This is a genomic window from Enterovirga sp., assembly GCF_035325185.1.
Classification (GTDB): Bacteria; Pseudomonadota; Alphaproteobacteria; order Rhizobiales; family Beijerinckiaceae; genus Enterovirga.
The window spans coordinates 1-54,771 of the sequence record NZ_DAOLAJ010000009.1; the positions used below are offsets into that span (position 1 = coordinate 1).

The 54,771-nt window shown below is 69.0% G+C and carries 58 protein-coding genes and 1 pseudogene (1 of these 59 only partly in view); 26 read left to right on the plus strand and 33 right to left on the minus strand.

The window, feature by feature from the left end; genetic code table 11:
* Positions 1-14: 14 nt before the first annotated feature.
* The 6 genes from PKD06_RS03180 to PKD06_RS03205 all read right to left on the minus strand — a co-directional run bounded on the left by PKD06_RS03180 (position 15) and on the right by PKD06_RS03205 (position 5,118).
* Complete coding sequence (locus PKD06_RS03180; protein ID WP_324377547.1) at positions 15-1,382, minus strand: efflux RND transporter permease subunit; 1,368 nt, start codon at positions 1,380-1,382, stop codon at positions 15-17.
* Between the two features lie 16 nt (positions 1,383-1,398).
* The gene (locus tag PKD06_RS03185) at positions 1,399-2,484 is read right to left on the minus strand and encodes an efflux RND transporter periplasmic adaptor subunit (protein ID WP_324377548.1); all 1,086 of its coding nucleotides are present in this window, start codon (positions 2,482-2,484) and stop codon (positions 1,399-1,401) included.
* Positions 2,481-3,116: a TetR/AcrR family transcriptional regulator gene (locus PKD06_RS03190; RefSeq protein ID WP_324377549.1), complete on the minus strand. Its 636-nt coding sequence runs from the start codon at positions 3,114-3,116 to the stop codon at positions 2,481-2,483. Before PKD06_RS03190 ends, PKD06_RS03185 begins: the two co-directional genes overlap by 4 nt.
* A gap of 128 nt (positions 3,117-3,244) precedes the next feature.
* On the minus strand, positions 3,245-4,357 hold the full coding sequence (locus tag PKD06_RS03195; RefSeq protein ID WP_324377550.1) for a 5-(carboxyamino)imidazole ribonucleotide synthase: 1,113 nt from the start codon (positions 4,355-4,357) through the stop codon (positions 3,245-3,247).
* A complete protein-coding gene (purE, locus tag PKD06_RS03200) occupies positions 4,350-4,844 on the minus strand; it encodes a 5-(carboxyamino)imidazole ribonucleotide mutase (protein ID WP_324377551.1) in 495 nt (164 codons plus the stop codon). Before purE ends, PKD06_RS03195 begins: the two co-directional genes overlap by 8 nt.
* Positions 4,845-4,899: 55 nt before the next feature.
* Positions 4,900-5,118 (minus strand): DUF465 domain-containing protein, encoded by a 219-nt coding sequence (locus PKD06_RS03205; protein ID WP_324377552.1) that lies wholly within the window; start codon positions 5,116-5,118, stop codon positions 4,900-4,902.
* Between the two features lie 166 nt (positions 5,119-5,284).
* Between PKD06_RS03205 and PKD06_RS03210 the strand changes: the two genes are divergently transcribed.
* On the plus strand, positions 5,285-5,467 hold the full coding sequence (locus tag PKD06_RS03210; RefSeq protein ID WP_324377553.1) for a DUF465 domain-containing protein: 183 nt from the start codon (positions 5,285-5,287) through the stop codon (positions 5,465-5,467).
* A 221-nt stretch (positions 5,468-5,688) separates the two neighbouring features.
* On the opposite strand, the gene PKD06_RS03215 is transcribed toward PKD06_RS03210, so the two are convergent.
* The 7 genes from PKD06_RS03215 to PKD06_RS03245 all read right to left on the minus strand — a co-directional run bounded on the left by PKD06_RS03215 (position 5,689) and on the right by PKD06_RS03245 (position 11,961).
* Positions 5,689-7,323, minus strand: coding sequence for an acyl-CoA synthetase (locus PKD06_RS03215; RefSeq protein WP_324377554.1), 1,635 nt, complete (start codon positions 7,321-7,323; stop codon positions 5,689-5,691).
* A gap of 133 nt (positions 7,324-7,456) precedes the next feature.
* A complete protein-coding gene (locus PKD06_RS03220; protein ID WP_324377555.1) occupies positions 7,457-7,828 on the minus strand; it encodes a DUF423 domain-containing protein in 372 nt (123 codons plus the stop codon).
* A complete protein-coding gene (gene yihA / locus PKD06_RS03225; protein ID WP_324377556.1) occupies positions 7,825-8,487 on the minus strand; it encodes a ribosome biogenesis GTP-binding protein YihA/YsxC in 663 nt (220 codons plus the stop codon). Before yihA ends, PKD06_RS03220 begins: the two co-directional genes overlap by 4 nt.
* A gap of 63 nt (positions 8,488-8,550) precedes the next feature.
* Positions 8,551-10,359: a membrane protein insertase YidC gene (yidC, locus tag PKD06_RS03230; protein WP_324377557.1), complete on the minus strand. Its 1,809-nt coding sequence runs from the start codon at positions 10,357-10,359 to the stop codon at positions 8,551-8,553.
* Positions 10,352-10,753 carry a ribonuclease P protein component gene (gene rnpA, locus PKD06_RS03235; RefSeq protein ID WP_324377558.1) on the minus strand — a complete coding sequence of 134 codons (402 nt, stop codon included), beginning with the start codon at positions 10,751-10,753 and terminating at the stop codon, positions 10,352-10,354. Before rnpA ends, yidC begins: the two co-directional genes overlap by 8 nt.
* A gap of 52 nt (positions 10,754-10,805) precedes the next feature.
* The gene (gene rpmH / locus PKD06_RS03240; protein ID WP_036282947.1) at positions 10,806-10,940 is read right to left on the minus strand and encodes a 50S ribosomal protein L34; all 135 of its coding nucleotides are present in this window, start codon (positions 10,938-10,940) and stop codon (positions 10,806-10,808) included.
* 130 nt (positions 10,941-11,070) lie between these two features.
* Positions 11,071-11,961: an alpha/beta hydrolase gene (locus PKD06_RS03245; protein WP_324377559.1), complete on the minus strand. Its 891-nt coding sequence runs from the start codon at positions 11,959-11,961 to the stop codon at positions 11,071-11,073.
* Between the two features lie 104 nt (positions 11,962-12,065).
* On the opposite strand from PKD06_RS03245, the gene PKD06_RS03250 reads away from it, so the two are divergent.
* Both PKD06_RS03250 and PKD06_RS03255 read left to right on the plus strand, forming a co-directional pair.
* Entirely contained in the window at positions 12,066-13,133 is a 1,068-nt protein-coding gene (locus PKD06_RS03250) for a putative zinc-binding peptidase (protein WP_324377560.1), read from the plus strand.
* A 46-nt stretch (positions 13,134-13,179) separates the two neighbouring features.
* The gene (locus PKD06_RS03255; protein ID WP_324377561.1) at positions 13,180-14,103 is read left to right on the plus strand and encodes a helix-turn-helix domain-containing GNAT family N-acetyltransferase; all 924 of its coding nucleotides are present in this window, start codon (positions 13,180-13,182) and stop codon (positions 14,101-14,103) included.
* A 15-nt stretch (positions 14,104-14,118) separates the two neighbouring features.
* Here the strand turns inward: PKD06_RS03255 and PKD06_RS03260 are convergent, their stop codons facing one another.
* From PKD06_RS03260 to hisB, 5 genes are read right to left on the minus strand one after another with little or no spacing between them, the layout of a single operon-like run.
* The gene (locus PKD06_RS03260; protein WP_324377562.1) at positions 14,119-14,586 is read right to left on the minus strand and encodes a GNAT family N-acetyltransferase; all 468 of its coding nucleotides are present in this window, start codon (positions 14,584-14,586) and stop codon (positions 14,119-14,121) included.
* Positions 14,583-15,365: a 1-(5-phosphoribosyl)-5-[(5-phosphoribosylamino)methylideneamino]imidazole-4-carboxamide isomerase gene (hisA, locus tag PKD06_RS03265; RefSeq protein ID WP_324377563.1), complete on the minus strand. Its 783-nt coding sequence runs from the start codon at positions 15,363-15,365 to the stop codon at positions 14,583-14,585. The genes PKD06_RS03260 and hisA overlap by 4 nt, the downstream gene beginning before the upstream one ends.
* Positions 15,353-16,003, minus strand: coding sequence for an imidazole glycerol phosphate synthase subunit HisH (gene hisH / locus PKD06_RS03270; RefSeq protein WP_324377564.1), 651 nt, complete (start codon positions 16,001-16,003; stop codon positions 15,353-15,355). Before hisH ends, hisA begins: the two co-directional genes overlap by 13 nt.
* Positions 16,000-16,536 (minus strand): DUF2628 domain-containing protein, encoded by a 537-nt coding sequence (locus tag PKD06_RS03275; protein WP_324377565.1) that lies wholly within the window; start codon positions 16,534-16,536, stop codon positions 16,000-16,002. The genes hisH and PKD06_RS03275 overlap by 4 nt, the downstream gene beginning before the upstream one ends.
* Positions 16,533-17,120 carry an imidazoleglycerol-phosphate dehydratase HisB gene (hisB, locus tag PKD06_RS03280; RefSeq protein ID WP_324377566.1) on the minus strand — a complete coding sequence of 196 codons (588 nt, stop codon included), beginning with the start codon at positions 17,118-17,120 and terminating at the stop codon, positions 16,533-16,535. Before hisB ends, PKD06_RS03275 begins: the two co-directional genes overlap by 4 nt.
* Positions 17,121-17,347: 227 nt before the next feature.
* On the opposite strand from hisB, the gene hslV reads away from it, so the two are divergent.
* Genes hslV through hslU form a run of 3 tightly spaced genes read left to right on the plus strand, consistent with a single transcriptional unit; the run spans position 17,348 to position 20,302 of the window.
* A complete protein-coding gene (hslV, locus tag PKD06_RS03285) occupies positions 17,348-17,875 on the plus strand; it encodes an ATP-dependent protease subunit HslV (RefSeq protein WP_324377636.1) in 528 nt (175 codons plus the stop codon).
* A 7-nt stretch (positions 17,876-17,882) separates the two neighbouring features.
* Positions 17,883-18,965 (plus strand): hypothetical protein, encoded by a 1,083-nt coding sequence (locus PKD06_RS03290; RefSeq protein ID WP_324377567.1) that lies wholly within the window; start codon positions 17,883-17,885, stop codon positions 18,963-18,965.
* A 20-nt stretch (positions 18,966-18,985) separates the two neighbouring features.
* A complete protein-coding gene (hslU, locus tag PKD06_RS03295) occupies positions 18,986-20,302 on the plus strand; it encodes an ATP-dependent protease ATPase subunit HslU (RefSeq protein ID WP_324377568.1) in 1,317 nt (438 codons plus the stop codon).
* A gap of 18 nt (positions 20,303-20,320) precedes the next feature.
* Here hslU and PKD06_RS03300 read toward each other — a convergent pair whose 3' ends face one another.
* The 8 genes from PKD06_RS03300 to PKD06_RS03335 all read right to left on the minus strand — a co-directional run bounded on the left by PKD06_RS03300 (position 20,321) and on the right by PKD06_RS03335 (position 31,533).
* On the minus strand, positions 20,321-21,985 hold the full coding sequence (locus tag PKD06_RS03300) for a Na/Pi cotransporter family protein (RefSeq protein ID WP_324377569.1): 1,665 nt from the start codon (positions 21,983-21,985) through the stop codon (positions 20,321-20,323).
* 42 nt (positions 21,986-22,027) lie between these two features.
* Positions 22,028-23,392 carry an aspartate aminotransferase family protein gene (locus PKD06_RS03305; RefSeq protein WP_324377570.1) on the minus strand — a complete coding sequence of 455 codons (1,365 nt, stop codon included), beginning with the start codon at positions 23,390-23,392 and terminating at the stop codon, positions 22,028-22,030.
* A gap of 59 nt (positions 23,393-23,451) precedes the next feature.
* Positions 23,452-25,191, minus strand: coding sequence for a putative 2-aminoethylphosphonate ABC transporter permease subunit (locus PKD06_RS03310; protein ID WP_324377571.1), 1,740 nt, complete (start codon positions 25,189-25,191; stop codon positions 23,452-23,454).
* Positions 25,188-26,279 carry a putative 2-aminoethylphosphonate ABC transporter ATP-binding protein gene (locus PKD06_RS03315; protein ID WP_324377572.1) on the minus strand — a complete coding sequence of 364 codons (1,092 nt, stop codon included), beginning with the start codon at positions 26,277-26,279 and terminating at the stop codon, positions 25,188-25,190. The genes PKD06_RS03310 and PKD06_RS03315 overlap by 4 nt, the downstream gene beginning before the upstream one ends.
* 170 nt (positions 26,280-26,449) lie before the next feature.
* A complete protein-coding gene (locus PKD06_RS03320) occupies positions 26,450-27,472 on the minus strand; it encodes a putative 2-aminoethylphosphonate ABC transporter substrate-binding protein (RefSeq protein WP_324377573.1) in 1,023 nt (340 codons plus the stop codon).
* Positions 27,473-27,532: 60 nt separating this feature from the next.
* The gene (phnY, locus tag PKD06_RS03325) at positions 27,533-28,984 is read right to left on the minus strand and encodes a phosphonoacetaldehyde dehydrogenase (protein WP_324377575.1); all 1,452 of its coding nucleotides are present in this window, start codon (positions 28,982-28,984) and stop codon (positions 27,533-27,535) included.
* Positions 28,985-29,103: 119 nt separating this feature from the next.
* A complete protein-coding gene (phnA, locus tag PKD06_RS03330) occupies positions 29,104-30,354 on the minus strand; it encodes a phosphonoacetate hydrolase (protein WP_324377577.1) in 1,251 nt (416 codons plus the stop codon).
* 30 nt (positions 30,355-30,384) lie between these two features.
* Entirely contained in the window at positions 30,385-31,533 is a 1,149-nt protein-coding gene (locus PKD06_RS03335) for a 2-aminoethylphosphonate--pyruvate transaminase (RefSeq protein ID WP_324377580.1), read from the minus strand.
* 101 nt (positions 31,534-31,634) lie between these two features.
* Between PKD06_RS03335 and PKD06_RS03340 the strand changes: the two genes are divergently transcribed.
* The 3 genes from PKD06_RS03340 (at position 31,635) to PKD06_RS03350 (ending at position 33,695) form a co-directional block, all read left to right on the plus strand.
* On the plus strand, positions 31,635-32,516 hold the full coding sequence (locus PKD06_RS03340; protein ID WP_324377582.1) for a LysR substrate-binding domain-containing protein: 882 nt from the start codon (positions 31,635-31,637) through the stop codon (positions 32,514-32,516).
* A 61-nt stretch (positions 32,517-32,577) separates the two neighbouring features.
* On the plus strand, positions 32,578-32,985 hold the full coding sequence (locus tag PKD06_RS03345) for a CidA/LrgA family protein (protein WP_324377583.1): 408 nt from the start codon (positions 32,578-32,580) through the stop codon (positions 32,983-32,985).
* The gene (locus tag PKD06_RS03350) at positions 32,982-33,695 is read left to right on the plus strand and encodes an LrgB family protein (RefSeq protein ID WP_324377585.1); all 714 of its coding nucleotides are present in this window, start codon (positions 32,982-32,984) and stop codon (positions 33,693-33,695) included. Before PKD06_RS03345 ends, PKD06_RS03350 begins: the two co-directional genes overlap by 4 nt.
* 6 nt (positions 33,696-33,701) lie before the next feature.
* Here PKD06_RS03350 and PKD06_RS03355 read toward each other — a convergent pair whose 3' ends face one another.
* Positions 33,702-34,196: an RNA pyrophosphohydrolase gene (locus tag PKD06_RS03355; protein ID WP_324377587.1), complete on the minus strand. Its 495-nt coding sequence runs from the start codon at positions 34,194-34,196 to the stop codon at positions 33,702-33,704.
* Positions 34,197-34,457: 261 nt separating this feature from the next.
* Between PKD06_RS03355 and PKD06_RS03360 the strand changes: the two genes are divergently transcribed.
* Entirely contained in the window at positions 34,458-34,736 is a 279-nt protein-coding gene (locus tag PKD06_RS03360; RefSeq protein ID WP_324377589.1) for a GNAT family N-acetyltransferase, read from the plus strand.
* A gap of 135 nt (positions 34,737-34,871) precedes the next feature.
* Entirely contained in the window at positions 34,872-35,594 is a 723-nt protein-coding gene (locus tag PKD06_RS03365) for a Crp/Fnr family transcriptional regulator (RefSeq protein ID WP_324377590.1), read from the plus strand.
* 3 nt (positions 35,595-35,597) lie between these two features.
* Here the strand turns inward: PKD06_RS03365 and PKD06_RS03370 are convergent, their stop codons facing one another.
* Complete coding sequence (locus tag PKD06_RS03370) at positions 35,598-36,131, minus strand: hemerythrin domain-containing protein (protein ID WP_324377592.1); 534 nt, start codon at positions 36,129-36,131, stop codon at positions 35,598-35,600.
* Positions 36,132-36,251: 120 nt separating this feature from the next.
* On the opposite strand from PKD06_RS03370, the gene PKD06_RS03375 reads away from it, so the two are divergent.
* Complete coding sequence (locus tag PKD06_RS03375) at positions 36,252-36,950, plus strand: CBS domain-containing protein (RefSeq protein WP_324377594.1); 699 nt, start codon at positions 36,252-36,254, stop codon at positions 36,948-36,950.
* A gap of 27 nt (positions 36,951-36,977) precedes the next feature.
* On the opposite strand, the gene PKD06_RS03380 is transcribed toward PKD06_RS03375, so the two are convergent.
* Positions 36,978-37,820: an EamA family transporter gene (locus tag PKD06_RS03380; RefSeq protein WP_324377596.1), complete on the minus strand. Its 843-nt coding sequence runs from the start codon at positions 37,818-37,820 to the stop codon at positions 36,978-36,980.
* A 65-nt stretch (positions 37,821-37,885) separates the two neighbouring features.
* On the minus strand, positions 37,886-38,377 hold the full coding sequence (locus tag PKD06_RS03385; RefSeq protein ID WP_324377598.1) for an NUDIX domain-containing protein: 492 nt from the start codon (positions 38,375-38,377) through the stop codon (positions 37,886-37,888).
* Between the two features lie 166 nt (positions 38,378-38,543).
* On the opposite strand from PKD06_RS03385, the gene PKD06_RS03390 reads away from it, so the two are divergent.
* The 7 genes from PKD06_RS03390 to gabD all read left to right on the plus strand — a co-directional run bounded on the left by PKD06_RS03390 (position 38,544) and on the right by gabD (position 46,877).
* Positions 38,544-39,671, plus strand: a complete 1,128-nt coding sequence (locus PKD06_RS03390; RefSeq protein ID WP_324377600.1) for a TIGR03364 family FAD-dependent oxidoreductase — start codon at positions 38,544-38,546, stop codon at positions 39,669-39,671.
* A 65-nt stretch (positions 39,672-39,736) separates the two neighbouring features.
* The gene (locus PKD06_RS03395) at positions 39,737-40,969 is read left to right on the plus strand and encodes a 3-methyl-2-oxobutanoate dehydrogenase (2-methylpropanoyl-transferring) subunit alpha (RefSeq protein ID WP_324377602.1); all 1,233 of its coding nucleotides are present in this window, start codon (positions 39,737-39,739) and stop codon (positions 40,967-40,969) included.
* A gap of 67 nt (positions 40,970-41,036) precedes the next feature.
* A complete protein-coding gene (locus PKD06_RS03400) occupies positions 41,037-42,050 on the plus strand; it encodes an alpha-ketoacid dehydrogenase subunit beta (RefSeq protein WP_324377604.1) in 1,014 nt (337 codons plus the stop codon).
* On the plus strand, positions 42,051-43,400 hold the full coding sequence (locus PKD06_RS03405) for a dihydrolipoamide acetyltransferase family protein (RefSeq protein ID WP_324377606.1): 1,350 nt from the start codon (positions 42,051-42,053) through the stop codon (positions 43,398-43,400). It abuts the gene before it with no gap.
* A 1-nt stretch (position 43,401) separates the two neighbouring features.
* On the plus strand, positions 43,402-44,790 hold the full coding sequence (lpdA, locus tag PKD06_RS03410) for a dihydrolipoyl dehydrogenase (RefSeq protein ID WP_324377608.1): 1,389 nt from the start codon (positions 43,402-43,404) through the stop codon (positions 44,788-44,790).
* 153 nt (positions 44,791-44,943) lie between these two features.
* A complete protein-coding gene (locus tag PKD06_RS03415; RefSeq protein ID WP_324377610.1) occupies positions 44,944-45,333 on the plus strand; it encodes a hypothetical protein in 390 nt (129 codons plus the stop codon).
* A gap of 71 nt (positions 45,334-45,404) precedes the next feature.
* Positions 45,405-46,877, plus strand: coding sequence for an NADP-dependent succinate-semialdehyde dehydrogenase (gene gabD / locus PKD06_RS03420; protein ID WP_324377638.1), 1,473 nt, complete (start codon positions 45,405-45,407; stop codon positions 46,875-46,877).
* Positions 46,878-46,968: 91 nt separating this feature from the next.
* Here gabD and PKD06_RS03425 read toward each other — a convergent pair whose 3' ends face one another.
* Together PKD06_RS03425 and PKD06_RS03430 are read right to left on the minus strand one after the other, a co-directional pair.
* Entirely contained in the window at positions 46,969-47,949 is a 981-nt protein-coding gene (locus tag PKD06_RS03425) for an aldo/keto reductase (protein WP_324377612.1), read from the minus strand.
* Between the two features lie 186 nt (positions 47,950-48,135).
* The gene (locus PKD06_RS03430; protein WP_324377614.1) at positions 48,136-48,336 is read right to left on the minus strand and encodes a hypothetical protein; all 201 of its coding nucleotides are present in this window, start codon (positions 48,334-48,336) and stop codon (positions 48,136-48,138) included.
* Positions 48,337-48,807: 471 nt separating this feature from the next.
* Here PKD06_RS03430 and PKD06_RS03435 point away from each other — a divergent pair, with 471 nt between their 5' ends.
* On the plus strand, positions 48,808-49,515 hold the full coding sequence (locus tag PKD06_RS03435; protein ID WP_324377640.1) for a Crp/Fnr family transcriptional regulator: 708 nt from the start codon (positions 48,808-48,810) through the stop codon (positions 49,513-49,515).
* Between the two features lie 63 nt (positions 49,516-49,578).
* Here PKD06_RS03435 and PKD06_RS03440 read toward each other — a convergent pair whose 3' ends face one another.
* Entirely contained in the window at positions 49,579-49,896 is a 318-nt protein-coding gene (locus PKD06_RS03440; RefSeq protein WP_324377642.1) for a plasmid stabilization protein, read from the minus strand.
* 252 nt (positions 49,897-50,148) lie between these two features.
* On the opposite strand from PKD06_RS03440, the gene PKD06_RS03445 reads away from it, so the two are divergent.
* The 6 genes and pseudogenes from PKD06_RS03445 to PKD06_RS03470 all read left to right on the plus strand — a co-directional run.
* Positions 50,149-50,457 (plus strand): hypothetical protein, encoded by a 309-nt coding sequence (locus tag PKD06_RS03445; RefSeq protein WP_324377616.1) that lies wholly within the window; start codon positions 50,149-50,151, stop codon positions 50,455-50,457.
* A 450-nt stretch (positions 50,458-50,907) separates the two neighbouring features.
* Positions 50,908-51,951 (plus strand): ABC transporter ATP-binding protein, encoded by a 1,044-nt coding sequence (locus PKD06_RS03450; protein ID WP_324377618.1) that lies wholly within the window; start codon positions 50,908-50,910, stop codon positions 51,949-51,951.
* A 116-nt stretch (positions 51,952-52,067) separates the two neighbouring features.
* Positions 52,068-52,874, plus strand: a pseudogene (locus tag PKD06_RS03455) (extracellular solute-binding protein); the annotation flags it as partial.
* On the plus strand, positions 52,870-53,304 hold the full coding sequence (locus PKD06_RS03460; protein ID WP_324377620.1) for an extracellular solute-binding protein: 435 nt from the start codon (positions 52,870-52,872) through the stop codon (positions 53,302-53,304). The pseudogene PKD06_RS03455 and the gene PKD06_RS03460, both read left to right, overlap by 5 nt.
* Before the next feature lie 3 nt (positions 53,305-53,307).
* Positions 53,308-54,186: a sugar ABC transporter permease gene (locus tag PKD06_RS03465; RefSeq protein WP_324377622.1), complete on the plus strand. Its 879-nt coding sequence runs from the start codon at positions 53,308-53,310 to the stop codon at positions 54,184-54,186.
* Positions 54,183-54,771, plus strand: the 5' portion of a protein-coding gene (locus PKD06_RS03470; RefSeq protein ID WP_324377644.1) for a carbohydrate ABC transporter permease. 293 nt of this gene lie beyond the right edge of the window; 589 of the gene's 882 nt are visible here — the first part of the coding sequence; it begins with the start codon at positions 54,183-54,185; its stop codon lies off the right edge, out of view. Before PKD06_RS03465 ends, PKD06_RS03470 begins: the two co-directional genes overlap by 4 nt.

A 54,771-nucleotide genomic window follows, 5' to 3' on the forward strand; every position in this document is an offset into this window, starting at 1 on the left:
CAGCGGCAGGTATTTCATGAATCGCCGACGATGCCCGGGCAGAACATCAGCGGCGAGAAGGCGGCGACGCGGGTCAGGGTCGCCGAGATGACCGGCCCCGCCATGCGCTTGGCCGCAAGGCTGTAGGCTTCGCGCGGCGCCATACCCTCGCTCATCCGCCGCTCGGCGAATTCGGAGACGATGATGGCGTCGTCCACCAGCATGCCGACCGCGAGGATCAGCGCGAAGAGCACGACGATATTGACCGTCAGCCCGGCCATCTGGAGCCCGAGGATGCCGGTCAGGAACGAGGCCGGGATCGCGATGCCGATGAAGAGCGAGGCGCGCCCGCCGAGCGCCACCAGCATGATCACGAAGACGAGGAGGCAGGCCGTGATCACGCTGTTCTGCAATTCGTGCAGCATGTCGCGGATCGTCTTCGACTTGTCCTGGGTGAAGGAGACCTGGACGGAGGCCGGCCAGCTCTTCCTGACCTGCTCCATGGCCGCCTTCACGCCGTCCACGGTCTCGATGAGGTTCGCGCCCGTGCGCTTGACCACCTCGATGGCGATGGCGTTCTTGCCGTTGAGGCGGGTGATGGAGGTCGCGTCCTTGAAGGTCGGGCGCACCTCGGCGACGTCGCCGAGCGTCACCGAGGCCGCCCCGCTCGCCGCGATCGGATATTTCAGGACGTCGGCCGCCGTCTCGATGAGCGAGGGTACCTTGACCGCGAAGCGTCCCGAGGCGCTCTCGATCGCGCCCGCCGCGACGAGGGCGTTGCCGGCGGTGAAGGCGTTGGCGAGATCGGTCAGGTTGATGCCGTAGCTCTTCATCAGCATCGGCTCGGCGATGATCTCGACCGCCTCGTCGCGCGCGCCGCGCAGATCGGCCGAGAGCACGCCGGGCACACCTTCGAGCAGGGTCTTCGCCTGCCGCGCGAAGCGGAGCAGCGTCCGCTCGGGCACGTCGCCGCCGAGCGCCACCACGACGACCGGGAAGAGCGAGAGATTGACCTCCTGGACCAGCGGCTCGTCGGCATCCTTGGGGATGTCCTTCTTGGCCATGTCGGTCTTGGCTCGGACGTCGGCGAGGGCGCGGTTGGCGTCGAAGCCGGCCACGAACTCCACCAGCACGTAGCCGCCGCCCTCGAAGGCCTGGCTGCGCATCTCCTTGATGTTCGAGACCGATTTGAGCTGCGTCTCGAGCGGGCGCAGGATCAGCCGCTCGGCATCCTCCGGCGAGATGCCGCGCTGGCTGACCATCACGTAGACGATCGGCACCTTGATGTCGGGCTCGGCCTCCTTGGGGATCGAGACATAGGCCGAGAGGCCCGCGATCAGGAGGAAGAGCAGGACCGAGAGCGTCAGCCGGGCATGGCCGATGGCGTAGTCGACGGGATTCATGGGCGGCCTCCCACGCTCATCCCTGCCCCATCGCCGGCACGGCCTCGACGCGCTCGCCTTCCTTCACGAAGTCCTGCCCCTCGACGATCACCCGGGCATCGTCGGGCACGCCGGCGAGCCAGAGGTCGCTCATCGCGTCCTCGACGAGCTTGACCGGCGCGAAGGCCACCGTCCCGCCCTCCGTCACATGGCGGATGCCGAGGCGCCCCTCGGCCGAGAAGGTCAGCGCCGAGCGCGGCACCCGCGCCGCCGAGACCGGCGAAAGGAGAAGGTCCACCTCCGCCGTGACGCCGTCCGGGATCTTGCCGTCCTTGTTGGGCACCTCGACATCGACGCGGTAGGTGCGCGTGCCCGGGCTCGCCTTGCGCGAGACGAAGCGGATCGTGCCCCGCACCCGGTCGCCGGTGACGAGCTTGACCTCGGCCTCCCCCCCGACCTGGACGCCCGCGAGCTGGCGCTCGGCCACCTCCACCACCGCGAGCATGGGATCGAGCGCGATGATCTCCGCGACATTGGCGCTGGACATGAAGACCTGGAGGGCGGAGCCGACCTCGACCGGCACGTCGTTCACCACCCCGGAAATGGGCGCCACGATCTCGCCCTTCATCTGCTCGGCCTCGGCCTGGGCGAGGCCGGCTTCCGCCGCCTTCAGCTCGGCTTCCAGCAGCGGCTTGTTGAGGGCGGGATAGTTCCCCGTCTCGATCAGCCGGAGCCGCGCCACGGCCTCGGCCTTGCGCTGCTCCAGCTTCGCCTTGGCCTGCTTGACCTGGGCCTCGCGCGCCTCGTCGGAGAGGACGGCCACCACCTGGCCCTGCCGGACGACCGAGCCGCGCCGCACCCGCAGCTCGATGACCACGCCGGAGACGCGGGCGACGGCCCAGACGCGCTTGTCGGCTTCGGTCCGGCCCGAGAGCACGACGCGGCGCTGATGCATCTCGTTGCGCACGGGCAGCACCGCGACCCGGAAGCGCGGCGCCTCGGCAGCGGGTTTCGCGGCGTCGGCCGCGAGCCCGGCCTGCCCGCCGCGCCCGACGACGCCAGAGCCGATCCACGCAACCCCGCCAGCGAGAAGGGCGAGCGCGACAATGCGAGAGGGCTTCATGGGACAACCTCCGCATTCGGGCAGTCGCAGCCATCGCCGGCCACCCGGCCCGAGACGAGCCCGCCGATGAGATCGAGGACGGGCGGGATTTCGGCCGCCGCATCGAAGCCGGGCGCGAGGGCCCGGCGCACGAAGAGCCCGTCGGCCAGCGTCGCGATGAGCCTTGCGATGCGCACCGGCGGAAGAACCGGAGCGATGGCGCCGCGCGCGCGGGCGCGCTCCAGGATGGCGGCCAGCCTCTCCACGACGTCGTCGGACAGGGCCGAGACGATCCCGGCCACGGCAGGCGAGCGCGTCGCCTCCGCCCAGATCTGGAGGCAGAGAATAGCCTTCTCGCGCGGCTCGTCCTCGAAATGGTGCCGGCCGAGCTGCGCGAAGACCGCCATGAAGTCCTCGGCGCCCTCGAAAGCCTCGAAAGCGTGCGCCATCTCGCGCCGGTCGCGCTCGCACAGCCCCTCGACGAGGGAATCCTTGGAGGGGAAATAGCGGTAGAGATTGCCCGCGCTCATCCCCGCCTCGGCCGCGATATGCTGCATCGTGGTGAGGTGGAAGCCCTGGCGCACGAAGCAGCGCTCGGCCGCATCCAGGATGCGGGTCCGGCGGTCGGGGGTGTCAGACGTCGCCTGGAGCATGGCTTCCCCGTGAGAATGAACGTTCATTCTCACGAATGGGAAAAACCGGCAAGGCCGCGCGGGCTCCGGCCGCGCTTCCGCGCCCGCGGCGTGACATCGCGGAAACAGGAGGCGCCTGCGCCCGAGCCCTATTCCCGCATCACCCGCGTCACGTGTCCCATCTTGCGGCCGGGGCGGGCGCGCGCCTTGCCGTAGTGGTGCAGATGGGCGCCGGGTTCCGCCAGGATCGCCGGCCAGGTCTCGATCTCGTCGCCGATGAGGTTGACCATCTCGATGCGCCCGCGCGCAGCCGTCGCCCCGAGCGGCCAGCCGCAGACGGCACGCACATGCTGCTCGAACTGGGAGGTCTCGGCCCCCTCGATGGTCCAGTGGCCGGAATTGTGGACGCGCGGCGCCATCTCGTTGACCAGCACCTCCTCGCCGCCCTCCCCCTCGACCACGAACATCTCGACGGCGATCACGCCGATGTAATCCAGCGCCTCGGCGATGCGGCGCGCGGCCCCGGCCGCCCTGGCCGCGAGGGCGTCCGAAATCCCCGCCGGCAGGGTGGTGCGGTGCAGGATGCCGTGGCGATGCTCGTTGAGGCAGGGATCATAGGCCGCGAAGGCGCCGTCCGCCCCGCGGGCCGCGATCACGGAAATCTCCTTGGAGAACTTCACGAAGCCTTCGAGGATCGCCGGCGCCCCGCCCAGATGCGCGAAGATCTCGCCCGCCCGGTCGCCCGCCCGGATGCGGATCTGGCCCTTGCCGTCATAGCCGAAGCGGCGCGTCTTCAGGATGGCCGGCGCGCCGAGCGCGTGGAGCGCCTCGACGAGATCCTGCTCGCTGTCGACGGCGCGGAAAGGCGCCGTGCCGATCCCCAATTCGGCGACGAAGCTCTTCTCGACCAGCCGGTCCTGGGAGGTGGCGAGGGCCGCCGCGTTCGGCCGGAGTGGCACCCGCCCGGCGAGAAAGGCGGCGGTCGGCCCCGGCACGTTCTCGAATTCGTAGGTGACGAGATCGACCGATTTCGCGAAGGCCGCGAGAGCCGTCTCGTCCTCATAGGCGGCGACGGTGCGGGCGGCCGAGACGTCATAGGCCGGCGCGTCCCGGTCCGGGCAGAAGACATGCGACTTGAGGCCGAGCGAGGCCGCGGCCATCGCGATCATGCGGCCGAGCTGCCCTCCCCCGAGGATGCCGATCGTCGCGCCGGGGCGGACGGCGCCCAGCGGAACGGGCGGATACGCCTTCGACCTAGGCATCGGCCGGACGCTCCGCGACCGCCTCGGTCTGGGCGCGGCGCCAGGCGTCGAGTCGGCCGGCAATGGCCTCGTCCTCGAGCGCCAGGATCGCCGTGGCGAGGAGCGCTGCATTGACCGCCCCCGCCCGCCCGATGGCGAGCGTGCCGACAGGAATGCCCGCCGGCATCTGCACGATGGAGAGCAGGCTGTCCTGCCCGGACAGGGCCTTGGATTCGACGGGCACGCCGAGCACCGGAAGGGAGGTCATGGAGGCGGTCATGCCCGGCAAATGCGCGGCCCCGCCAGCCCCGGCGATCACGACCTTGAACCCGGCCGCCTTCGCTCCCTTGGCGAAGGCGACGAGCCGGTCCGGCGTGCGGTGGGCGGAGACGATGCGGGCCTCGTGCGGGACGGCGAGGGCCTCCAGCGTCTCGGCAGCGTGCCTCATGGTCGCCCAGTCCGACTGGCTTCCCATGATGATGGCGATCTTCGGCGGGGGTGAAGGCATGACGCCGCAATGTCCTTGAAAGCCGGAACCTGGATTCGCGTGGGCTTGCCCGCCCTCAGGCGATGATGTCCGGCGTGAGCTGGTCCTCGACGTAGGACATCCTGTCCTTCAAGACGAGCTTGCGCTTCTTGAGCCGCTGGATCTGGAGCTGGTCGCCGGCCACGCTCAGTTCGAGCGCCTCGATCGCGGCGTCGAGATCGCGGTGCTCCTGCCTGAGGCGGGCCATCTCCGCCAGGAACTGGCCCCGGGCCTCGTCGTTCTCGTTGACCGCCATGTCTCGTCTCGAAAACCGCCCGGCCCCGCCTCAGGCAAGCCTGTTTCGGCAGGCACCTGACAAGCAAGAAGCCCGGCCCCGCGTCAAGGTGCGACATCCTGCCACAGTCCAAGCGCCCGCAGACGCGCCCATTCTGTCATCCGTTGGTCACGGAGGAGAATGCGGAATGACGCTTCAGAACCACCTGGCTGAGCTCGAGCGCAAGCACGACGCGCTGGAGCGGGAACTCCAGGAGGCTGCTTGCCACCCGGCGGTCGACGACACGAAGGTCGCCGAACTCAAGCGTCGAAAACTGCAACTGAAGGACGAACTCACCCGGCTTCGCCGTCCGAACGGCAAGTTGCATTAACCACCTGTAAACCAGGATTTCAAGAAGCATCGTCTCCGCTGCCACCCCGCGGCGAGGAGAAAACACACAGGCCGATCCATCGCCTCGGCCCGTGAAGGTGCTTTGCGAGGTCTTCCGGCGCCACCGCCGCGGACAGGCGGCGGTGGCGCCCCTTCCATGCTTCGGACGATCTTCCTCCCCGCTTCGCGGGGGGAGGGTTCATGCGCGGATACCGCAATGCGCTACAGCGCCTTCGCCATCTCGCGCAGGCGGAATTTCTGCACCTTGCCGGTCGAGGTCTTGGGCAGCTCGGCGATCACGACCTGCCGCGGCGCCTTGTAATGGGCGAGGTGCTGGCGACACCAGGCGACCAGCTCTTTTGGCGAGACCATTTCCGAGCCCTTCAACTCGACGAAGGCAACCGGTGTCTCGCCCCATTTCTCGTCCGGCCTCGCGACGACGGCCGCGGCGGCGACGCCCGGATGCCGGTAGAGCGCATCCTCCACCTCGATCGAGGAGATGTTCTCCCCGCCCGAGATGATGATGTCCTTCGATCGGTCCTTGAGCTGGATGAAGCCGTCGGGATGCTTCACCCCGAGATCGCCCGAATGGAACCAGCCGCCCTCGAAGGCGGCCCGGGTCGATTTCGGGTTCTTCAGATAGCCCTTCATGACCATGTTGCCGCGCATCATGACCTCGCCCATGGTCCGCCCGTCCGCCGGGACGGGGGCCATGGTCTCGGGGTCGAGCACGTCGAGCCCTTCGAGCGCGACGTAGCGGACGCCCTGGCGGGCCTTCTTGGCGGCCTGCTGGTCGGCGGGCAGAGCGTCCCAGGCCACGTCCCATTCGTTGACGACGGAGGGGCCGTAGGTCTCCGTCAGGCCGTAGACATGGGTGACGTCGAACCCTGCCTGCCCCATCGCCGCGAGCACGGCTTCGGGCGGGGGCGCGGCGGCGGTGATGAAGCTGACCCGCCGGACGAGTTCGCGCTTCTCCTCGGGCTTCGCGCCGAGCAGCGCCGACATCACGATCGGAGCCCCACACATATGCGTGACGCCGTGATCGGCGAGCGCGTCGAAAACGGGCTTCGCCCGCACCTGCCGCAGGCAGACATGGGTCCCGCCCACGGCCGAGATGGTCCAGGGGAAGGACCAGCCGTTGCAATGGAACATCGGCAGGGTCCACAGATAGACCGGCGCCCGGTTCATGTTGGCGGCGAGGACATTCGCCACGGCCGACAGATAGGCCCCGCGGTGATGCGTCACGACGCCCTTCGGATCGCCCGTCGTGCCCGAGGTGTAATTGAGGGCGATCGCGTCCCATTCGTCCAGCGGCGCCGACCAGGCGAAGGCCGGATCGCCCCCGGCCAGGAACTCCTCGTAGCCGGCCGAGCCGATCGCCTCGCCCGGTCCTGCATATTCGGGATCGTCCACGTCGATCACGAGGGGCTTCACCTTGGCGAGGGCGAGAGCCTCCTTCATCAGGCCGGAGAACTCGCGGTCGACCAGGAGCGCCTTGGCCTCTCCGTGATCGAGCGAGAAGGCGAGGATCGGCGCGTCGAGCCGGGTGTTGAGCGAGTTCAGCACGGCGCCCGTCATCGGCACCCCGTACTGGCATTCGAGCATTTCGGGTGTGTTCGGCAGCATCACGGCGACGGTGTCGCCGCGGCCGATGCCCCGCTGCGCGAGGGCCGAGGCGAGGCGGCGCGAGCGGGCATAGAATTCCGCATAGCTGCGGCGCAGCGCCCCGTGGATGATCGCCGTGCGGGCAGGAAAGATCGCCGCCGCCCGCTCGAGAAAGCCGATCGGGGTCAGTTGCTGGAAATTCGCGGCATTCTTGTCGAGGTCGCGCTCATATGCCGCCGGTTCTTCCGCCAATTCCGCCTCCCGATGCCGCCGGCGGGCTGGATGTCACTCGCCGCCCCGGGCTGCAAGGAGACATAAGTCCAAAGGCTCGCCGCCGAGCGTGCGGCAGCCTGCCGCATTCCCGCCTGCGCGATCGGATCGGGTCTCAGCGGCGCGGCAGGAGGGCCGAGAGCCCCGCCGCGAGCCAGCCCGCCATGAGGATGAATCCCCCGGTCGGGGCTGCGAGGCGCAAAGGCGCGACGCCCCAGATCGCGCGCACCGAGAGATCTCCGCAGAAGAACGCGAGGCCGAGGATGAGGGCGAGACCCGCGGCGCGCGCCGCGCAGCCATGGACGAGGCCGGCTCCCGCGAGCGCGCGGAGCGCGAGAAGGGCCGGGGCATGCAGCAAGAGGAATTTCGAGGCCGTCTCCAGGTTGGCGCCGCCTGCCGTATGCGCGGCCATCGCCGCAAGCGCGACGCCGAGGCAGCCCGCGAGGCCGGCGCAGACGACGAGAATCCTGTCGAGGACGCCGGTCACGCCTCCCCTCCCCTCTCCCGCACCAACCGCGCGATATCGGCCCGCAACTCGGCGACGCCCTCTCCCGTCCGGCTCGACGTGACCCTGATCTCCGGGAAGGCGGCCGGGCGGCGAGCCAGGGCGGCCGCCGTCTCGGCGAGGCGCTTCTCCAGCTCGGGCGCCTTGGGCTCGTCCCCCTTGGTCAGGACGACCTGATAGGAGACCGCGGCCGTGTCGAGGAGAGAGAGCACGTCCAGGTCGTTCGCCTTCAGCCCGTGGCGGGAATCGATCAGCACATAGACGCGGGCGAGATTGGCGCGCCCGCGCAGATACGCCTTGATGAGCCGCGTCCAGGCCGCGACCTTGTCCTTGGCCGCCGCCGCATAGCCGTAGCCCGGCATGTCGACGAGCATCAGCCGCCCGCCGAGATCGAAGAAGTTCAGCTCCTGCGTCCGGCCCGGCGTATGCGAGGTGCGCGCGAGGGTGCGCCGTCCCGTCAGGGCGTTGACGAGGCTCGACTTGCCGACATTGGAGCGCCCGGCAAAGGCGATCTCGACGCCGCGCATCGGCGGCAGGTTGTCGGCGCGGCTCGCCGCCCAGACGAAGCCCGCCTCGCCGGCAAAGAGCTTGCGGCCGGCCTCGAGCAGCTCGGCCTGGTCCTGCGGCTCGGTCGCGTCCATCCGATCAGGGTCCTCGCAGCGAATATGCCTCTCCCCGCTGGCGGGGAGAAGCGGGAGCCGGGCTCAGCTCTTGGCGTTCGCCGCTTCCTTCTTCTTGAAGGTGCTCCTGAGGTTGTCCCAGAGTTCCACCTTCACGCCGTTGCGGCGCATGATGACGTATTGCTGCGACACCGAGAGCAGGTTGTTCCAGGCCCAGTAGATCACGAGCCCGGCCGGGAAGCTCGCCAGCATGAAGGTGAAGATGAGCGGCATCCAGGAGAACATCGCCTTCTGGACCGGGTCCGGCGGCTCCGGGTTCATCTTCATCTGAAGGAACATCGTGACGCCCATGATGAGCGGCCACACGCCGATATGCAGGAAATGCGGCACGTCGAAGGGAATCAGCCCGAACAGGTTGAACAGCGAGGTCGGGTCCGGCGCCGCGAGGTCGCGGATCCAGCCGAAGAAGGGCGCGTGCCGCATCTCGATGGTGACGAAGAGCACCTTGTAGAGCGCGAAGAAGACCGGGACCTGGATCAGGATCGGCCAGCAGCCGGCGACGGGATTGATCTTCTCGCGCTTGTAGAGCCCCATCATCTCCTGCTGCTGCTTGACCTTGTCCTCCTTGTAGCGCTCGCGGATGGCCGCCATTTCCGGCTGCACGGCCTTCATCTTGGCCATGGAGACGTAGGAGCGGTTGGCCAGCGGCAGGAAGAGGAGCTTGAGCAGGACCGTGACGATCAGGATCGACAGCCCGAAATTGCCGAACAGCCTGTAGAAGAAATCCAGCGCCTTGAACATCGGCTTGGTGATGAAATAGAACCAGCCCCAATCGATGAGCAGGTCGAACTTCTTGACGCCGAGCGACTGCTCATAGGCGTTGATCTGGCCGACTTCCTTGGCTCCGGCGAAGAGGCGGTGCGTCAGCTCGACCTTCTGGCCGGGCGCGATGGTCCGGGTGTCGCCGAGCACGTTGGCCTGATAGGTGAACTGCTTGTTCTCCTCGCGGGAGGTGAAGGAGCCCTGGTAGGGCAGGGTCTGGTCGGGCAGGACGGCCGCGGCCCAGTATTTGTCGGTGATGCCGAGGAAGCCGCCGGTGACGGCGTTCCACACCTTGCCGCGCGTGCCCTGCCCCTGGATGAAGGGCTCCTTGTCCAAGGCCGCATAGCCGAATTCCTGAAGGCCGTAATCGCCGACGACGCCGATCAGCCCCTCGTGCAGGACGTAGTAGCCCTGGGTCTGCGGCTTGCCGTGGCGCGAGACGAGGCCATAGGCGTTCAGGCTCGCCGGCTTCTCCCCCTTGTTCTCGACGCTGTCCTCGAGCGTGAAGGCGAATTTCTCGTCGACCGAGATGCGGCGCCTGAAGACAAGGCCCTGGCCGTTGTCCCAGGTGAGGGTGACGGGGGTCGAGGGCGTCAGGGTCTTCCCGTCGGCGGTCCAGAGGGTGTCGGCCGTCGGCGCGCCGGCGCCGACCCAGCCGAACTCGGCGTAATAGGGCTCCGGGCCGCCCGCGGGCGACAGGAGGACGATATGCGGCGAGTTCGGGTCGACCGTCTCGCGGTAGCCCTTCAGCGACACGTCGTCGATGCGACCGCCCTTGAGCGGGATCGAGCCGAAGAGGGACGGCGTGTCGAGGGGCAGGCGCGGGGCCCGCGCGAGGGCGGCCTCGCGGCTCTCGACCACGGGCGCGGCGGCGGTGCCCGGGACCGTCGAGGCGGGAGGCGCCGAGGGCTGGCCCTCCTGAGGGGCAGCGCCAGGTGCTGCGGGTTTCGGCTGCTGCTGGGCGTGCTTCTGGCCCTCGAAGAGCGGCGAGCCGACGAAGTAGTTCCAGCCGATCAGCACCGCGACCGAGAGCGCGATGGCCATGATCAGATTCTTGTTGTCGTCAAGCATGGTCGCCACGCTGGGAAGGAGAGGGAGTCGATCGCCCGGGGGCCGCGCTCGACGAGCGCGCCGGCCGGGTGACGGCCGCGAGCGCGCGGGACAGGTCCTCGACGAGGAGGGGGAACGGGGCGGCGAGGGCCTCGCGCCGGCCGATCACCACGACATCGACCGGGAGCGCGGCGAAAGGCGGCGCAGCCAGCTCGGCCACGGCGCGCAGGCGCCGGCGGATGCGGTTGCGCTCGGTCGCATGCCCCACCTTCTTCGTCAGGGTGAAGCCGACGCGCAGGCCCCTGTCCGGCCCGGCATCGGCCGGCCGCACGCCCTGCACGCTCATGCGCTCGGTATGGAAGCGGCGGCCGCGCGCGGCGGCCTGAAACTCGGATCGCTTGAGAAGCCGCTGCACGGGCGGGAGCCTAGGCCAAGCCGGCCCTACGCCGCCCCGGCGGCGCGGGGCGTCAGGCCGAAAGGCGCTTGCGGCCACGCGCGCGGCGCGCGGCGATCACCTTGCGGCCGCCCACCGTCGCCATCCTGGCCCGGAAGCCGTGGCGCCGCTTGCGCACGATCTTCGACGGCTGATAGGTCCTCTTCACGGCTCATCTCCGGTCGCGTGTCCGGGCGGGCTCCCGACCGCATCGTTCCGACAGGTTGTCTGAAAAGACGGCGGGCGCCCGAAGGCGCCCCCGCAACGTGGCGGCTTATAGGCAAGTCCGGGCCGCGAAGTCAACGCGGCGAGGCGATGGCGGTCGCCCCGCCCTCGGAAGCGCCCGCCTCCGCCCTCTTCCCGGCCCGGAGCGCGGGCGTTCCGGGCAGCCGCGATTCGATCTCGTCGAGAAAGGCGCGCAGATGGGCGAGTCCGCCTCCCTCCAGCGCGGAGACGTGGTCGACGCCCGCAAGCCGCACGAAACGCTTCGGCTCGGGGGCGGCGGCGAAAAGACGCTCGCCGAGGGTGATCGGCACGACCTGGTCCTCTTCCCCGTGCAGCACGAGCAAGGGCGCCCGCATCTTTCCGATCCGCTCGACGGAAGGGAATCGCGTCCGCAGCAGGAGATCCACCGGCGCGAACCAGAAATGCCGCCGCGCGACGTCGGGGATCGAGGTGAAGGGCGAATCGAGCACGATCCCGCCCACCCGGCGGCGGGAGGCCAGCCAGACGGAGACGCCCGAGCCGAGCGACTCGCCGTAGAGCACGATCCGCTCCGGCCGCCAGGAGGCGAGATAGCCGTAGGCGGCCTCCGCGTCGCGCTGCAAGCCCTCCTCGGAGGGCTCGCCCGTCGAGCCGGAATAGCCGCGATAGCTCACCATCAGCAGGCCGCGTCCGTCCTGCGTCAGCATCCGCGCCCGCTCCCGCCGCTCGAGGAGCGAGCCGCCATTGCCGTGGAAATACAGGATGAGCGCCCGGCCGGGCTCGGGCGGCTTCCACCAGCCGACGAGGCGCTCGCCGTCCCCGGTCGTCAGCACCACGTCCTCGAACCCGGCGAGCCCGGCCTCCCGCGCCGGGACCCGCAGCGGCGAGGCCGGGAAGGTCATCCGCATCTGCTGGCTGTAGAGCAGGGCGACGAGCGCGCCGTAGCCGAAAGCGGCGAGGCCGAGGAGACCCAGGATGAAGCGCATGAAGGCCCGCGAGACGTCCGCCGGAAGAGCCCAAAGATAGGGCAGCGGCGGCAGGAACAAAACGCCCCGGCGCGGCGATGTCCCCGCAACGCAGCAAGGCCCCGATGAAATTGTTCCAATGCCCCTGTTGCGGGCAGCTTCTTCATTTCGAGAACACGAGTTGCGGAGGATGCGGCCGGCGCATCGGCTATCTGCCCGGCCCCGACATCATGACCGCGCTCGATCCGGGGGACGCAGAGCGCTGGCTGGCGCGGGACGAGGCCGGCGGCGAATATCGCTTCTGCGACAATGCCGGATACGACGTCTGCAACTGGCTTGTCCCCGCCGGCAGCCCGGAGCGGCTCTGCACCGCCTGCCGCCACAACCGGCTCGTCCCCGACACGTCCGACCCGCAAGCCCTCGCCTCCTGGCGCAGGATCGAATACGCCAAGCACCGGCTGATCTATTCCCTGCTTCGCCTGCGCCTGCCGATCCCCGCCCCCGGCGACGCGGCCCATCCCCTCGTCTTCGAATTTCCCGCCGACGCGCCGGCGCCGGACGGGCCGAAGGTCATGACCGGGCATGACGACGGCCTCGTCACGATCGCGCTCGCCGAGGCCGACGACGCCGAGCGCGAGCGACGCCGCTCGGCCATGGGCGAGCCGTATCGGACCCTGATCGGTCATTTCCGCCACGAGGTCGGCCATTACTATTGGGACCTCCTGGTCCGCGACGGCGGCCGGCTCGACGAATGCCGGGCCGTGTTCGGAGACGACAGCCAGGATTACCAGGCGGCCCTGGAGCGCCATTACGGCGAGGGGCCTCCGGTGGATTGGCAGGAGAATTTCGTCTCGGCCTACGCGACGACCCATCCCTGGGAGGATTTCGCGGAAACCTGGGCGCATTACATGCACATCATCGACACGCTCGAAATGGCCCGCGCCCTCGGCCTCGGCGTCGCTCCGGCGATCGACGCTTCCGGCGGCCTCGCGGCCGAGGCCGGAATCGACCCATATACGGAGCCGGATATGGACCGGATCGTCTCCGTCTGGGTGCCGATCGCCTTCGCCATGAACTCGATCAGCCGCTGCATGGGACAGGGCGATCTCTATCCCTTCGTGCTCGCGCCGCCGGTCATCGCGAAGCTCGCCTTCGTGCACGGCCTCGTCCGCTCGGCGCGAACATATAGTTGACTGAAGCAACAATAGCGATCACGGTGGGCGGAGACGGAGAGATCCCATGTCCGCATCCGCCGACGAGATCGCGACCGCGCGGCGCTTCACGCGCTTCTATACCCGCCAGACGGAACTCCTGGACGAGGTCTATCTGAGCAGCCGCTTCTCGCTCACCGAGAGCCGGGTCCTCTACGAGCTTGCGCATCGCGGCGAGGCCGGCGCCGCCGAGATCGGGCGCGATCTCGGTCTCGACCGGGGCTATCTCAGCCGGATGCTCAAGGGCTTCGAGGAGGCGGGGCTCCTCGCCCGGCAACCCTCGCGATCCGATGGCCGCCAGCAGGTTCTCTCCCTGACACCGGCCGGCCGCGAAGCCTTCGCGCCCCTCGACCACCTGTCAGGTGAGCAATGGGCGGCGCGGCTCTGCGGGCTCGACGCGGCCGGGCGCGCCCGCCTCGTCGCGGCGATGGAGACGATCGAGAGCCTGCTCGGCGCCGCTCCCGCGCCCCGGGATGCGATCACGCTGAGACCCCACGGCATCGGCGATCTCGGCCACGTGGCGAGCCGGCAGGGCTTTCTCTACGCCCGGGAATACGGCTGGGACGCGACTTTCGAGGCGCTCGTCGCGGAAATCCTCGTCGATTTCGTGCGCAACCACGATCCTGCCCGGGAAAGAGGCTGGATCGCCGAAAGAGCGGGCACGATGCTCGGCTCCATCTATTGCGTGAGGCAGTCCGACGAGGTGGCGAAGCTGCGCCTGCTCTATGTGGAGCCCGAGGCCCGCGGCACGGGCCTCGGTTCGCGGCTCGTCGCCGAATGCATCGCCTTCGCCCGCGCCTGCGGCTACCGGCGCCTCACGCTCTGGACCAATGATTGCCTGGAAGCGGCCCGCCACATCTACGTCGAGGCGGGGTTCGCGCTCCTCGAAGAGGAGCGCCACCATTCCTTCGGCAAGGATCTCGTGGGCCAGAACTGGATGCTGGAGCTGTAGGGGTTGCGGCCCGCCTCAGAAGATCTTCCGGTATTGCGTGAAGCCGGGATGCTCGGCGAGCTTGTCGTAGAGGGCGCGAGCGGTCGCGTTTCCCTCCTGCGTCAGCCAGTGGACGCGGCTCGCCCCCGCCTGCTTCGCCTTCGCATAGACGGCCTCGATGAGGGCACGCCCCACGCCCATCCCCCGCGCCTCGGGCAGGGTGAAGAGATCCTGGAGATAGCAGTAATTGCCGGGCGTCCAGGTCGAGCGGTGGAAAATGAAATGGACGATGCCGAGCAGGCGCTCCCGCCCGCTTTCGTCCGCCCCGAAGGCGCCGAGGACATGCATCGGCTCGGCCGGATCGAGCAGGCGCGACCAGGTGACGTCGGTCGTCTGCGGCGGCACGCTCGTCCTGTAGAAGGCGAGATATCCCTGCCAGAGCGGCTCCCAGGCCGCGCGGTCGGCGGCCGCGAGCGGTCGCAGCGTTAGGTGGGATGCCGTCACGCGCGCCTCTCCCGCGGGCCGGTCGCGAGGGTCGCCGCCGGGCGCTCGCCGCGCAGCAAGGCCAAAGCCTCGACCGGATCGATGCGTCCGTCATAGAGGGCGCGGCCCGTGATGGCGCCCGCGAGCCCCGCGCAATCGGGCGCGGTCAGGCGCTCGATATCCGCGAGCGAGGCGAGGCCGCCCGAGGCGATCACCGGGATCTGGACGGCGCGGGCGAGCGCGAGCGTCATCGGGATGTTGAGCCCGGTCAGGACGCCGTCGCGGGCGATGTCGGTATAGATGATGGCGGCGACGCCGACATCCTCGAAGCGCTTGCCCAGCTCCTCGGCGGTGATGCTCGAACTCTGCGCCCAGCCGTCCACGGCGACGCGCCCGTCCTTGGCGTCGATGCCGACGGCGATCCGGCCGGGATGGTTGCGGGCGGCCTCGACAACGAGGGCGGGATCGCGCACGGCGGCGGTGCCGATGATGACGCGGCGCACGCCCTTGGCGAGCCAGCCCTCGATGGTGCGCATGTCGCGGATGCCGCCACCGAGCTGGACCGGCACCGAGACGCGCGCGAGGACGGCCTCGACCGCAGCCGCGTTCATCGGCCGCCCCGCGAAGGCCCCGTCGAGATCGACGATATGCAGCCACTCGAAGCCCTGGCGCTCGAAGACGGCGGCCTGGTCGGCGGGCGAATCGCTGAAGACGGTCGCCTTGCTCATGTCGCCCTGGACGAGGCGCACGCAGCGGCCTTCCTTGAGGTCGATGGCGGGGAAGAGGATCATGGGCGCCATCGCAGGAAGTTGGCGATGAGGGAGAGGCCGAGCGTCTGGCTCTTCTCGGGGTGGAACTGCGTCCCGGCCATGTTGTCGCGGGCGACGAGCGCCGTCACCGGGCCGCCATAGGCGGAGACGGCGACGAGGTCGTCGGGATCCCTCGGCTGGAGGGCGTAGGAATGCACGAAATAGGCGTGCAGGCCGTTCGGCCCCAGCTCGATCCCGTCGGTCAGCGGATGCTCGCGCTGCGGATGGAGCGTGTTCCAGCCCATATGCGGGATCTTCAGCGCCGGATCGTCCGGCCGGATGGCCGCGACGTCGCCGCCGATCCAGCCGAGGCCCGGCGTGATCGTCTTCTCGAGGCCGCGCGTCGCCATGAGCTGCATGCCGACGCAGATGCCGAGGAAAGGCCGTCCGCGCCCGCGGACGGTCTCCTCCATCGCCTCGACCATGCCTCCGACCGAATCGAGCCCGCGCCGGCAATCGGCAAAGGCGCCGACGCCGGGCAGCACGATCCGGTCCGCCGCGGCGACGGCCTTCGGATCGGAGGTGACCAGGATCTCCGCCGGCACGTCCGATTCGCGGGCGGCGCGCTCGAACGCCTTGGCCGCGGAATGCAGGTTGCCCGAGCCGTAATCGACGATGGCGACTCTCACCGGCGCCCCTCCACATCGGGGAAGAGGCCGATCACCTGCTCACCCTCCGGCTGCCGCCAGGGCGCGGCCGTGCGGCGCGACGCCTCGGCGGGGGCGCGCACGGGCGGCGGCGCGGCGGAAGCCGGGGCGGCCGGCTGCTCCGGCTTCGTCGAGAGCCAGCGCGCGAAACTCTTCGCCTCGGCCTCGGCCTCGTTCGCGGCGAAGACGGCGTCGACCGCCGGGCGGCCCCGCCGGGCATAGTCCCAGCGCCGCAGGCTGGAGGCTTCGAGGCCGACCAGGAACCAGAGCAGCGCATTCAGGAGGAAGCTCGCGCCGCCGGGCATGCCGGCCTGTCGCAGGCCCGCCCAGAAGGCGGCCAGCAGCAGGAAGACGCCGAGGGCGAGGAGCCAGTGCCGATGCGCGAGAAACCAGAGCGGCGGCACGAGGAAGGCACCCCAGGAGAAGCCGTCCCGCACGAGGCTGGCCTGGTCGAGGGCCTGCGGGTCGCCGGGCACCGCGCGGGGCGCGAGATGCAGCGTGTAGGTCGCGCTCACAGGTTTCCCTTCGTGGACGGAATGCGGTCGCCCTCGCGCGGATCGAGGGCCGCGGCCGCGCGGAAGGCACGCGCCAGCCCCTTGAAGCAGCTCTCCGCGATATGATGGCTGTTCAGCCCGTAGAGTGTCTCGACATGCAGCGTCATGCCCGCGTTCATGGCGAAAGCCTGAAAGAATTCCCGCACCAGCTCGGTGTCGAACTCGCCGATCTTCTGCGTCGGGAAGTCCGACCGGAAGACGAGGAAAGGCCGCCCCGAGATGTCGAGGGCGACGCGGGTCAGCGTCTCGTCCATCGGCAGGTCGATGCTCGCATAGCGGACGATGCCGCGCTTGTCGCCGAGCGCCTTGCGGATCGCCTCGCCGAGCGCGATGCCCGCATCCTCGGCCGTGTGGTGGAAATCGACGTGCAGGTCCCCCTTCACCTGGACGTCGAGATCGACCAGCGCGTGCCGGGCGAACAGCTCCAGCATGTGATCGAGGAAGCCCACCCCGGTCGAGATTCCGGCCTTCCCGGAGCCGTCGATGGCGACCGAGACGCTCACATCCGTCTCGTGGGTGCGCCGGCTCACGCTCGCGGAGCGCATCTTGTCTATCCTGTTCTCTTCGGTTCGCGGCCGCCCCCGCGGCCGCGCCGTCTGCCCGAAATGCGGGCACTCTCTAGCAAGGCCGGTGCCGTCGCGCCACCGGCTCCCGCCGCGCGGCGGCCATGAGCCGAGAGGCTGGCGGGCGAATGGAAATTTCCGCGCCCGACGCTTAAGTGAGGCACCTCACCAGCACAGACGAGACACCCTTGGACCACGCCCCACCTTCCATGCACGCGACCACCATCCTCATGGTCCGCAAGGGCGGCCGGGTGGTCATCGGCGGCGACGGCCAGGTGAGCCTCGGCCAGACCATCGTGAAGGGCAATGCCCGCAAGGTCCGCCGCCTCGCCAAGGGCGCCGTGATCGGCGGCTTCGCCGGCGCCACGGCCGACGCCTTCACCCTGTTCGAGCGGCTGGAGGCGAAGCTCGAGCAATATCCGGGGCAGCTCACGCGCGCCTGCGTCGAATTGACCAAGGACTGGCGCACGGACCGCTATCTGCGCCGCCTCGAGGCGATGATGCTGGTCGCCGACCGGGAGGTCGGGCTCCTGCTCTCGGGCTCGGGCGACGTTCTGGAGCCGGAAGCGGGAATCGCCGCGATCGGCTCGGGCGGCAACTACGCGCTCGCCGCGGCGCGGGCCCTCTCCGATTCGAGCCACGACGCGGAGGCGATCGTGCGCCGCTCGCTCGCCATCGCGGCCGATATCTGCGTCTACACCAACGCCAATATCGTCGTGGAAAGCCTCGAGGAGTGATCCTCCCATGATCTCCGAGCGCGTGCTCGATCTCGCGGTCGAGAGGGGCCTGATCGCGCAGGGGCAGGCGCTGGCCCTGCGCAGCCTCGCGCGCGAGACCGAGGCGCCTCCTCCCGCCGAGCCCGAGCCCGTCGACGAGGAGAGGCTGCGCTTCGTCTCGGGCTTCGCGGATATCTTCGTCACGCTCGGCCTCGGGCTGTTCCTCGGCGCGGCGGTCTATCTGGTCGGCAAGGTCCTGCCCCCGGCCCTGGTGGCCGCCGCCGCCGCGGCGATGAGCTGGGGCCTCGCCGAGTTCTTCACCCGCCGGCGCCGGATGGCGCTGCCCTCGATCGTGCTCCTTCTCGTCTTCGTCTATTCCTCGTTCCTGGCGCTCGCCCTCCTGTTCGGAGAAACGGGCTGGAAAAGCCTCTGGTCGCCCTGGAGCCTCCGCTACCAGGGCGCGCCGGAGGGCTGGGGCGCGGTCTCGCTCGCGACAGCCGCCCTCGGCGCTGCGGCGCTCGCCGCCGTCCATTACTGGCGCTTTCGCGTGCCGATCACCGTCGCGGCCGGGATCTGCGCCCTGTGCCTGTCTCTCCTCACCGTGCTCACGGCGCTATGGCCCTCGCTCGTCGGGCACGGGCTCCCGGCGATCCTGCTCGGGCTGGGCCTTTGCATCTTCACCCTCGCCATGCGGTTCGACCTCAGCGATCCCGAACGGGCGACCCGGCGCACGGACATCGCCTTCTGGCTTCATCTCCTGGCCGCGCCGCTGATCGTCCGCGAGATCTTCGCCGCGATCGGCGTGCCGGAGGAAGGCATCGGCGTGCGCTCGGCCCCGCTCGTCCTGTTGATCTTCGCCTTCCTCGCCGTGATCGCCATCCTGGTCGATCGCCGGGCGCTGCTCGTCTCGGGCCTCGCCTATGCGGGATGGGCCTTCGCCTCGCTGTTCCAGTCGGTCGGGCTGAAGGGCTTCACCGCGCCGGTCACCATCCTCGTCCTCGGCGCCTTCGTGCTCCTGCTCAGCGCCGGCTGGACCTCCCTCCGCGAGGCCGCCCTCGGCCTGCTTCCTCCCCGATGGGCCGCGCGCCTGCCTTCGCACGCGCCGCGGTGACAACGAAACGCATCCGACCCATGACCACCTTTTCCCCCCGCGAGATCGTCTCCGAACTCGACCGCTTCATCGTCGGCCAGAAGGACGCCAAGCGCGCCGTCGCGATCGCGCTCCGCAACCGCTGGCGCCGCCAGCAGGTCGAGGGCCCGCTCCGGGACGAGATCGCGCCGAAGAACATCCTGATGATCGGGCCGACCGGCTGCGGCAAGACGGAGATCTCGCGCCGCCTCGCCCGGCTCGCGGGCGCGCCCTTCCTCAAGGTCGAGGCGACGAAATTCACCGAGGTCGGCTATGTCGGCCGCGACGTCGAGCAGATCGTGCGCGACCTCGTCGAGATCGGCATCGGCCTCGTGCGCGACGACAAGCGCCGATCCGTCGAGGCCAAGGCCCAGCTCGCCGCCGAGGAGCGCGTCCTCGACGCCCTCGTCGGCGCCACGGCCTCCGCGGCGACGCGCGACTCCTTCCGCCGGAAGCTCCGCGCCAGCGAGCTGGACGACAAGGAGATCGAGATCGAGATGGCCGGCGGCTCCTCGAGCCTGCCCATGTTCGAGATCCCGGGCATGCCCGGCGCCTCGATGGGCGCGATCAACCTCAACGACATGCTCGGCAAGGCTTTCGGGGGCGGCCAGCGCCGGACACGGCGCACGAGCGTGCGCGAAGCCTATGCGCCGCTGATCGCCGAGGAATCCGACAAGCTCCTCGACCAGGACGCGATCGTCCAGGAGGCGATCCGGCAGGTCGAGGAGAACGGCATCGTCTTCCTCGACGAGATCGACAAGATCTGCGCCCGCTCCGAGGGCGGGCGCGCGGGCGCCGACGTCTCGCGCGAGGGCGTGCAGCGCGACCTCCTGCCGCTGATCGAGGGGACCACGGTCGCGACCAAGCATGGGCAGGTGAAGACGGACCACATCCTCTTCATCGCCTCGGGCGCCTTCCACGTGGCCAAGCCTTCCGACCTGCTGCCCGAATTGCAGGGGCGCCTGCCGATCCGGGTCGAATTGCAGCCGCTGACGGCCGACGACTTCCGCCGCATCCTGACCGAGACCGAAGCCTCGCTGATCAAGCAATCGGTGGCGCTGATGGCGACGGAGGGCGTCGAGCTGAGCTTCACGGACGACGCGATCGACGCCCTCGCCAAGGTCGCGGTCGAGGTGAACTCGACGGTCGAGAATATCGGCGCCCGCCGCCTCCAGACGGTGCTGGAGCGTGTGCTCGACGACATCTCCTTCACCGCGCCGGACCGCTCGGGCCAGGTCTTCAAGGTCGACGGAGCCTATGTGCGCGGCGAGGTCGAATCGCTCGCGGCGAATACGGATCTCAGCCGCTTCATCCTATAGCGGCCGTCGCCATCCCGCTCAGGCCGAATTGGAATCCGGCACGGCCCGCAGGCGCGTCTCGCGCAGTTCGCCGTGCGATTCCAGGAGCCCGTGGGCGGTCGCGGCGATATGGGCCTCGATGCGCTTCAGGTCGCGCGTGATGTCGAGCTGGAGGGCGCTCGTGCGGATCGCATCCGGGCGGCCCGAGCGCATCTCCTGGAAATGACGCTCCGTCGCCTCGCGCTCGATCTGCCGGAACTGCTCCTTCTCCGCCACCAGCCGGCGCGCCGCATCGACGTCGCGCGACATGTAGACCGCAAGGGCGAGGCGCAGGTTGTCGAGCAGGCGGCCGTGCATCTCGCCGATCGCCGTGAGCGATTCAGGCGAAAGCCGGTGGCCCTTGTCGATCCGCTTGCGCGCCATCTCCATGAGGTTCTTCTCGACGATGTCGCCGATATGCTCGAGGTTGATGGCGAGCGCGATCGTCTCGGTGAGGCGCTTCGCCTCCGCCCCGCTCAGCGATTCCTGCGCGAGAAGCCCGACATAGCCCTGCACCGAGACGTAGAGCTGGTCGAGGATGTCGTCCATGGCGCTGATCGCGGCGATCTTCTCGCGGTCGTCGCGATGGAAGGCCCCCTGCGAGCCGCGCAGCATCTCCTCGACGATGTCGGCCATGCGCAGCACCTCGCGCGCCGCATTGGCGAGAGCGACCGACGGCGTCGTGAGCGCGGCCTCGTCGAGATAGAGCGCCGCGCCCGGATCGCTCACCGCCCGGTCGGGCAGCAGGCGGCGCAGCCCCTCGGCGAGGAGCGGCAGGACGCCGATGAACAGGGCCGCCATGGCGAGGTTGAAGAGGAGGTGCAGATTGGCCGCGAGCCGGACAGGCGAAGGATCGACGCTCATCACGGCGCGCGCGATCGGATCGAGGAAGGGCAGCACCAGCAGGCAGCCGGCGAGGCGGTTGGCGAGATTGCCGACCGGAACCCGCAGCCGCGCCGGCTCCTTGCCGAGCGCATCGACGAGCGGGTTCAGGGCGCTGCCGAGATTGCAGCCGAGCACCATGGCGACGGTCGCGGCCGGCGTGACGAGCCCGCCCCCCGAAAGCGAGGCCACGAGCAGGATCGAGGCGACGCTCGAATGGGCGGCCCAGGCGAACAGGGTCGTCGCGCCGATCGCGAGAAGCGGCTCCTGGGTGATGCTGGCGAGGACCGCCTTCAGCGTGGCCGAGTTTTCGACCGGCGCGATGGTGTGGACCAGAAGATGCAGCGAGAGCAGCATCAGGCCGATGCCGATGACCGCCTGGGCGCTGTCGCGCACCGTGCTGCTGCGCCCGCGCCGATAGGCGAGGACGCCGCCGCCGATGAGGATCGGATAGATATAGGCGATGTCGAAGGACAGGGCCTGAGTGATCAGCGTCGTGCCGACATTGGCGCCGAGCATCACCGCGAGGGCGGGCACGAGATCGACCGCGCCCGCGCCGCTGAAGGAGGTCACCATCAGGGCGGTGGCGGTGCTGCTCTGCAAGGCGGCCGTCACGCCGACGCCCGTGAGGAACGCCGTCAGCCGGTTCCTGAGACCGATGCCGAGCACGCGGCGCAGATCCGTGCCGAAGGCGCGCTGGACCCCGCCGCTCACCATGTGGATGCCCCACATGAGCAGCGCGACCTCGCCGATAAGCTCGATCAGGACGCGGGTTGCCGACATGGCGAGCTCAGTCCTTCCCTCGGTGGAAGGGGCGTCCCATCGTCACCGTCCCGCCGCGAGGCCGCGGATGGCGCCTTCGAGGATGTCGAGCGCCCGGTCCATCTCGGCCTCGCTCGTCGTCAGCGGCGGCGTCAGGGTGAGGACGTTGCCCATGGTGGTCTTGAAGGAGAGCCCTTCGTCCAGCGCCCGGTAGAGGACCGCTTCGGCGCCGTCCGAATCGGGCTCCTTCGAGGTCCGGTCGCGCACCAGCTCGATGCCGATGAGGAATCCCCTGCCCCGCACGTCGCCGACGGCCGGGCAATCAGCCATCAGGTTGCCGAGCCGCTCGAGCGCCCGCGCCCCGACGCGGGCAGCGTTCTCGACCAGGCCCTCGTCCTCGATGATCTCGATGGTCGTGAGCGCGGCGCGCGTCGTGACCGGGTTTTTCTCGTGGGTGTAATGGCCGAAAGCCCAGTCGCCCGCGACATCCAGCTCGGGCCGGCAGATCGCCGTCGCGATGGGCAGGATGCCCCCGCCGAGCGACTTGCCGAGCACGAGGATGTCGGGAACCACCCCGTCATGCTCGCAGGAGAACATGCGCCCGGTCTTGCCGAGGCCGGTCGGGATCTCGTCGAAGATCAGGAGCACGCCGCGCCGGTCGCAGATCTCGCGCACCCGCGCCCAGAAGCCGGGCGGGGCGATATAGGGAACTGCCCGCGTCGGCTCGGCGACGAGGCAGGCGACGTCGGGATCGCGCGCCAGGACGTAGTCGATCATGCGGGCGCAGGCGGCCCCGCTCTCCTCCGGCGTCGCCGTGCCGTAGGGGCAGCGATAGCCGCCGAAGGGCGCGACGTGCATCGCACCAGCGACCAGCGGCGCGGCGGGACCGGAGCGGAAGAGTGTCTCTCCCGAGAGCGCGGAGGCGCCGGTGCCGGCGCCGTGGAAGGCGTCCCAGAAGGAGAGCGTCTTGGTGCGGCCGGTCGCCGCGCGGGCGACCTTCACCGCCACCTCGACGGCGTCCGACCCGCCGGTCGTGAAGAGCAGCTTGCCGAGCGTACCGGGCGTGATCGCGGCGAGCTTCTCGGCGAGAAGCACCGCCGGCTCGCAGGCATAGCGCCGCGGCGCGAAGGGCAGCGCGTCCATCTGGTCGGCAATCGCCTTCTTCAGGCGCGGATGCCCGTAGCCGATGTGATGAACATTGTTGCCGTGGAAATCCATGTAGCGGCGGCCCGCCATGTCCTCGATCCAGATCCCCTCGGCCTTGGCGATGGCGTTGAGGCAGGGCGTCGAGACGGATTGGCGCAGGAAATGCCGCTCGTCGCGCGCGAGCAGCGTCGCGGTCGCGGGATCGACGGCACGCGCCTGCCAGGCCGCGCGGCGGCCGGTGAGGTTGGTGTCGCCTTCGGATTCGGAGACGTGGAGGTTCATCTGTTTTTGTCCCTTCCCCTCGTGCCGGACGCCCGGAACGAAGAGCCTGGAGGAATCCGTCACCGCGCCCGCCAGGCCTGGAGCCGCACGAAGACGAGCCGGTCGAGCAGGAGATGGAGGAGCTTCACGCCGATGGCGGTCGCCATGATGATCGTGCCCATGGCGGCGGCCGAGGCGATCGCGCCGGCCTCGTCCATGTGGACGATGGCGATCGAGGCGACCTTCGAATCCGCGCCATAGAGGAAGACCACCGCCGAAATGGTCGTGAGCGCGTTCACGAAGAGGTAGACGGCGATGTCGAGGATCGCGGGCGCCGAGATCGGCACCGTCACGCGGGCGAAGGTGCGCCAGAAGGGCACCTTCAGCGAGGCCGAGACGGACTCGAACTCGCCGTCGATCTGCTTCAGCGCCGTGAGCGAGGTGATGTGCGCCACGGTGTAGTAATGTGCGATGGTGTTGACGACGAGGATGGCCAGCGTGCCGTAGAAGACCGAGAGCGGGTTCCAGGACGCGTTGAAGAAGAACACGTAGCCGAGGCCGAGGACGAGGCCCGGCACCGCCATCGGCAGCATGGCGAGGAACTGGGCGAGCGCCCGGCCGATGGGGAAGGTCTTGGTCTTCTCGATGAGATAGGCGCCGCTGAAGACGAGCGCGGTGCCGAAGAGCGCGACGCAGGAGCCCAGGATCAGCGAATTGACATAGGGCGCCCAGCCGTCGGCATCGACATTGGCGAAGTCGTAATTGGCGAGCGTCAGCGCGAGGTTGTAGGGCCAGTAGGTGACGAAGGAGCCCCAGAGCGCGACGCCGTAGGTGGCGATGATCGTTCCTGCGACGAGGCAGACGAAGGCGAGGAGCGCCCGGTCGCGGGCCGCCCGGGGCTTGGCGACATAGGGCACCGCCCGCGCCGAGAGCAGCGCGACCTGGCGCCTGCGCACCCGCCGGTCCACGAAGAAGGCGACGATGGCGGGGATGAGCAGGATCATGCCGACCACCGCGCCCATCGGGAAGTTCTGCTGGCCGACCACCTGCTTGTAGGCATCCGTCGCGAGCACCGAATATTGGCCGCCAATGACCTTGGGGATGCCGAAATCGGTGATGACGAGGGTGAAGACGACGAAGGCCGCGCTGATGAGGCCGTAGCGGGCGCCGGGGAGGGTGACCGTGCGGAAGATGCGTCCGCGCGTCGTGCCGAGGGCCTCGGCAGCCTCGTAGAGGCGTCCGTCCGCGATCGCGAGGGCCGTCGAGAGGATCAGGACGGCATGCGGGAAGGCATAGAGCACCTCCGCTCCCACGATTCCGATGGGGCCGTAGAGCGTGAAGTCGCCGAGCAGATGCTTCAGGAAGCCCTGGTTGCCGAAGATATAGACGAGCGCGAGCGCCGACATCAGCGAGGGGGCGAAGACCGGCAGCAAGGCCGCGGCGTAGAAGAAGCCCTTCGCCGGAATGCGGCTGCGCTGGAGGGCATAGGCGTAGGAAAAGGCCAGCGGCACCACGATCGCCGTCGAGAGCGAGGAGACGAAGATACTGTTGCCGAGGGATTCGATGAGGCTCGGCGTCGAGGCGTAGAGCGCGAAATTCGCCAGCCCCACCCAATGCCCGTCGACATTCTGGAACGCCTTGGAGAGAAGCGTGCCCAGCGGCAGCGCGACGATCAGGACGAGGACGAGCACCAAAGCCGCGACGAGCGCCGCCGCCACGGCGGCCTCCGACACGGTCCGCGCCGGCATCCCGGTTTCCTGTCCGGCCGGCCGGCCCGCGGGCGGGGAAGCCGCTTTCGGATCGAGGGCAGTCACGCTCATGCCGCGGCCTCCGCAGGGAACACGCGCAGCGACTCGACCGGGAAGACGACCGGCCGCACCTCTCCCGCCGCCAGCCCGAGGTCGCGCATGGCGTTGGCCGAGAAATCGGCCACGATGGCGCTCTGCGGCGACTGGACCGGATGCAGCGCGGCCCGGCAGAAGGCGCCGAGGAAGGACATCTCGCCGATCCGCGCCTCGAAGCGGTTGGGCATGTCCGGCGTGATGGAGCGGATGCGCACCTCCTCGGGGCGCATGGCGAGCCGGACGGTCGTTCCCGCCGCGAAATTCGAGCCGCCGCCGACCGCAAGCTCCAATTCGCCCACCTTGACGGTGGCCGGCCCCGTCGCGACGGCTTCGAGGAAGGTCATGTGGCCGACGAAATCGGCCACGAAGGCGGTGGCCGGCTTCGCATAGATCTCCTGCGGCGTGCCGACCTGCTCGATCACGCCGTGATTCATCACGACGATGCGGTCGGCCATGGCGAGCGCCTCTTCCTGGTCGTGCGTGACCATGACGGTCGTGACGCCGAGGCGCTTCTGCACGTCGCGGATCTCGTCGCGCAGCCGGATGCGGACCTTCGCGTCGAGCGCCGAGAGCGGCTCGTCGAGGAGCAGGAGGCCGGGCGAGGTCGCGAGCGCCCGGGCCAGTGCCACGCGCTGCTGCTGGCCGCCGGAGAGCTGGACGGGATATTTCGCGCCCTGGTCGCCGAGCCCGATGAGCTTCAGCAACTCGGCGACGCGGGCATCGATCTCCGCCTTCGGGCGCTTGCGGTTGACGAGACCATAGGCGACGTTCTGGGCGATCGTCAGGTTCGGGAAGAGCGCGTAGGACTGGAAGACGATGCCGAAATCGCGCGCCGAGGGCGGCGCGTGGGTGACGTCGCGCCCGTCCATCTCGATGGTGCCGGAATCGGCCGGATCGAGTCCCGCGATCGCCCGCAGCAGCGTCGTCTTTCCGCAGCCCGAGGGCCCGAGGAAGCAGACGAACTCGCCGCGAGGGATGTCGAGATCGATCTCCCGCAAGGCCGTGAAGCTGCCGAAGCGCTTGGCGAGCTTGCGGATTCTAAGGAAGGGCTCGGTCTCGCTCATCCTTCTCCCCTGGTTGCTCTCCGGGCTCGCAAGGAGAGCCGGGCTTCATCTCGGCGCGGATGTTCACGTCGCCGTCGTTTTCGAGGCTGCGCGGAGCGGAATGATCCTCTGCACCCGCGCAACCGGTCCTCCCCGATCCGGCGGCCTTGCGGCCGCCGGAGAGCGCGCCGTCACTTCTTCGGCGCGGATTTGGAATCGAAGCGCCTGGACCACTCGGCGAGGATGCGCTCGCGGTTGTCGGACATCCAGGTGAGATCGTTCTTGATCATGCCGCTTTCGGCATTGGTCGGATAGTTCGGCGGCGTGCTGGGCACGTCGGGCCGCGCCACGATCGCATAGAGCTTGGCGTAGACCTGGTTGGCTTCCTTGGTCGTCATCCAGTCGGCGATCTTCTTGGCGATCTCGGGATGCTTGGTGGTCTTGAGGACCGCGCCAGCCTCCAGTTCCCAGCCCACGCCCTCCTTGGGCACGATGACCTCGATCGGAGCGCCCCTCGTCTTCTCCGCCGCGCCGCGCGTGTCGAGCGCGAGGCCGACGACCCGCTCGCCCCTCGCCGCCTGGACGCAGGGAGCCGAGCCGGAATGCAGATAGGCGGCGATGTTCTCGTGCAGCCCGTCCATGAACTTCCAGCCGGCTTCCTCGCCCATGCTCTGGAGCCAGCCCGCCACCATCAGGTAGCCCGTCCCGGAAGAGGCGGGATGAGGCATGACGATCTTGCCCCTGAGGGCCGGGTTGAGGAGATCGTGCCAGGAGGTCGGCGTCTTCACGCCGATCTTGGCGGCCTCGACGGTGTTGAAGCACATGACGCCGAGATAGGCGTCCTGGCCGGTCCAAGTATAGGGCTCCTTCGAGTCGAGGAAGAGCGGCTTCAGCTCCGCGATTCCCTTCGGCTTGTACTCCATCAGCATGCCCGCCTTCTCGAACATGATGATGCTCGTGGCCGCGAGCCCCATGACGACGTCGGCGCGGGGATTGTCCTTCTCCGCCAGCATCCGGGCGGTGATGACGCCGGTGGAGTCGCGGACCCACACGACCTCGGCCTCGGGCACCGCCTTCTCGATCGACGCCTTGGCCGGGGCCAGCTCGTCGTTCTCGAAGGCCGTGTAGACGGTGATCTTGGTGCGTTGGGCCATCGCCTCGCCTGCGCCGAGGACGCAGGCGAGAACCAGGGTCGCTGAGAGCCATGCCTTCATACGTTCACTCCTCCGATATATTTTTGGATGTTGCCGAGGGCACTCGGCAACAGGCAAATGTCAGGCCGACCAAGGCATGGAGTAAGTTTTCACGTTCGTGAAGCTCTTCATGGCCTCGACCACCCCCTCCTTATAGCCTAGGCCGGAATCCTTGATGCCGCCGAAGGGGGACATCTCGATGCGGTAGCCCGGGACCTCCCAGACATTGACCGTTCCGACCTCGAGCCCGGCGACGAAGCGCTGGACGTAGTCCAGGCGGTTCGTGCAGACGCCCGAGGAGAGGCCATAGGCCGTCGAGTTCGAGATCCTGATGACGCTCTCGATGTCGTTCGGGCAGCGGATCATCGGGATGACGGGGCCGAAGGTCTCCTCGTGCACCAGCTCGCAATCATAGGGGATGTGATCCACGACGGTCGGATGGAACAGGGCGCCTTCGGCCCGCTTGCCGTGCAGGACCTTCGCCCCCTTCGAGACGGCGTCGTCGACGCGGGCCTGGAAGAGCGCGGCCGAGCGCGCGTTGATGACGGTGCCGATATCGGTCTCGGGATCCATCGGGTCGCCGCATTTGAGCTTCTTCGCCTTCTCCAGCACGAGCTTGGAGAAGTCGTCGGCGACCGCCTCGACGACGAGGATGCGCTTGACCGCGGTGCAGCGCTGGCCCGAATTCTTGGTCGCGCCCTGGACGGCGAGTTCGGCCGCCTTGTCGAGATCGGCATCCTCCATGACGATCAGCGGATCGTTGCCGCCGAGCTCCAGCACGATCCGCTTGTAGCCGGCCGTGTTGGCGATGTGCTTGCCGACCCGCACCGAGCCCGTGAAGGTCACGAGATCGGCATCGGGATCGGTGATCATGGAATCGCCCATGGTGGACGGATTGCCGGTCACGACCGAGAGCATCTCGGGCGGCAGCCCCGCCTCGTAGAGGACGTCGGCGAGGGCGAGGGCCGTCAGCGGCGTCAGCTCGGTCGGCTTCAGGACGAGGCGGTTGTTGGTGGCGATGGCCGGGGCGAGCTTATGGCTCACCATGTTGAGCGGATGGTTGAAGGGCGTGATGGCCGAGATCACGCCCAGCAGCGGGGCGCGGCTCGTGTAGATCTTGCGCGCCTTGCCGTTCGGGGAGATGTCGCAGGAATAGATCTCGCCGTCGTCCCTGATCGTGAGCTGGGCGGCGAAGGACCACACGTCATAGGCGCGGGACGCCTCGTAGAGCGAATCCTTCCAGCACAGGCCGGCCTCGGCCGTGATCAGGCGGGCGAAATCCTCCTTGCGGTCGCGCAGCAATTCGGCCGTCTTCTGGAGGATCTGCTGGCGCTCGTAGCGGGTCAGCTTCGGCTTGAAGGCTTGCGCCTTGGCGAAAGCCTCGCGCACATGCTCGGGCCGCGCGGCCGGAACGGTGCCGACGACGCTGTTGTCGTAGGGGTTGAAGACCTCGACGGCCTCGTCGGTCTGGACGAGCTTGCCGGCAATGCGCATCGACTCGCGGCGGAATGGGGCTTTCACGGGGGCGTTCATGGGCGGGGCATCCTCTCGGGTGTCATCACCGGGCTTGTCCCGGTGACCTCGATTCCCTGTCCGTCACGATCGGGCCGGGAACGGGATGGCCGGGACGAGCCCGGCCATGACAAGGCGGGTCAGCGGACGAGGTTGAGGGCGACGTCGAAGACGTCGAAATTGCGGAGCGTGCGGCCGGCCGGAACCTCGATCTTGCGGTTGGCGATCATCGGCACGGTCTGCTCGGTCAGGCCGCCATGCGAGCGCAGCGGCTCGGTGAGGCCGGAAAGGTCGTGCTTCGCCGCCGCCGTGCCGAGCACCTTGTGCTTCCCGGACAGAACCACGACGTCCCCGATCCGGTCGGCGGGAAGCTCGAAGCGCTCGCAGGCTTCCTTGGCCGGGATCGCCACCTCGACGCCCTCGATACCCTTGACGAGGTCGATCACGGCCTGGCTCTTGTCGGCATCGACATAGACCGTGGCGAAGGAGCCGAGCGCCCCGTGATGGGCGACATAGGGATCGGTGATCGGCAGGATCACCCGCGTCGCGCCGGCGCCGAATTTCTCGTCCAGGATCTCCTGGAGATAGATCACGTCGGGCTGGCCGTCCGCGAGGTGCTTGTCGTTCATGCCGTGATCGGCGGTCATGACAAGCGTGCAGCCGAGGGCGTCGAGTTCCCCGACATAGCGGTCGAACATCTTGTAGAAGGAGTTCGCGATCTCCGACCCCGGCGCCGCCTTGTGCTGCACGTAGTCGGTGGTCGACAGATACATCACGTCGGGCTGGAAGGTCTTCAGCAGCTTGACGCCCGCCGCGAAGACGAATTCCGACAGGTCCGCCGAATAGACCTCCGGCACCGGCAGGCCGACGAAATCGAGGACGTTGTCGATGCCGTTCTCGGCCTTGTTCGCCTTGTCGGCCTTTTCCGAGGAGAAGGCGATGGCGGTGCCGCTCGAGAAGTCGAGGCCCTTGCCGAGGAGGGTGCGCAGCTTGTCCTTGGCCGTCACCATGGCGACCTTGCAGCCGGCCTTCTGGAACTCGGCGAGGATGGTCGGCGCGCGCAGGAAGCGGGCGTCGTTCATCATCACCTCTTCCTTCGCCTCGCGGTCGTAGAAGAAGTTGCCGGCGATGCCGTGCCAGGCCGGCGGACGGCCGGTGATGATCGAGAGGTTGTTCGGGTTGGTGAAGCTCGGGATGACCGAGAGCGCCGTCGTGTTGGCACCTGTCTTCATGATCCGGTCGAGATTCGGGCAGAGCCCCTTCTCGATCGCCCGCTCGATATAGCCGGGCTCCGATCCGTCGATGCAGATCACCACGACCGGCTTCTCCGGCCGCCGGTAGGAGCGTTCGTTCGCGACCACGTCGGCGCCGAGTTTGGAGTGCATGTTCATCGTTCCAGCTCGCTCTGATCGGATGCGTGGTTAGGCGGCCTTGGCCGAGGCGGCGGTCACGCCCATCTCGGCGATCACCTCGCCGATGGCCGCAAGGGCGGCGCGCATGTCCTTGGCATGGAGATCGCCGATGCAGCCGATGCGGAAGCTGTCGGCGACGGTGAGCTTGCCCGGATAGATGACGAAGCCCCGCTCCTTCAGCGCATCGTAGAAGCGCTGGAAGACGAATTTCGGATCGCGCGGCATGTGGAAGGTGACGATGATCGGCGCCTGGAGGCTCGCGGGCAGCAGCGTCTCGAAGCCCATCGCCGCCATGCCCTCGATCAGGATGCGGGCATTGTCGGCATAGCGCCCGCCGCGGCCGGCGACGCCGCCCTCGGCCTGGAATTCCTCGAGCGCCCGGTGGAAGGCCACGATGACGTGGATCGGCGGCGTGAAGCGGTACTGCCCGGTCCGCCCGAAGACGGCGTGCTGGTCGAAGAGGTCGAGGACCAGCGTCGTGGCGTTGCCCTGCGTCTCCGCGAGCGCCTCGTTGCGGCACAGGACGAAGCCGAGGCCCGGCACGCCCTGGATGCATTTGTTGGAGGAGGCCGCGACCGCGTCGAACCGGACCTCGCGGCTGTCGAGCGGCAGGGCGCCGAAGGCGCTCATGGAGTCGACGAGGAAACGGCGGCCCTGGCGCTCGACGATCGCCGCGATCTCCGCGATCGGGTTGCGGATGCCGCTGGTCGTCTCGCAATGGACGGCGAAGACGTGGGTGATGCTGGGACGGGCCGCGAGGATGCGCTCGACCTCGGCGAGATCGGGCGGGGTGTCCTCGGCCGTCTCGTGGACGACGACCGCGCGGCCGGCGATGTCGAGGATGCGCTTGGCGCGCAGGCCGTAGGCGCCGTTGATCAGGACGAGGACCTCGCCGGACTTCGGCACGAAGGTCGTCAGCATCGCCTCGACCGCGAAGGTGCCCGAGCCCTGCATCGGCACGCAGGAGAAGCGGCCCTCGCCGTGAATGATCTTCGGCAGGCCGTCCATGACCGCCTTGTTGATGGCGATGAAGGCCGCATCGCGCGAGCCCCAGTCATGGACCATCGCTTCCTTGACCGCCTTGGACGTGGTCAGCGGGCCCGGCGTCAGGAGAAGGGGATCGCCGGTTTCCGAGCGGGCGGGAGCGGATGTAGTCATGGGCGGCCTTCGACGTTCCAATCAGGTGGCAGGACCCTAGCGCGAGACAAAGTATAGGTCCAATATGACGTTTCAATATCGAGCATAGACGGAGTCTATGGGTGGTCGACCTTTCCGGCCTGCGGGCCTTCCATGCGGTCGCCCTGGCGGAGAGCTTCACGCGCGCCGCCCGCGCCCGCGGCGTCAGCCAGCCGACCCTCTCGGCCCAGGTCCGCACGCTGGAGGAGGCCCACGGCATCCGCCTCTTCGACCGGGTGGGGCGGACGGTGCGCCTGACCGCGCTCGGCCAGAGCCTCTTCGTGATCACGACGCGCCTCATGGCGGCGGAGGACGAGGCGGCCGATTTCCTCGCCGGCACCAAGGCGCTGACGCGCGGGCACCTGCGCATCGCCGCCGACAGCGCGCGCCACGTCATGGGCGTGCTGGCGCGGTTCCGGGCCTCCCATCCCGGCCTCACCTTCGCGCTGACCATGGGCAACTCGACCGGCGTGCTCGACCAGGTGGCGGCCTACGAGGCCGATATCGCGGTCACGGCGAAGCAGACCTCCGACCCGCGCCTCCATTCGCTCCGCCTGCGCACGGACCGGCTCGTGGCCTTCGCGCGGGCCGACCATCCCCTCGCCCGGCGCCGGACGATCCCGATCGAGGCCATGGCCGGGCAGGACCTCGTGCTGCGCGAGCGGGGATCGGTCACGCGGGAGATCTTCGAGACCCGGCTGGCGGAAGCGGGGGTCCGGGCCGGATCGCTGCTCGAGGTGCAGTCGCGCGAGGCCGTGCAGGAGGCGGTCGCGGCCGGGCTCGGGCTCGGCATCGTCTTCGGCAGCGAGTTCCAGTCCGGCGAGACCCTGCGCCGGATCGCGGTCACGGGCGCCGATCTCTCGGTCGCCGAATATGCGGTCTGCCTCGAGGAGCGCCGGCGCATCCCCCTCGTGCGCGCCTTCCTCGCGGCGCTCTCCGCGAGCCCGCCCGCGCCCGGCGCTTGACCGCGGCTCCCGGCGGAGAGGATATCTCGCCTCGCGACGGCTCGCCGGAAAGGAAGGCGTCATGATCCGGGGCTTCACCTTTCTTCTCCTCTGCCAGCTCGCCGGCGAGATGACCGCGCGGAGCCTGGGCCTTCCGGTTCCGGGCCCGGTGGTCGGCCTCGTCCTGCTGGTCGTCCTCCTGGTCGCCGCCGAGAAGACCGGCCGCCTCGACCCCGGCGCCCTGGAGAAGAGCCATATCGGGCAGGTCTCGGGCAGCCTGCTCGCCAATCTCACCCCGCTCTTCGTGCCGGCCGGCGTCGGGCTCGTGCAGCATACGGGGCTTCTGGGCCGCTACGGCCTCGCCCTCGGCCTCACGATTCTGATCTCGACCGTCTTCACCATCGCGCTGACGGTCGGCGTCTTCGTGATCGTGAAGCGACTGACGGGCGGGGACACCGCGCCGGACGATGCGCCGGAGCGCCTGCCGTGAACGCCTTCAGCCTGTGGGTTTACCTCTCGGCCTCGCCGCTGCTCTGGCTGACGGTGACGCTGATCGCCTGGCTCGTCGCGGACGCCCTCGCACGGGCGGCGCGGGGGAATGCCTTCGTCAATCCCGTCCTGATCTCGATCGTGCTGGTCGGCGCGCTGCTGCGGCTCACCGGCACGCCCTACGAGCGCTATTTCGAGGGCGCCCAGTTCGTCCATTTCCTGCTCGGACCGGCGACGGTGGCCCTCGGCGTGCCGCTCTACCGCAACCTCGCCCTCGTCCGGCGGAACCTCCTGCCCATGCTGGCCGCCCTCCTCGTCGGATCGCTGGGGGCGATCCTCTCGGCGGTGGGCATCGCGGCCGCCTTCGGCCTGCCCCGGGAGGTGATCGTCTCGCTGGCGCCGAAATCGGTGACCGCCGGCATCGCCATGGCGATCTCCGACAGCATGGGGGGCGTGCCGTCCCTCACCGCAGCCATCGTCGCCGTGACCGGCGTCGTCGGCGCCGTCGTGGCGACGCCGCTGATGAATGCGCTCGGCATCCGCGACTACGTGGCGCGGGGCTTCGCGGTCGGCCTCTCCGCGCACGGCATCGGCACGGCGCGGGCCTTCACCATCAGCTCCGTGGCGGGCGTCTTCGCCGGCATCGCCATGGCGCTGAACGCGGTGGTCACCGCCTTCCTCGTGCCGCTCGTGCTGCGCTTCCTGCCGTGAGAGACGTCAGGAGGCCGCGAAGGGGGCGAAGCGGGCGGCCACGGCCCGGTAGATGTCGCGCTTGAAGGGCACGACGAGATCCGCCAGCCGCTCCAGCCGCTCCCAGCGCCACTCGCAGAACTCGACCGGCTCGCCGTCGGCGGCCTGCGTCAGGTCGATCTCGCTCTCGTCCCCCAGAAAGCGCATCGCGAACCAGAGCTGGCGCTGGCCCCGGAAGCGGGCGAGGCGGTGCGGCGGGCCGTCATAGGGCGGGAAATCGTAAGCCATCCATTCGGGCATCCGGTCGAGCACCGCGACGGAGCGGATGGCGGTTTCCTCCCACAGCTCGCGGCAGGCGGCGCGCTCGGGATCCTCGTGCGGATCGACGCCGCCCTGGGGCATCTGCCAGAGATGGCCCGGCACGACGATTTCCGGCCCGTCGTCGCCGATGCGGCGGGCGATGAAGACGAACCCCCGCGCATCGAACAGCGCGATGCCGACATTCGGTCGGTAGATATCCACGAAGCCTCTCTCCATTCACCGAATCCTTACGTCATCGGCGCGTCCGCCGCGAGCGGAACCCGGAATCGGCACGGCTTGTGCTTGGGCCCTGGCGCGCCCTTCGAGACGGATCGTTCTGCGATGCGTGTCGGTGCCACGGCCCGGCTGCGGTCGAGCCGTGAGCCGCCGGGTCTTCGGTCGAACCCCGAAGTCGTCTCGAAGGGCGCACCAAGGCCGCCCCTGCGCAGTTGGCGGCAGGCGGCGGGTGCGGTAGAAGCCGTCATGGCCGACACGGTGATCGACAACCCCTCCCGCAGCCGTTTCGAGCTGCCCGTGGGCGGCGTGCTCGCCGTGGCGGAATACCGGATCGAGCACGGCCGCGTGGTCCTCGCCCATACCGAGGTGCCGAGCGAGCTTTCGGGACAGGGCGTCGGCTCGCGGCTCGCCAAGGGCGTCCTCGACGCCATCCGCGCGAGCGGCCGGCGCGTGATCCTCGAATGCGACTTTATGGCCGCCTATGTGGCGCGCCACCCGGAATATGCGGATCTCCTCGCAAGTTGAGCGACCTTTCGGGCCGGCTGGAGCGCTTCTTTCCGCATCCGAACGCATTTTCTTCGCCCAAACCGGGTCCACCCCAGCCGAAAATGCTCTAGCATCGGGCAGGCGAACCTTGTCGTCGCCCATGCGGGAGACATCGTGCGCAGAGACGTTCATTCCGCCGGAATCCCGGTCTTGTGCCTGTCGTGCGAGGCGCGGCACGGGGGCGTGTGCGGGGCGCTGACCTCCGAGCAGCTCGTCGCGCTCGCCGGAGCCTCCGCCAAGCAGACCGTCTCGGAAGGGCAGGAACTGGTCGGCGACGCCGAGAGTGTCGAGCGCTATTCGAACATCCTGTCGGGCGTCGTGAAGCTCAGCAAGACGCTCTCGGACGGGCGCCAGCAGATCGTCGGCCTGCAATTCGCCCCCGATTTCCTCGGCCGGCCCTTCAAGGCCGAGAGCGCGGTGACGGCGGAGGCGGCGACGGAGGTGCGCCTGTGCTCCTTCCCGCGCAAGATCGTCGAGCGGATGATCGGGGAGCAGCCCGACCTGGAGCATCGCCTGCTCAAGCAGACGCTCAAGGAACTCGACCAGGCGCGCGAATGGATGGTCATGCTCGGCCGCAAGACGGCGGCCGAGAGGGTGACGAGCTTCCTGCTCATGATCGCGCGCAGCATCGACCCGGCCGCCGATCCCGCGCGCCGCGACAGGGCCTTCGAGCTGCCCCTGTCGCGCGCCGACATCGCCGATTTCCTGGGCCTGACCATCGAGACCGTGAGCCGCCAGTTCACGCGCCTGCGCACCGACGGCGTCATCCGCATCGAGAACAGCCGCCGCGTCATCGTGGAGGACCTGCGCAAGCTCGAGGCCCGCGCCGGCGATTGACCGTCACCGCCGCCCCGGAATCTCGCCCTCCTCCCGGGTCGCCGGCAGGACGTGGTCGCGCTCGAAAGCCATGTGGCGCCTGACGGATTCGAAGAAGGCGCGAAGCAGGTAGCCGAGCGCCTCGGGATTGTGGACCGCCTGGCCGTGCCCGATCCGAAACAGCTCCTCGGCCAGTTCCTGGGCCGTGCCCTGGTCCTCGACATGCTCCGCCTTGAGGCGCGCCACGACCTCCCCGCTCCCGCCCGCGGCGAGGAAGGCGGGAAAGAGGGTCTCCTCCTCGAAGCGGTGGCATTCGCGCAGCAGCGGGACGAGTTCCCCCGCGGCCTTCAGGCATTCCAGCCGGTCGACCTGCGAAGGCAGCGTGTCGGCGATGGCCTCGAGGGCGTCGCAGAGCTTGCGCTTCTCCGCATGGATGCGCGCCATGTCGATGCGCGGCGCGCGGCGGTCGCGCGGATCCGCCCGCTGGGGGAACAGCTTCATGACGCCCGGAGCCGGATTGGGGCGGCCCGGCGCGCGGGAGACCTGGGAATGGGACACATGGAGATCGCACCAACGTCTTATGGACCATAGACGGAAGGCGGCGATACGGCTTGATCTCCGTCAAGTCGTGCCCCTGCGGAGGCGCTATCCTCGCCCCGCATTCAGAGGGAGATTCACATGCGGGTTGCAGACGTCCTGACATGGGGCATCGTTTCGGTGAAGCCGGAGGATTCCCTGGACCGGGTCATCGAGCTGATGCTCGAGCGGCGCATCAGCGGCCTGCCGGTCGTCAATGACAACGGCGAGCTCGTCGGGATGCTCACGGAAGGCGACCTTCTGCGCCGCGTCGAGCTGGGGACTGAGAAGAAGCGCCCCCGCTGGCTGGAATTCCTGGCCGGCGCCGGCACCCTCGCCGAGGAATACAGCCGCGCCCGCGGCCGGCGGGTGGGCGAGCTGATGACCGAGCGCGTCCTGACGGCCGATCTCGACGAGTCGCTCGACGACGTCATCAACCGGATGATCCATCACAAGGTCAAGCGCCTGCCCGTCCTCGACGGGAAGAAGGTCGTCGGCGTCATCAGCCGCGCGGACATCCTGCGCGCCCTGGGGCGCGCGATGCCCGCCGCCCGGGAGGAGGCGCCGCAGCGCGACGATGCCGCCCTGCTCGACGAGGTCCGCAAGGAGATGGCCAAGCTCCCCTTCGCCACGGACTCGATCGAGGTCAGCATCGAGAACGGGGCCGTGCGGCTGGTGGGAGCGGTCACGGACAACCGGGAGCGCAATGCCATCCGCATCGCAGCCGAGAACGTGCCGGGGGTTCGCAGCGTCCGCGACGAGATGGCCTGGCTCTCCCCGCTCGGGCTGTCGGCCTTCTGAGGATCGTGTCCCGGACATCCGGCGGGATCATCCGAGCCTCACGAGGGCCAGCGCGAGCAGGATGACGCCCGCCGCGATCGCGCGGGACCATTGCAGGGGCTCCTTGACGACGAGCACCGCGATGACGACAGCGAAGAGGACGCTGGATTCGCGCAAGGCCGCGACCAGCGGGATCGGCGCGCGGGTCATCGCCCAGATCGCGATCCAGTAGGAAGCGACGGACATCGCGCCTCCGCCGAGGCCCTGCCAGCGGAAGCGCAGGGCGGGGGCGAGCGCGGCGGGCCCGCGCCGCCAGAGCGCGAAGGCGAGGAGCAGCGGCGCATCCAGGACGAAGAGCGTCGCCGAATAAGCGTGCGGGTCGCCCGCGGCCCGCGCGCCGAGCCCGTCCGAGAGCGTGTAGCCGCAGATGACGACGGCCGTCAGGAGCGCGAGCCCAACCGCGACCGGATCGAAGGGCGCGCCCCGCCGCCCGAGGACGGACATGGCGCCCACGGCCCCGCCGAGGGCGCCGATGCCGACGAGCTGCAGCCCGCTCACCGGCTCGCCGAGCACAGTCACCGAAACCAGCGCCGTGAGGAGCGGCGCGCCTCCGCGCGCGATCGGATAGATCTGGCTCATATCCGCCCGCGCATAGGCGGCGCTCAGCGTGACGTAGTAGGCGAGGTGCAGGGTCACGGAAGCCGCGAGCCACGGCAGGGCCGCCCGGTCCGCAAGGCCGGTGACGAAAAGCGCGGGCAGCGCCACGATCCCGGCCGAGGCCGTGAGCAGCGTCATGGCCAGGAAGGGATCGAGCCGGAGCTTGAGGAGAGCGTTCCAGCCGGCATGCATCGCGGCCGCCGCGAGCACCGCGGCGAAGACGCCCGGCTCCATCGCTCAGGGCCCCGGGCGCGCGGCGGCCCGAGACCCCGGCATCCCGCCGCAGGGATTCCGGGCGGTCACGCCGCAGGGACGCCCGGGGGCGCCTCGCTCGACGCCCAGGAGCGCCAGGATTTGGGAAGCCGGCCCTGCAGGTTGAGGACGATCTCGGCGAGGCCGGGCTCGTCGATCAGCGAGGCCGCGTCCTTGACCGTGAGCCAGGCGATGGAGCGCTGCCCCCTCTCCTTCCAGTCGTTGAGATGCCCGTGGACGTGGAGGAGGAAGACCTTGACCTTGACGAGCTGGAACGTCCCGTCGTCGCGGCGCTTCCAGGAGAGATAGGAGCCGACGGGCTTCGGATGCGCCCGGCCGACCACCCCGGCTTCCTCCCGCGCCTCGATCTCGGCCGCGCGATGGTCCTTGAGGCCCTTCATCGGCCAGCCCTTGGGCACGATGAAGCGCCGCGTCTCGCGCGAGGTGATCATCAGCACGCGCAGCCTGCCCTGAGGGTCGCGCACGATGGGCAGGGCGGCGACCTGCTTTCTGGGCTTTCCTTGGTTCCTCTCCGGCATCGTCCCGCTTTACACCGATGGCCTCCGATTCGAAGCCGCCAAATGTCTCGGCCGTCCGCGGCCCCTGAAGACAAGGGCCGCGATCGGGTTAGGGTAGGAAGCCGATTCCTCCGGGAGGCGGGACGGCAGCGGAGGCCGGCCGGATCGAGGCCGGGCACAGGGGAGCTTGGCGGTGGCGGAACAGGTCTTCGACGTGGCGGTCGTGGGGGCGGGGATCGTCGGCCTCGCCCATGCGCTCATGGCGGCGCGGCGCGGCAAGCGGGTCGTCGTGATCGACCGCGACGCGCGGGCGAACGGGGCATCCGTCCGCAATTTCGGCTTCGCGACCGCGACGGGGCAGGAGCGCGGCCTCGTCTGGCGCCGCGCCTGCCGCTCGTGCGAGATCTGGGCGGAGGTCGCGCCCGCGGCGGGCATCCGGATCGAGCATCGCGGCGCGGCCATCGTCGCCCGGCGGCCGGAGGCGCGGGCCGTGCTGGAAGCCTATCTCGCCACGGAAATGGGGGAAGGCTGCCGGCTTCTCGAACCCGCCGAGGCGGCCGGGCGCCTGCCCATGCTGGCGGCGGACCGGCTGGCGGCGGTGCTGTGGAGCGGGCGCGAGCTGCGGATGGAATCGCGCGAGGCCGTGCCGGCCCTCGCCCGCTGGCTCGCCGAGGCGCATGGCGTGACCTTCCTGCGCTCGACGCTGGTGCGGGCCGTGGCGCCGCCCGTCATCGAGACGACGGGCGGGCGGCTCGAGGCGGAAACCTGCATCGTCTGTCCGGGCGACGAGTTCCTGAACCTGTTCCCGGAGCGGATCGCCGCCTATGGCGTGCGCAGGTGCAAGCTGCACATGATGCGCCTCGCCGCGCCCAACTGGCGCCTTCCGGCCGCGGTGATGTCCGATCTCGGGATCGGGCGCTATGCGGGCTTCGCGGCGCTGCCGGAGGGCGAGGCTTTGCGCCGGCGCCTCGCCGCGGAGGAGGCCGGGGCGGTCGAGAACGGCGTCCACCTGATCGTGGTCCAGGGCGCGGACGGCTCCCTCGTCGTCGGCGACAGCCACCATTACGAAGAAACGCCTGATCCCTTCGCCCCGGCGCGGGTCGACGACATCATCCTCGACGAGTACCGGACGATCTTCGCCGCGGCGCCCCCCGCGGTCGTCGAGCGCTGGAGCGGCACCTATGCCTCCGCCGACCGGGTCATGTTCGTGGACGCGCCCGCCCCGGACATCCGGCTCGTGATGGTGACGAGCGGGACCGGGGCCTCCACCGCCTTCGCCATCGCCGAGGAGGTGGTTGCCGAGCTGTTTGGATAGCGGCCCTCTTCCGCTGCGCGCCGGGCCTGTGCTAGCCCGGACGGAGAAGATTGCGAGGAGGTCCGATGGACATCGTCCCGCCGCTGCGCCTGCACGTGCCGGAACCGGCCGTCCGCCCGGGCGGGACACCGAGCTTCGGTTATCTCGACATTCCCGCCGCGGGCTCCGTCCGGCGACCGGAGGTGGATGTCGCGCCCGAGGAGATCCGCGACCTCGCCTATACGATCATCCGGGTCCTCGACGACGAGGGCCGCGCGGTCGGCCCCTGGGCGGGGCTCCTCTCGGACGAGGAACTGCTGGAGGGCCTGCGCCACATGATGCGGCTGCGCGCCTTCGACGCGCGCATGCTGATGGCCCAGCGCCAGGGCAAGACCTCCTTCTACATGCAGAATCTCGGCGAGGAGGCCGTCGCCACGGCCTTCCGCAAGGCCCTCAAGGAGGGCGACATGAACTTCCCGACCTACCGGCAGGCGGGCCTGCTCATCGCGGGCGGCTACCCGATGGTCGAGATGATGAACCAGATCTTCTCCAATACCCGCGACCCGCTGCACGGGCGCCAGCTTCCGGTCATGTATTCCTCGAAGGAATACGGCTTCTTCACCATCTCCGGGAACCTCGCGACGCAATACATCCAGGCGGTGGGCTGGGCGATGGCCTCGGCGATCAAGGGCGATACCCGGATCGCGGCCGGCTGGATCGGCGACGGCTCGACGGCCGAATCCGATTTCCACGCCGCCCTCGTCTTCGCCTCGACCTACCGGGCGCCGGTCGTCCTCAACATCGTCAACAACCAATGGGCGATCTCGACCTTCCAGGGCATCGCGCGGGGCGATTCGGCCACCTTCGCCGCGCGCGGCCACGGCTTCGGCATTCCCTCGCTGCGGGTCGACGGCAACGACTATCTCGCCGTCCACGCGGTCGCGAAATGGGCCTGCGACCGGGCGCGGCGCAATCTCGGGCCGACCCTCGTCGAATACGTCACCTACCGCGCCGGCGCCCATTCGACCTCGGACGATCCCTCCGCCTACCGGCCAAAGGCCGAGTTCGACGCCTGGCCGCTCGGCGATCCGATCCAGCGCCTCGCGCAGCACCTGATCCTGCGGGGCGCCTGGTCGGAGGACCGCCAGAAGCAGGCGCAGGCCGAGATCGCGGACGAGGTCCTGGCCGCCCAGCGGGAGGCGGAGAGCTATGGCACGCTCCATTCCGGCCCGAAGCCCTCGGCGCGGGATATGTTCGAGGACGTCTATGCCGAGACGCCTCCTCATCTGCGCCGCCAGCGCCAGCAGGCGGGAGTATGAGGATGGCCCGGACCCGCATCGTCGCTCCCCCCACCGGGCTCGGCCGGCGCGCGAGGGAGGCAGCCTGATGCCCCGCAGGACGATGATCGAGGCCGTGCGCGACGCCATGGCCGTGATGATGGAGGCCGACGACAACGTCGTCGTGTTCGGGGAAGACGTCGGCTATTTCGGCGGCGTCTTCCGCTGCACGCAAGGGCTCCAGCAGCGCTTCGGCACCCAGCGCTGCTTCGATGCGCCGATCAGCGAATTGGGAATCGTCGGCGCGGCCATCGGCATGGCCGCCTATGGGCTCCGGCCCTGCATCGAGATCCAGTTCGCCGACTACGTGTATCCGGCCTACGACCAGATCGTCTCCGAGGCGGCGCGGCTGCGCTACCGCTCGGGCGGGCAGTTCACGGCGCCGATCGTGATCCGCATGCCGACCGGGGGCGGCATCTTCGGCGGCCAGACGCACAGCCAGAGCCCCGAGGCCCTCTTCACCCATGTCTCGGGCCTGAAGACCGTGGTGCCCTCCAATCCCTATGACGCCAAGGGGCTTCTCATCGCCGCGATCGAGGATGACGACCCGGTCATCTTCCTCGAGCCGAAGCGCATCTATAACGGCCCCTTCGACGGCCATCACGACCGCCCGGTCACGCCCTGGAGCAGGCACGAGCTGGGCGAGGTGCCGGACGGCCATTATCGCGTGCCGCTCGGCCGGGCGGCGATCCGGCGCGAGGGCCGGGATGTGACGGTCCTCGCCTACGGCACCATCGTCCACGTTGCGCTCGCGGCGGCCGAAGAGAGCGGCGTCGATGCGGAGGTGATCGACCTGCGCACTCTCCTGCCGCTCGACACAGCGACGATCGAGGCTTCGGTGAGGAAGACCGGCCGCTGCGTCATCGCCCACGAGGCGACGCTGACCTCCGGCTTCGGCGCGGAGCTGGCGGCGGTGGTCCAGGAGAGCTGCTTCTATCATCTCGAGGCGCCGATCATGCGCGTGACGGGCTGGGACACGCCCTATCCGCATGCGCAGGAATGGGACTATTTCCCCGGTCCCGACCGCATCGGGCGCGCCCTCAGGGCCGTGATGGAGGGCTGAATGGCGAAGCGCATCGTCAAGCTCCCCGATATCGGCGAGGGCGTCGCCGAGGCCGAGGTCACCGCCTGGCATGTGAAGGTCGGCGACGTCGTGCGCGAGGACCAGCCGCTCGCCGACGTCATGACCGACAAGGCGACGGTCGAGATCCCCTCCCCCGCCGCCGGCACGGTGGTCGCGCTCGGCGGCGAGCCCGGCCGGATGCTGGCGGTCGGCGCCGCGCTCGTGACGCTGGAGACGGAAGGGGGAACTGCCGAGCCGGAAGCGGCTGCGGGCGAGCGCCCCCTCCACCGTCCTTCGGACGGTCCCCCTCCCCCGCTGCGCGGGGGAGGATCCGAGCCGCCGGAGCCGCCGATCCTCCCCCGTGAAACGGGGGGGGGGGACCAGGCGAAGCATGGTGGAGGGGGCGCCCCGCCGCAGGCCCGGCCCTCCCCTGCCCCGCGCGGAGCCGCGATCCTCGGCCCGCCCCGGCCCGAAGGCGAGAAGCCCATCGCCTCCCCCGCCATCCGCCGGCGCGCGCTGGAGGCCGGCATCGACCTGCGGCAGGTCCGGGGCACCGGCCCGGCCGGGCGCATCACCCACGACGATCTCGACGCCTTCATGCGGGGCGACGGCGCCGCCCCCGCCGCCGGCTCCGCGCGTGTCGCCAATCCGGCGGTCGAGGAGATCAGGGTCGTCGGGCTGCGGCGGCGCATCGCCGAGAAGATGGCGGAATCGAAGCGCCGCGCCGCCCATTTCTCCTATGTCGAGGAAGTGGACGTCACGGCGCTGGAAGAGCTGCGCGCCGCGCTCAACAGGAAGCACGGCGAGCGGCGCCCGAAGCTCACGCTGATCCCCTTCCTCGTCCAGGCGCTGGTGAGGACGCTCCCCGATTTCCCGCAGATGAACGCCCATTACGACGACGAGGCCGACATCGTCCGCCGCTACGGCGGGGTGCATGCGGGCATCGCCACCCAGACGCCGGCCGGGCTCATGGTGCCGGTGGTCCGCCATGCCGAGGCGCGCGACCTCTGGGAGATCGCGGGCGAGATCCGGCGCCTCGCGGAGGCGGCCCGCGCGGGCCTCGCGACGCGCGAGGAGCTGTCGGGCTCGACGATCACCATCACCTCGCTCGGCGCTCTCGGCGGCATCGTCACGACGCCGGTCCTGAACCGGCCGGAAGTCGCGATCCTCGGCGTCAACAAGCAGGTCATGCGGCCGCTCTGGCAGAACGGCGCCTTCGTGCCGCGGCTGATGATGAACCTCTCCGCCTCCTTCGACCACCGCGTCGTCGACGGCTACGACGCGGCCCTCTTCGTCCAGGCCGTCAAGGCGCTCCTGGAGACGCCGGCCATGCTGTTCCTGGAGGGCTGAGATGGGCGAGATCGCCACCAAGGTCCTGGTGCTCGGCGGGGGCCCGGGCGGCTATGTCGCCGCGATCCGCGCTGGCCAGCATCATCTCGACACCGTGCTGGTCGAGGAAAGCCGCCTCGGCGGCACCTGCCTCAATGTCGGCTGCATCCCCTCGAAGGCGCTGATCCACGCCGCCGAAGCCTATTCCCAGGCGAGGCACCAGGAGGCGGGCAACGCCTTCGGCCTCTCGGTCGGGAGCCCGGCGCTCGATTTCGGCAAGACCCTCGCCTGGAAGGAGGGCATCGTGCGGCGGCTCAACACGGGCGTCGCCGCCCTGCTCAAGCGCTCGCGGGTCAATATCCTGCGCGGCCACGGCACCATGCTCGACGGCAAGACCTGCCGCGTCGAGACCGATACCGGGCCCGAGACGATCCGGGCCGAGCACGTCGTCATCGCGACCGGCTCCGAGCCCATGGCGCTGCCGGCCCTGCCCTTCGGGGGCAAGGTGATCTCCTCGACGGAAGCCCTTTCGCTGCTGGCCGTCCCGGCCTCGATGGCGGTGGTCGGGGCCGGCTATATCGGGCTCGAACTCGGCATCGCCTTTGCCAAGCTCGGCGCGAAGGTCACCGTGGTCGAGGCCGCCTCCCGCATCCTGCCCCTCTACGATGCCGAGCTGACGCGCCCGGTCGCGCGGCGCATGCAGGCCCTCGGCATCGAGGTCCTGCTCGGCGCGAAGGCGGAGGGCCTGAGCGAAGGCGGCGCGCTGCGCGTCTCCGCGAGCGGCGGGCTCGAGGAGATCGAGGCCGAGAGGATCCTGGTCGCCGTCGGCCGCGCGCCCCGGACCGCCGGCTGGGGGCTGGAGCGGCTCGACCTCACCATGCGCGAGCGCTTCATCGCCATCGACGAGCGCTGCGCAACCTCGATGCGCAACGTCTGGGCCATCGGCGACGTCACCGGCGAGCCGATGCTCGCCCACCGCGCCATGGCGCAGGGCGAGATGGTGGCCGACATCCTCGCGGGCAAGCGCCGCGCCTTCCACAAGGTGGCGATCCCGGCGGTCTGCTTCACCGATCCCGAGATCGTCTCGGCCGGCCTCTCGCCCGAGGAGGCCAAGGCCACCGGCATCGAGGTCAAGACGGGGCTCTTTCCCTTCCAGGCGAACGGGCGCGCCATGACGCTGGAGAGCGAGGACGGCTTCGTGCGCGTCACCGCGCGAGCCGACAACCATCTGGTGCTCGGCATCCAGGCGGTGGGAGCGGGCGTCTCGGAACTCGCCGCCTCCTTCGGCCTCGCGCTCGAGATGGGCGCCCGGCTGGAAGACGTCGCGGGCACGATCCATGCCCATCCGACGCTCGGCGAGGCGTTCCACGAGGCGAGCCTCAAGACGCTCGGCGAGGCGCTGCACATCTGAGGCTTCTCCCGAAGAGCGAGGCCGCAACCCTTCGTTAGCCACATCGCGAGAAGGGCGCGGCGCGCGGCCGCCCGTCAAGGTCCCGGCAAGCGCGCCCTGGCAGAATCCGGCCTCGCAGCCTTGCAACCATCGGCCTCTCGCCCGGACATCTCCATGAGGATCTTGCTCCCCATCGCCGCGCTCGCGGCCGCCCTGTCCGGGACCGGGCGGGCCGCGGCCGACGCTCCCGCCGCCGGATTCGGCCATCGCCCTCCCGCGATGCACCGCTCCTTCGGGCCGCGCTACGCGCCGCCGCCCCGCCGTTACGGCTACGGTTACGGCGCCCCGCGCCATCGCCGCTACGGTTATCGCGTCGTCGCGGCCGGGCCGGATCTCGGGCCCGTGCCGCCCTTCTTCCGAGGCATGGGCGACGCCGCCGCCTCCCTCGGCGGCGGCCCGGTCGGGCTGACGCTCTATCGGGAAGCCTATATCGGCCGCGGCCTCTTCTATAATACACCGCCGACGCTCGACCGGCCCGGCCCCATTCTCGGCGGCCGCTACTGAAACGAGGGTTGGGTCCCGGCGGTATCCATGTGTATAGCACTTCCAAACCGGGAGTGCTCGACGTGACTTACATGGATGTAAAGGCGGGGCTTCGGACCCTGAAGGATCCGAGCCTCCTGCGGCAGCAATGCTATATCGACGGCGCCTGGACGGATGCCGATTCCGGCGCGACGATCGAGGTCACCAATCCCGCCACGGGCGAGGTCCTGGCCACGGTGCCGAAGATGGGCACGGCCGAGACGCGGCGCGCCATCGAGGCGGCGGAGGCGGCGCTGCCGGCCTGGCGGGCCAGGACCGCCAAGGAGCGCGCCACGATCCTGCGCCGCTGGTTCGAGCTGATGATGGCGAACCAGGACGACCTCGCCGCCATCATGACGGCCGAGCAGGGCAAGCCCTTCGCCGAGGCGAAGGGCGAGATCGCCTATGCCGCCTCCTTCATCGAGTGGTTCGCGGAAGAGGGCAAGCGCATCTACGGGGACGTCATTCCCGCGCACGGGCCGGACAAGCGCATCGTCGTCATCAAGCAGCCGATCGGCGTCTGCGCGGCGATCACGCCCTGGAACTTCCCCTCGGCCATGATCACCCGCAAGGCCGGCCCCGCCCTCGCGGCCGGCTGCACCATGGTGCTGAAGCCCGCGAGCCAGACGCCGCTTTCGGCGCTCGCGCTCTGCGTCCTGGCCGAGCGGGCCGGCCTGCCGAAGGGCGTCCTGTCCTGCGTCAGCGGCGCGGCCGGCGAGATCGGCAACGAGATGACCTCCAACCCGATCGTGCGCAAGCTGACCTTCACCGGCTCGACGGAGATCGGCAAGAAGCTGCTCGCGCAATGCGCCGCCACGGTGAAGAAGACCTCGATGGAACTCGGCGGCAACGCCCCCTTCATCGTCTTCGACGACGCCGACCTGGAGCCGGCCGTCCGGGGCGCCATCGCCTCGAAATACAGGAATGCCGGCCAGACCTGTGTCTGCGCCAACCGCCTCCTGGTCCAGGACGGCATCTATGACCGCTTCGTCGAGAGGCTGGCCGAGGCCGTGCGGGAGATGAAGGTCGCCGACGGCTTCAAGGAAGGCGCGGTCATCGGCCCGCTGATCGACGGCAAGGCCGTCGCCAAGGTCGAGGAGCACATTGCCGACGCCCTCTCGAAGGGCGCGCGCATCGTCACGGGGGGCAAGCGCCACGCGCTCGGCCATTCCTTCTTCGAGCCGACCGTGCTGGCCGACACGACGCCCGAGATGAAGATCTTCCACGAGGAGACCTTCGGCCCCGTGGCGCCGATCTTCCGCTTCAAGACGGACGAGGAGGCGATCCGCCTCGCCAACGATTCGGAATTCGGCCTCGCCTCCTATTTCTACAGCCGCGACATCGGCCGGGTCTGGCGGGTGGCCGAGGCGCTGGAAAGCGGCATCGTCGGCATCAACGAGGGCCTCATCTCCACCGAGGTCGCCCCCTTCGGCGGCGTCAAGGAGAGCGGCCTCGGACGGGAAGGCTCGCGCTACGGCATCGAGGATTTCCTCGAGGTGAAATACCTCTGCATGGGCAATATCTGACGCTCCGTCCCTGAGCTTCGGCTCGACGACATCCTGCTCGAACAAGAAGAGATCGCGATGACGGCTCGACCAAGCTTCATCGCGATCCGCCTTACTGGAAGCCGGCGATCCGGTGGGGGATGTAAGGCTCTTCGAGCGCCTGGATTTCGCCGGAGGTCAGGCCGAGGTCGAGCGCGGCGACGGCGTCGGTGAGGTGGGCCGGTTTCGAGGCCCCGACGATCGGAGCCGTGACCCCCTTCTTCTGTGCCACCCAGGCCAGGGCCACCTGGGCGCGGGAGACGCCGCGCGCCGCGGCGATCCTGCCGACCGCCTCGATGACGCGCCGGTCCGCATCGGCCGCGGCGTCGTAGAGGTTCTTGCCCACGTCGTCCGTCCGCTGGCGCTCGGTGGCATCGTTCCAGTCGCGGGTCAGGCGGCCGCGGGCCAGGGGACTCCAGGGGATCACGGCCAGCCCCTCCTCGGCGCAGAGCGGCAGCATTTCGCGCTCCTCCTCGCGATAGAGGAGGTTCAGGTGGTTCTGCATGCTGACGAAGGGCGTCCAGCCGTTCCGGCGCGAGATGTAGATCGCCTTCGCGAAACGCCATGCCGGCATGGAGGAGGCGCCGATATGGCGGACCTTCCCGGCCTTCACCATGTCGTGCAGAGCCTCCAGCGTTTCTTCGATGGGCGTCGTGTAGTCGAAGCGATGGATCTGGTAGAGATCGACATAGTCCGTGCCGAGCCGCTTCAGGCTGGCGTCCAGTTCGTGCAGGATCGCCTTGCGGGAGAGGCCCATCCCGTTCGGGCCCGGTCGCATGCGGTTATAGACCTTGGTGGCCAGGACGATGTCCTCGCGCCGGGCGAAATCCTTGATCGCGCGCCCGACGATTTCCTCCGACGTGCCATCGGAATAGGTGTTCGCCGTGTCGAGGAAATTGATCCCGAGCTCCAGCGCCTGCCGGATGAGAGGGCGGCTGTCCTCTTCCCTCATCGTCCAGGAATGGTTGCCCCGGTCGGGGACGCCGTAGGTCATGCAACCGAGGCAAAGGCGGGAGACCTTCATCCCCGTCGGGCCGAAATTCACGTAGTCCATGCAACCGCTCCGATGATCACCGCAGGTCGCGGAGGCCGCTTCGGCCTCGGGTTCGGTGCTTCCTCGTCGGTGAAAACGCGGTTGCGGGTCAAGAGCCTGACGCCCTTGGAAGCCTCCAGCTCAAACGCCACCCCCGGCGGACCGGGACCGGGACGCTCGGCACGGAGAGCGTCCCCCCTGGAAAGATCACAGCGGAAAGATGACGTGGCCGATCGTGCCGAGTGCCCGCTGGTTGTCGGGCAACGTCAGCGCGGAAAAGCGATCCGCAGGGCGGGATCCGATCATCCGCCATCCGGCCTCCGCAAGAAACTCCGGCGGATCTTCATCGAATGGCACGGCACACAAGATCTCGCTGGAGAACCGCGATCTGAATAAACGAACCCGCATGGCACTACTCCAACTTTAATTCCATTGCATTTAAAAACTTAGCTCCATACCTTGTTCCATTGTGTTCATATCGGAACAAACCTGCCTGAAGTCGTGGCCGGCGGCCATTTGCTCCACATATCGGACATACTGTTCTTCCGACCTCCCTGCCGGATTTCGATCCCGGCAAGTTGTCGCCGATCTCGGGAAGGCTGCCAGCGCGCAAGAGTCATAGTTCGCCCTGTCGAGATCGCCCATATTTCTAAGTACGAAATCGTACTGGCCTCTTGATCTTCTGAATCTCGATGGTCACCGCGCGTTTCCATGCGGATTCAGCAAATTATGAACCTGATGAAATGTCTCCCGCCGAGGTCATGAATTGAGCGGAGGCAAGGGATTGGCCGGAACCAGACGTTATTCCATGCATTGGAGCATAGGAAAATCGGAGACACGAATTTGCCGGATCGCTCTCTCAACCGACTCCTTGCCATCATGCCGCGAGAGGCGGAACGCCGATTTGGCGACCTTGGAGAGATCGTCGAATTCGCCGCGGGCGACATGATCCTCGAGCCGGGACCGCTGAAGGAGGTTTATTTCCTCGAGACGGGCTTCGCCTCCCTGATCGATCCGCGGAGCGGCATCGAATTCGCGCTCGTGACACCGGACGGGATTGCAGGGCATCCGGCCGTGCTGGGCATGCGTCACATGAGCGCCGCCGTCCAGGCGACGGCGGCGGTGCGGGCCCTCCGGGTGTCCGTGGACGACCTGGAAGGAATGATGGAGGATCCGCGGGTTCGCTCGGTGCTTCTCGAAGCCGTGAGCGAGCTGATCGACCATCTTCTGAGCGCCGTGGTGAGTTCGTCGGGCACCGTGAAGCAGCGCCTCGCGCGCAGGCTGCTCCTGGCGGCCGAGACCCAGGGCGACGAGATCCGCGTCACGCATGAGCAGGTCGCCCGCTGGCTCATGGTTCGCCGTCCCGGCGTGACGGTCGCGCTGCACGAACTCGAAGGCGAAGGCTTGATCCGCAACACCCGCGGCATCGTCAGGATCCGGGACCCGGAAGGCTTGCAGGCGCTGGCCCGCGTCTCGCGACGGAACAGCGTATGCGCGACGCCCGGGATCGGCCCGGAAGCCGCGTTCTTCGCCCCGGCCGCCCGTCTTCGCAACCCCGCTCAGTGGCGCGGCAGGAGCGCGGACTGAGCCCCTCTGCCAGACGCTCCCTCGCCGGTCGGGAAGCGGAGCGGGACGACGCGTCCCGCCTCATCACGCATGGGCTCCCGCCTCCCTGTTTCGTCGCCGCGTATCGGCGGCCTTCCTCGCCGAGGCTGATCTCGCGGCAGGGCTGCGCGAGGCTGCGGCCTTGCCGCCGGCCGCGCCGCCCTTGCGCGAGGAGGCGTGCGATTCCGGTTTTCCACGTCCCGAGCCGCTTTTCTTGCCGCCGCCGGATTCCTTGTTGACGGTCGCCCAGGCCCGACGCTCAGCCTCCTTTTCGGACACTCCCCGGTCCTCGTACCCCTCGGCGATATGGTCCGCCTTGCGGCGCTGCTTGTCGGTGTAGCTGGATTTGTCGCCTCTGGGCATGTCTCTTCTCCAGTGACCTCCCGCGGGAGGCTTTACCGGGCGGCGCGACGTGCGCAATCCGGGAACAGTCGTGGCGAGGTCAGGATCAATATACGCCGCGATCCTCCTCGATTCCTGAAAGAAAGCGATTTGCTGGCGCAAGCGTTCCAACGCCGCTCGCGATGTCCAAAAGCCGTACTTGTTCGGACCGATCCCGCAGGGAGGCGAACATGGGCAGGACCTTTCGAGTTTTTATCTTCGAAGGAGAAGAAAATGTCCGAGAAACGCTCAGACCCAGCGAATGACGAGCGTCGCCCGGCGGAGTGCCCCCGTCTGCAGCCCGGCGAGATCGCTCCGGGAACGACCCGGGCCGAGTTCGAGGAGCGCCATCCCGAAGACCCGGCGAGCGCCCCCGGCTGGCGCGAATATGTGAAGGATTTTTTCGATCGGGAGGTGTTTCCGGGAGAAAAAATCCGCAAGGCCACCGACGCGATGCGTGACGAGCAGGTGGAAGGCGAGGCCGCGGACCCAAATCCCGGCCGCGCGGAATCGGGCGAAGCGCCCCGCCAGACCCGGCGATAGGCGCGCCCCACCGCTTCCACCGGCGGAAAGCCCGGACCCCGGCGCCCGAAAGAGACCGGCCGGCCCGTCCCCTGCCCCGATTTCCTGACGCGATCGCCTCGCGGGCGGCCTGCCGCGTACTTGTGCGGGGCGGGATTTTCGCGTCATTTGTCGCATGCCAGTCATCCGCCAGATGCTACAGGCCCGCGCGAACGCGGCGTTGTCCGGGCCGGGGCGAAAGACCCGGACCCGAACACGCGAGCACCGAAAACCGCTGGAAAAACCTCCTCTCTTGACGCCTTTCGACGCAAATGCCGTGGACGGGGAGCCACGGCTTCCGGCTGCGCAAGCTCCCGGAACGACGGCTCGTGTCCGCCGGGACACGGCACGCTCTGGCACACGATCCACCGGCCGCGCGCAGGATGCTCCTGGGCCGGCCATTCTCAAATCCGCTTGGAAGCCGGGCTGCGAATGGTCTCTTTGGCGCTGAACTCCGTCACCAAGAGCTGGGCCGGGACGACCGCCGTCGACGATGTCAGCTTCTCGGTGGAGCCCGGCAAGCTCGTCGCGCTGCTCGGCCCCTCCGGCTGCGGGAAGTCGACCACCTTGCGCCTCATCGCCGGGCTGGAGGAGACGACCGAGGGCGCCATCCTGATCGGCGGGCGCGACGTGACGCGGGCCCAGCCCTCGCAGCGCGGCATCGCGATGGTCTTCCAGAACTACGCGCTGTTTCCCCATCTCTCGGTGGCGGAAAACATCGTCTTCGGGCTCAAGGTGCGCAAGGTCGGGCGCGCCGACCGCGACGCCCGCCTCGCCCGCGCCGCCGGGATCCTCGGCCTGTCGGCTCTCCTCGAGCGCAAGCCCTCCCAGCTTTCGGGCGGACAGCAGCAGCGCGTCGCGCTCGGCCGCGCCATCGTCGCCGAGGCGCCGGTCTGCCTGATGGACGAGCCGCTCTCCAATCTCGACGCGCAGCTGCGCGTCGAGATGCGCCGCGAGATCCGCGAATTGCAGCAGCGGCTCGGCATCACCATGGTCTATGTCACCCACGACCAGGTCGAGGCCATGACCATGGCCGACCAGGTCGTGCTGATGCGGCGCGGCCGCATCGAGCAGGACGCCCCGCCCGACGAACTCTACGAAAACCCGGCGAGCATCTTCGTCGCCCGCTTCGTCGGCACCCCGCCCATGAACGTCGTGCCGCTGCCGGAGATCCTGGCGGCCGGCGGGCGGGAGCTGGTCGCGCCTCCGGCCGGTTCCGATCCCGCCGCGCTCGCCGTCGGCATCCGTCCGGAATTGACCGGACTCGGCGAGAGCGGCATCGCGGCCGACGTGGTCGCCGTCGAATATCTCGGCTCCGACACCCTCGTCGATGCCCGCATCGGGACGCATCCCTTCATCGTCCGCCTGCCGGGCAAGGCCCGCGTCAAGGCCGGCGAGCGCATTCACGTGACCTTGTCGCCCTCGGCGCTGCACTGGTTCGACCAGGCATCCGAGCGCAAGGTGGCCGGGACTTAGAGGTTGTCATGGACCCGGGCACAAGGGTCGGGCGCGAGCCGTCTCAACAGGGAGCGAATGCAATGGACAGGCGTGAATTTCTGGGTGGGGCCACGGCGCTCGCGGGCTCGCTCGCGATGCCGGGCATCGCGCGCGCGCAGACGGCCGAGATCTCCTTCCTCTATCCGGTCGCGGTCGGCGGGCCGATCACCAAGCTGGTCGACGCCTTCGCCGCCGGCTTCGAGAAGGAGAACCCCTCGATCCGCATCAAGCCTGTCTATGCGGGCACCTACCAGGAAAGCATCGTCAAGGCGCTGACCGCGCATAAGAGCGGCACGCCGCCCCAGCTCTCGGTGCTGCTCTCGACCGACATGTTCACGCTGATCGACGAGGAGGCGGTCATCCCCTTCGACGGCTTCATCAGGAGCGACGACGATAAGAAGTGGCTCGGCAGCTTCTTCCCGGCCTTCATGAAGAACAGCCAGACCGGCGGCCAGACCTGGGGCATCCCGTTCCAGCGCTCGACCGTGGTGCTCTACTGGAACAAGGAGCTGTTCAAGGAGGCCGGGCTCGATCCCGACACGCCGCCCAAGACCTGGGACGAGCAGGTCGCCTTCGCGCAGAAGCTGACGCAGCGCGACGCCTCCGGCAACGTCTCCCGGTGGGGCATCCAGATCCCCTCCTCGGGCTTCCCCTACTGGCTGTTCCAGGGGCTTTCGACGCAGGCCGGCGCCATCCTCGCCAATGCCGAGGGCAACAAGACCGATTTCGCCGCCCCCGGCGTGGTCGAGGCGCTGCAATACTGGGTCGACCTCTCGCAGAAATACAAGGTGCACCCGCCCGGCATCGTCGAATGGGGCACGACGCCGCGCGACTTCTTCGAGCGCAAGGTGGCGATGATGTGGACCACCACCGGCAACCTCACGAATGTCCGCGCCAATGCGAAATTCCCCTTCGGCGTCGGGCTCCTCCCCGCCGGCCGCCGCCCCGGCAGCCCGACCGGCGGGGGCAAATTTTACCTCTCGCAAAAAGGCCAAGCCGGCCGAGCAGGAGGCCGCCTTCAAGTTCGTGCGCTGGCTCACCACGCCCGAGCGCGCCGCGCAATGGAGCATCGATACCGGCTATGTCGCGGTGACCCCGGCCTCCTACGAGACCCCGGCGATGAAGACATACGTCGCCGACTTTCCGCAGGCGCTGGTGGCGCGCGACCAGCTTCCGCATGCGGTGGCGGAGCTGTCCACCCACGAGAACCAGCGCGTGACCAAGGCGCTCAACGACGCGCTCCAGGCCGTCCTGACCGGCAGCAAGACGCCGCAGCCGGCCCTGGCGGCGGCGCAGGCCGAGGCGGACCGCATCCTCAAGCCCTATCGCTGAGCCATGAACCAGCGCACGACCGCCACGATCCATGGCTGGCTGCTCCTCCTGCCGGCCATGGCCTGCCTCGTCCTGTTCACGCACTGGCCGGCGCTCGCGAGCTTCATCGAGAGCTTCTACTCGACGCCGAAGGCGCGCCGCCCGGCGCGCTTCGTCGGCCTCGAGAACTACCAGCAGCTCCTCGCCGACCCGATCTTCTGGAAGGCGATGAGCAACAATCTCTGGTTCGCGCTCGGCACGATCCCGTGCTCGATCGCGCTCGCGCTGCTGATGGCGGTCTGGGTCAACGACCGCATCGTCGGGCGCACCTGGGTGCGGATGGCCTATTTCACCCCGACGATCCTGCCGATGATCGCGGTCGCCAATATCTGGCTGTTCTTCTTCACGCCGCAATACGGGCTGCTCGAGCAGATCATCGCCTTCTTCGGCGGGCGCCCCACCAACTGGCTCGGCTCGCAGGACACCGCCCTCTACGCGGTCACCGTCGTCGCGATCTGGAAGGAGGCCGGCTTCTTCATGATCTTCTACCTGGCGGCCTTGCAGGCTTTGTCACCGAGCCTCGGCGAGGCGGCGGCGATCGAGGGGGCTTCGCGCTGGACCTATTTCCGGCGCATCCAGTTCCCGCTTCTGATGCCGACGACGCTCTTCGTGCTGATCAACGCGGTCATCAACGCCTTCCGCATGGTCGACCACATCTTCGTGATGACGCGCGGCGGGCCGGACAACGCCACCACGCTGCTTCTCTACTACATCTACCAGATCGGCTTCAGCTTCTGGGACACGGCCTATGCCGCGGCGCTGACCTGCGTGCTGCTGGTGCTGCTCGCGCTGGTCGCCTTCGTCCAATACGGCTGGCTCGAGCGCAGGACGCATTATCAATGAGCGCCGCCGCCCCAGGAAAAGCGGCGAAGCCGCAGGCCGGCGCGATCTCGCGGGCCGATCCCTATGCGCCCAAGGGGTTCTCGCTGACGCTGGAATCCTTCGGCGCCATCCTGCTCGCTTTGATCTGGGTGCTGCCGCTGGCCTATGCCGTCTGGGCGGCCTTCCACCCGGCCGAATACACGACGCGCTTCGTCCTCTCGGCGCCCCTGACCTTCGAGAACTTCGCCCGCGCCTGGGTGGCGGCGCCCTTTCCGCGCTATTTCCTCAACACCTTCGTGCTCGTCACGCTGATCCTGTGCTGCCAGCTGGTGCTCGGCACGCTCGCCGCCTATGCGCTGGCGCGGCAGGATTTCTGGGGCCGCGACGTCGCCTTCGTGCTGATCCTGGCCCAGCTCATGATCATGCCGGACGCGCTGATCGTGGAGAACTACCGCACCCTCGCCCGGCTCGACCTGATCGACACGATCACCGCGATCGCCCTGCCCTATGTCGCCTCCGCCTTCGGCATCTTCCTCCTGCGGCAGACCTTCAAGACGGTGCCGAAGGAACTCGACGACGCCGCCCGCGTCGAAGGAGCGAGCCCGC

Coding starts and splice junctions, on each gene's coding strand:
- PKD06_RS03400 (WP_324377604.1), top strand. CDS start 41,037: ATGCCCCGCAGGACGATGATCGAGGCCGTGCGCGACGCCATGGCCGTG.
- lpdA (WP_324377608.1), top strand. CDS start 43,402: ATGGGCGAGATCGCCACCAAGGTCCTGGTGCTCGGCGGGGGCCCGGGC.
- PKD06_RS03320 (WP_324377573.1), bottom strand. CDS start 27,472: ATGAAGGCATGGCTCTCAGCGACCCTGGTTCTCGCCTGCGTCCTCGGC.
- PKD06_RS03430 (WP_324377614.1), bottom strand. CDS start 48,336: ATGCGGGTTCGTTTATTCAGATCGCGGTTCTCCAGCGAGATCTTGTGT.
- yihA (WP_324377556.1), bottom strand. CDS start 8,487: ATGGACGCGACCGAGCCGCAGGACCAGGCCGAGCTGCTCGAGGCCGGC.
- PKD06_RS03445 (WP_324377616.1), top strand. CDS start 50,149: ATGTCCGAGAAACGCTCAGACCCAGCGAATGACGAGCGTCGCCCGGCG.
- PKD06_RS03465 (WP_324377622.1), top strand. CDS start 53,308: ATGAACCAGCGCACGACCGCCACGATCCATGGCTGGCTGCTCCTCCTG.
- PKD06_RS03440 (WP_324377642.1), bottom strand. CDS start 49,896: ATGCCCAGAGGCGACAAATCCAGCTACACCGACAAGCAGCGCCGCAAG.
- PKD06_RS03380 (WP_324377596.1), bottom strand. CDS start 37,820: ATGGAGCCGGGCGTCTTCGCCGCGGTGCTCGCGGCGGCCGCGATGCAT.
- PKD06_RS03335 (WP_324377580.1), bottom strand. CDS start 31,533: ATGACTACATCCGCTCCCGCCCGCTCGGAAACCGGCGATCCCCTTCTC.
- yidC (WP_324377557.1), bottom strand. CDS start 10,359: ATGCTTGACGACAACAAGAATCTGATCATGGCCATCGCGCTCTCGGTC.
- hisA (WP_324377563.1), bottom strand. CDS start 15,365: ATGGCGCCCATGATCCTCTTCCCCGCCATCGACCTCAAGGAAGGCCGC.
- PKD06_RS03195 (WP_324377550.1), bottom strand. CDS start 4,357: ATGCCTAGGTCGAAGGCGTATCCGCCCGTTCCGCTGGGCGCCGTCCGC.
- purE (WP_324377551.1), bottom strand. CDS start 4,844: ATGCCTTCACCCCCGCCGAAGATCGCCATCATCATGGGAAGCCAGTCG.
- PKD06_RS03415 (WP_324377610.1), top strand. CDS start 44,944: ATGAGGATCTTGCTCCCCATCGCCGCGCTCGCGGCCGCCCTGTCCGGG.
- PKD06_RS03305 (WP_324377570.1), bottom strand. CDS start 23,392: ATGAACCTCCACGTCTCCGAATCCGAAGGCGACACCAACCTCACCGGC.
- PKD06_RS03435 (WP_324377640.1), top strand. CDS start 48,808: ATGCCGCGAGAGGCGGAACGCCGATTTGGCGACCTTGGAGAGATCGTC.
- PKD06_RS03460 (WP_324377620.1), top strand. CDS start 52,870: ATGCGAAATTCCCCTTCGGCGTCGGGCTCCTCCCCGCCGGCCGCCGCC.
- gabD (WP_324377638.1), top strand. CDS start 45,405: ATGGATGTAAAGGCGGGGCTTCGGACCCTGAAGGATCCGAGCCTCCTG.
- PKD06_RS03375 (WP_324377594.1), top strand. CDS start 36,252: ATGCGGGTTGCAGACGTCCTGACATGGGGCATCGTTTCGGTGAAGCCG.
- PKD06_RS03190 (WP_324377549.1), bottom strand. CDS start 3,116: ATGCTCCAGGCGACGTCTGACACCCCCGACCGCCGGACCCGCATCCTG.
- PKD06_RS03245 (WP_324377559.1), bottom strand. CDS start 11,961: ATGCGCTTCATCCTGGGTCTCCTCGGCCTCGCCGCTTTCGGCTACGGC.
- hslV (WP_324377636.1), top strand. CDS start 17,348: ATGCACGCGACCACCATCCTCATGGTCCGCAAGGGCGGCCGGGTGGTC.
- PKD06_RS03345 (WP_324377583.1), top strand. CDS start 32,578: ATGATCCGGGGCTTCACCTTTCTTCTCCTCTGCCAGCTCGCCGGCGAG.
- hslU (WP_324377568.1), top strand. CDS start 18,986: ATGACCACCTTTTCCCCCCGCGAGATCGTCTCCGAACTCGACCGCTTC.
- PKD06_RS03205 (WP_324377552.1), bottom strand. CDS start 5,118: ATGGCGGTCAACGAGAACGACGAGGCCCGGGGCCAGTTCCTGGCGGAG.
- PKD06_RS03360 (WP_324377589.1), top strand. CDS start 34,458: ATGGCCGACACGGTGATCGACAACCCCTCCCGCAGCCGTTTCGAGCTG.
- PKD06_RS03405 (WP_324377606.1), top strand. CDS start 42,051: ATGGCGAAGCGCATCGTCAAGCTCCCCGATATCGGCGAGGGCGTCGCC.
- PKD06_RS03210 (WP_324377553.1), top strand. CDS start 5,285: ATGACGCTTCAGAACCACCTGGCTGAGCTCGAGCGCAAGCACGACGCG.
- PKD06_RS03385 (WP_324377598.1), bottom strand. CDS start 38,377: ATGCCGGAGAGGAACCAAGGAAAGCCCAGAAAGCAGGTCGCCGCCCTG.
- PKD06_RS03425 (WP_324377612.1), bottom strand. CDS start 47,949: ATGGACTACGTGAATTTCGGCCCGACGGGGATGAAGGTCTCCCGCCTT.
- PKD06_RS03185 (WP_324377548.1), bottom strand. CDS start 2,484: ATGAAGCCCTCTCGCATTGTCGCGCTCGCCCTTCTCGCTGGCGGGGTT.
- PKD06_RS03300 (WP_324377569.1), bottom strand. CDS start 21,985: ATGTCGGCAACCCGCGTCCTGATCGAGCTTATCGGCGAGGTCGCGCTG.
- phnY (WP_324377575.1), bottom strand. CDS start 28,984: ATGAACGCCCCCGTGAAAGCCCCATTCCGCCGCGAGTCGATGCGCATT.
- phnA (WP_324377577.1), bottom strand. CDS start 30,354: ATGAACATGCACTCCAAACTCGGCGCCGACGTGGTCGCGAACGAACGC.
- PKD06_RS03180 (WP_324377547.1), bottom strand. CDS start 1,382: ATGAATCCCGTCGACTACGCCATCGGCCATGCCCGGCTGACGCTCTCG.
- PKD06_RS03450 (WP_324377618.1), top strand. CDS start 50,908: ATGGTCTCTTTGGCGCTGAACTCCGTCACCAAGAGCTGGGCCGGGACG.
- PKD06_RS03255 (WP_324377561.1), top strand. CDS start 13,180: ATGTCCGCATCCGCCGACGAGATCGCGACCGCGCGGCGCTTCACGCGC.
- PKD06_RS03290 (WP_324377567.1), top strand. CDS start 17,883: ATGATCTCCGAGCGCGTGCTCGATCTCGCGGTCGAGAGGGGCCTGATC.
- PKD06_RS03250 (WP_324377560.1), top strand. CDS start 12,066: ATGAAATTGTTCCAATGCCCCTGTTGCGGGCAGCTTCTTCATTTCGAG.
- PKD06_RS03310 (WP_324377571.1), bottom strand. CDS start 25,191: ATGAGCGTGACTGCCCTCGATCCGAAAGCGGCTTCCCCGCCCGCGGGC.
- PKD06_RS03315 (WP_324377572.1), bottom strand. CDS start 26,279: ATGAGCGAGACCGAGCCCTTCCTTAGAATCCGCAAGCTCGCCAAGCGC.
- PKD06_RS03395 (WP_324377602.1), top strand. CDS start 39,737: ATGGACATCGTCCCGCCGCTGCGCCTGCACGTGCCGGAACCGGCCGTC.
- hisB (WP_324377566.1), bottom strand. CDS start 17,120: ATGCGCTCCGCGAGCGTGAGCCGGCGCACCCACGAGACGGATGTGAGC.